Origin of the sequence: Anabaena sp. 4-3, from assembly GCF_001597745.1 — a bacterium.
GTDB lineage: Bacteria > Cyanobacteriota > Cyanobacteriia > Cyanobacteriales > Nostocaceae > Trichormus.
Genome location: NZ_LUHJ01000033.1, coordinates 91,229 through 137,535, shown reverse-complemented (window position 1 = coordinate 137,535; position 46,307 = coordinate 91,229). Strand labels below are relative to the sequence as shown.

Genomic DNA, 46,307 nt, shown 5'->3' with positions numbered 1-46,307 from the left:
CCATAGAGGCTGTCGTTGCTAGAGCCACCTATGAGTACGTCGTTACCACTACCGCCATCGAGGGTGTCCAGACCAAATCCACCATCGATAGTGTCATTCCCTTCAAAACCATATATTTCGTTATCAGAGATATTACCAGCTAGATAGTCATTTAAATTACTGCCTTTTATAAGTGTCATAGTAGAATATTTCCCTTTTGTAAATTCTCATCCGAGCTAAATTTGTAAACTCAGATTGATTAACTCTGATAAAAATTAACAAAGCTATGATGAAGTTAACATGAGTAGGATCCCTAAACCAGCAAATGTCAAGTCTTTCTGATGTCATAGAATTTACCTAACCAGTAACTAGGTTAGGGAATCAAATAACGCGGTGTGTGGTTAAGTGTTTTGATTTGAGCCGACTGACGGGACTAGGTATAGAGAGATATGAAAATCTGATTTAGTTGAATATAAAAATTTGCTGATTTGGAAAACTCCTACTCAAACTCACACTTGAAGACTCGTTATGATAGAAAAGTAGATAAAACTTCAAAAATATTCATCAAATGCTGATTGACTCCTCTGGCTTGTCCAAGGTGAAAGACTCAGTAACAGAAAAAATTTTCTTCGGCAATGAACCTACTGCCGAGTTAATTGCCATCCTGACAGTTTACTTTGTACAAGGAATTTTAGGGTTGGCGCGTTTAGCCGTCAGCTTTTTCCTGAAGGATGAATTGTTGTTGAGTCCAGTTCAGGTGTCCGCGCTATTGGGAATTGTGGCTTTACCTTGGATGATCAAGCCAGTATTTGGCTTTATCTCTGATGGTTTACCGATATTTGGCTACCGTCGTCGTCCCTACTTGATACTATCGGGGATACTAGGGGCTGTTTCTTGGGTGAGTTTAGCGACTATAGTTCATGATAAATGGGCGGCGACAATAGCGATCGCTCTCGGTTCCCTCTCCGTCGCCGTTAGTGATGTCATCGTTGACTCCCTCGTTGTCGAACGCGCCAGGGTAGAATCCCAAGCAGAAGCCGGTTCTCTACAATCATTGTGTTGGGGTGCTTCCGCATTAGGGGGATTAATCACAGCATATTTTAGCGGTCTACTCCTGCAACATTTCACCACCCGCACTGTATTCTGGATTACCGCCACATTTCCTTTACTCGTCTCCTTTGTAGCTTGGTTGATTGCTGAATCTCCTGTCAGCAAAGACACTGACGAACAAACCAACAATCTCAGCATCAAGCATCAAATAGCACAACTACGTCAAGCCATTAGCCAAAAAGCCATTTGGTTACCCACAGCATTTGTCTTCATCTGGCAAGCCACCCCAACAGCCGATGCTGCCTTTTTCTTCTTCAGCACCAACGAACTCCACTTTGAACCAGAATTTTTGGGACGAGTGCGGTTAGTCACCAGTATTGCTTCCTTAATTGGAGTTTGGATTTTTCAACGCTTCCTCAAAAGTGTGCCATTCCGAGTAATTTTTGGTTGGAGTACAGTCATCTCCGCCGCTTTGGGAATGACAATGCTGCTTTTAGTCACACACACAAATCGAGCTTTAGGTATAGATGACCACTGGTTTAGTCTAGGTGATAGCCTAGTTCTCACAGTCATGGGACAAATTGCCTATATGCCCGTGTTAGTCCTAGCAGCCAGACTTTGCCCCCCAGGAATAGAAGCCAGTTTATTTGCGTTGTTAATGTCAGTTTCCAATTTAGCCGGGATGGTTTCCTACGAATTCGGCGCAATTATTATGCACTGGCTAGGAATTAGCGAAACCAATTTTAATTTACTCTGGCTGTTGGTACTAATTACAAATCTCAGTACCCTATTACCCTTACCGTTTCTCAACTGGCTACCTGGTGATGATTCACAAACCGAACCAAAATTAATCCCCAGTTTAGTGTCTGAGTTGCTGGCGAGAGAACCAGAATCAGAAGCGGTTGAGTAAAGATAGGCACAAATCCCTAATCTAGAAGTCAGAACAACTCTACTAAAAGGAGATGTTTGCTCAAAAACCAGTGTGCATAATATCAAAAGAGAACTTTCAGAACTGAGAAAAACCAGCACTTTGCAAGTCAATGAAGCATACATTTAGACAAATTTTGTGGATTGGGCATCCTGCCCACCCTGATGTAAATAAAGCTTATTGAATAGTTTTCATAATTCCTATTTTTTGCTAGGTTTTGATAATTACAAGTAAGCAGTTTACAGCAGCTTTGGGGTAAATAATGTACAAAGTTTAGGAACAAAGCCTTATGCCAAGAGACTTTCAAAACTGTTCCCTCATCCTTCCTGTTCCCTGCTGTATCATAATTTGGCTTTCTGACTCTTGATTAATAACATCCTGATAATCAAATAATATGCAGACTTTTCAAAATCCCGAAGAAGCAACCTTAAAAAAATCCTACACTCGTGAAGATTGGCAGGGAGGATATCAATCCCTTAAGCAAGAATTTGATTATTGGATTGATGATATAGAAGGACAAATCCCTCAAGAATTACAAGGCACATTATTTAGAAATGGGCCAGGATTACTTGATATCAATGGACAATCTATCCATCATCCCTTTGATGGTGACGGCATGATTAGCCGCATCACTTTTGTGAATGGTCGCGCCCATTTTCGTAATCGCTTTGTTAAAACAGAAGGCTATTTAGCCGAACAAAAAGCGGGTAAAATTCTCTATCGCGGTGTATTTGGTACTCAAAAACCAGGCGGATGGTTAGCTAATCTCTTTGACTTTAAAATCAAAAATATTGCTAACACAAATGTTATTTATTGGGGTAAAAAACTTTTAGCATTGTGGGAAGCTGCTGAACCCCATCTTCTCGAATCCAAAACTCTAGAAACTTTAGGAAAAGAATATTTTGATGGCGTTTTGTCAGAGGGTGAAGCCTTTAGCGCACATCCCCGTTTTGATCCAAGTTGTATTCAAGACGGTGGCGTACCTTGCCTAGTCAACTTTTCCATTAAACCAGGATTATCTACTGCAATTACCATCTTTGAGCTAAACCCAGATGGTAAAGTCATCAGAAAACATTCTCATAGCGTTCCGGGTTTTTGTTTTATTCACGATTTTGCTATTACTCCGCATCACTGCATCTTCTTTCAAAACCCTGTAGTTTTTAATCCCTTACCCTTTGCTTTAGGCTTACGCTCGGCTGGGGAATGTATCCAATTTCAACCCAACCAACCAACTAAAATTATCGTCATTCCTCGCTTTCCACAAGCCGACAATACAGGAGTAAAAATTCTCGAAACACAATCAGGTTTTGTCTTCCACCACGTTAACGCTTTTAGTAGCGGGGATGAAATTTTTATTGACTCTATTTGCTATGATTCCTTACCACAAGTAGAACCAGAAAGCGATTTTCGTCAAGTTAATTTTGATGCCAATTCCCCTGGACAAATCTGGCGTTTTCATGTTAATCTCAATGATGGGAAACTACAACGAAATTTAATAGAAGCTCGTTGTTGTGAATTTCCCACCATTCACCCGGCTCATGTTGGACGCACCTATAGATATATGTATATAGGCGCGACTGATGCAGAGATAGGTAATGCACCACTGCAAGCATTACTAAAAATAGACTTAGAGACTGGAGAAAGACAACTGTGGAGTGCTGCACCTCGTGGTTTTATGGGTGAGCCGATTTTTGTACCCCGTCCAAATAGTCAAACAGAAGATGATGGCTGGTTGCTGGCTTTAGTGTATGATGCTGCTCATCATCGTTCAGATGTGGTAATTTTAGATGCGCGTGACTTACGAAAAGGGGCTATTGCTCGACTACACCTAAAACATCATATCCCCTACGGTCTACACGGCAACTTTACCTCAGAAATTTTTGCAGAAAATTGATCCCTTAATGATTTAACACCACAGATTCCAGTCAACAACCATTTTTGGCTGGAATCTGTGGTTTTCTAAAAATAAAATAAAATTGTAACAAAAACTACAAAATTCCCATATTTCAGAAAAACGCAAGATAAGCTAGGCGTATATTTATCCGGTTCGTAAAGATACCGCGATGAGGAGAAAACTTTATGGTAACAACGCCTAAGTTATCTTTAGAAACTGCTAGCCCAGCGCATATTTGTCCATTTGACCAAGCTTGTAGTTACTTAGAAGCAGCAGGGAAAGAATTAAGATTAGATCAAGGTGTCTTGGAAATTCTCAGTCACCCGCGTAAGGTAGTCACAGTTTCCATTCCTGTGAAGCTAGATAATGCTGACATCCGGGTGCTAGCAGGACATCGAGTACAACATTCTGATATTTTAGGCCCCTACAAAGGCGGAATTCGATACCATCCGGCGGTGACACTGCGGGAAGTATCAGCTTTAGCCATGCTGATGACTTGGAAATGTGCGCTGTTGGGAATACCTTACGGTGGTGCGAAGGGAGGTATTGCCATTGACCCACAAAACTACAGCGTGGGAGAATTAGAGCGAATTACTCGCCGCTATACTAGCGAATTAATTAAAGATATTGGCCCCTCAGTAGACATACCCGCGCCAGATATGGGAACATCCGCCCGTGAAATGGCTTGGATGATGGATACTTATTCAGTGAATGTAGGTCATGCTGTTCCCGGAGTTGTCACAGGTAAACCGTTGTCTGTTGGTGGTTCACGGGGAAGGGAAATGGCAACCGGACGAGGTGTCATGATTATAGTCCGGGAAGCACTCGCGGATATGGGCAAATCCTTAGAAGGAATGCGAGTTGTTATCCAAGGGTTTGGTAATGTGGGCGGTGCTGCTGCGGAATTGCTTGATCAAGCGGGAGCTAAAATTATTGCTGTTTCCACAGCTACGGGTGGAGTATATTCATCTCACGGTTTAGATATTCCGGCTTTAAAAGCTTACGCTGCCGAAAACCGTCACAGTGTAGTCGGCTTTCCCAAAGCATCGGCTATTAGCAATGCAGAGTTATTAACTTTACGCTGTGATGTGTTAATTCCAGCCGCCTTAGAAAACCAAATTACCGAAGAAAATGCCCACGAAGTCAGGGCGCGAATTGTTGCAGAAGCAGCCAATGGCCCGGTAACTTTGGAAGCAAACCGAATTTTAGAAGCGCAGGGTGTGACTGTGCTACCAGACATCCTCGCGAATGCTGGCGGTGTGGTGGTGAGTTATCTGGAATGGGTGCAAGGACTGTCTTACCTATTTTGGGATGAGGTACGTGTCAACCACGAAATGGAAAACTTGATGGTGCAAGCATATCAACAGGTAATTCAACAGTCTAAGGTGCGACAAGTTCCTTTAAGGTTAGCCGCTTATACCTTGGGAGTTGGGAGAGTAGCCCAAGCATTGCGTGATAGAGGTTTATATCCTTAAATATTTTGTTTGAGGATAGGGTAGGGTGTGTTAGGCGAAGCCGTAACGCACCTTACCGTTTAACATGGGCGGGCAAGATGCCCTCCCCACAAGAGAAAAGCTGATGCACTATTTTAGCTGTGTCAGTCCAGTAGGGTGGGCAATGCTGAAAATTGACTCAAATTATATATTGTGACGTTATTTGCATTGCCCACCTAACGATGGTTGAGAATGGCGAAAAATATCAGTGAAGTTGTTTGTAGTGAGGACTTCAGTCCTCTAAATCAGGACTAAAGTCCTGACTACGAACTTCAAATCTTATGCTAGTTGCATAAGTTCTATGTATTGTTATCAGGTTTAGAGTGGATTAAATGTAAAAAAATCAAGCTACAATACTTAGAGTTTGTTTGACAAATGTAGAGACGTTTCATGAAACGTCTCTACACCTTCCCCCATTCTAGCCATGCAAATTTGGACACCCAAGCAAGAAATACAAAACGGACGCTTCATCATTCAAAAAGTTATAGGTTGCGGTGGTTTTGGGATTACTTACCGTGCAATGGAACAACGTACAGGTAAAATGTTTGTTCTCAAAACCCTGAATCATCTGCAACAAATGACAGCAGATTTTCCAGAACAACAGCAAAAGTTTGTCCAGGAAGCTTTTCGGTTAGCGAAATGTCATCATCCCCATATTGTGGAAGTTCATGAAGTGTTTCAAGAAAATGAACTCTGGGTGATGGTGATGGAATACATTGATGGGCAGAATTTAGCAGACTATGTTGATGAATGGGGAAAATTGTCAGAGGATGAGGCGTTACGCTACATCGAGCAGGTGGGGAAGGCTTTAGAATATGTTCACGACAGAGGTTTTTTACATCGAGATGTGAAGCCTAATAATATTTTGCTGCGGCGCACCACCAAAGAAGCGGTATTAATTGACTTTGGTTTAGCCCGTGAATTTACTGTTGGTATCACGGGAAGCATGACTAATGCAAAGACAGAAGGTTATGCACCAATTGAACAGTATGAAAGACGGGGAAATTTTGGTGCTTACACCGATGTTTATGCTTTAGCGGCGACGCTGTATAGTTTGTTAACTGGTGAAGTTCCTTTTCCGGCTAATTTTCGTAAGTCTGGGATACCTTTACCACCACCAAAGCAATTTAATTCTCAGATTAGTGATAGGGTGAATGATGCGATTATTAAGGGGATGGCTTTAGAACCGGACAAGCGCACTCAGACAGTGTTGCAGTTTCGCAAAGATTTAGGTTTGGTTAGTAGTGGCAACCAGGGAGAGGTACAATTAAAGTCAGCTGTGGGGATGGACTACAGCAAACTGCGTGACTTACTCGCTGCTGGGAAGTGGAAAGCAGCAGATGACGAAACAGCACGGGTAATGTTAGCGGTGGCGAAACGGGAAAAAGAACGGTGGTTACGTAAAGAAGACATTGATAATTTTCTCTGTGAAGACATCCGCACCATTGACCAGTTGTGGGTAAAATACAGCAATGGGCGGTTTGGGTTTTCTGTTCAAAAGCGCATTTATCAGAGTTTGGGGGGAACGAGAGACTACGACAGGGAAATATGGGAAGCCTTTGGGGACAAGGTAGGATGGAGTCAAGGAGGAAGTTGGTTGTACTACACAGATATTACTTTTGATATAACAGCACCAGAAGCGCACCTCCCATTATGCCCTTGTTACAATTGGGTTAGGGAAGAGGGGTATGTGGCGTTGTGTGATTTCTCTTCTCTCGCGTCGAGACTTGTAGACTGTAATCTATAAAGCTTACAGAAAATTATTAACTTTTATGTACAGGTATTTTCTCACGAAGCCTTGCGGGTTCTGGGTTGACCATACCTATCACGCTGAATAAGTCAAAATTGCTTGTAGGGTGTGTCAAGGCTTTAGCCTGACGCACCCTAGATTATCGAGGTGCGTTAGGCGCAAATATCTTGTTTTTAATGACAAATCATATCGAAAATGTGCGCCTAACACACCCTACAAAAATTTTATTTTTAATTTATTATCATTTACTATTAATTCATGACTAATGTTTATGAACGTGCTGATTTTGACAGTCCGTGGAAAGAAATTCTCGAAGCATATTTTCCGCAAGCTATGCAATTCTTTTTCCCGGAAACTGCTGCATTAATTGACTGGGAACGTCCTTATGAATTTCTCAATACAGAATTTCAACAAATCGCCCGTGAAGCTGAACAAGGTAAGCGATATGCTGATCAATTGGTAAAAGTTTGGCAAATCCAAGGGGAAGAACTTTGGTTATTAATCCATGTAGAAATTCAAGCCCAAAAAGAAGATACTTTTAGTAAGCGGATGTTCACCTACAACTTCCGCATATTTGACCGTTTTGATAAACCAGCCACTAGCTTGGCGATTTTGTGCGATACTAACTGCGAATGGCGACCAAGTAATTACAGTTATAATTATCCCCATACTCGCTTAAATTTTGAGTTTGGCATCGTTAAACTTTTAGATTATGAAAATCGCTTGCAGGAGTTAGAAAATAATAATAATCCCTTTGCGACGGTAGTGATGGCGCATTTGAAAACCCAACAGACGCGCTCATCACCTGAAGAACGCAAAATCTGGAAGTTCAGCTTAATTCGTAGGTTGTACGATTTAGGCTTTCAAGAGCAAGATATTCGTAACCTATACCGATTTATCGATTGGGTTATGATATTACCAAAAGTGTTAGAAAATCAATTGTGGGAAGAGGTTAAACAATTTGAGCAGGAGCGTACTATGAGATACGTAACTACAGGTGAGCGCATTGGGTATGAGCGTGGAATACAAGAAGGCGAACAGGCGATTATTTTAAAACTTCTAAAAAGACGAGTAGGTGAATTATCTCCAGAATTACAAGCACGTATTGAATCTCTTTCTGTAAATCAATTAGAAGCTCTTGGTGAAGCTTTGTTAGATTTTACTCATGAGGCAGATTTAGTTAACTGGTTGGAAACAAATTAATTAGAGGATGTTTGAAACCTAACCCCCCTAACCCCCCTTCCCTGCGAGGGAAGGGGGGAATTATTTATTCTTAATATTCAATATTTTTGTAAAAGGTCTAATACCAATTCTCTATAAAGTTGCACCAGATAAATATTGTAGAAATGTAGAGACTAAGCATGGCTAGTCTCTACAGTACAGAATAAAGTGCATCTATGGCTACGCCACGCAAGCTACATCAAGCAACGGTATAGTGATTAATTACTTGAAAATTTACCTATTATTTAGCTATGTTCGATTAACATGATATTTCTGTGAATACATAAATTCTATTTTGTTTTGTGTGTATCTCCCTTTTGATAAGTCATCGGACAGAATTTTGTGTTAGCACTCATACAATCCATGTGTGGGGTTTTAGCACATACTATGAGTAAAGTACCTAAGATTAATAACAAACCGCAAATTGCTGCTGTCTGTATCCATGATAGTTCTAAAATTCCATGAACTACTACTTCTCTGAGGACGGAAACAATGGCTACTTCTACGGCTACACCGACAGCAATACTATGCTCTTTGAGGTAGACTATTAATAGCCGAAATAGTTCGACTAAAATTAATACGAAGAGGATTTTGGCGGTTACTTGTTTATAGCTTAGGGGTTGGGTAATTGCAATAAATATTCCCCACAATTCTATTACCATGAAGGTAAATAAGGCGAAACACAAGACTATTACCAGTAAGTCTTGGAATGCTTCCATGTTACTAACGATCGCATGACGATCTAACCAGCGATCGCCAAATAAAAATCGACTCTTAGCGTGCTTTTTCATGTACCTTTCCATTTTAAATGGTCGCTTCAGACCACTACCGCCAATTACGAAGCAGAAATTGACATTTAATACTTATTATTTATTATTTGAAATTTTTAAACTTTATTATTAAATACAAATCATACTATCTAATTAATATCTGTTTACTGTTCACTATTTACTCTGAATATTTTGTACTTTTTGCAACAGTGTCTCAGCATTTTTCGCCCACTGCATATTACCTTGAGCATTATATAAATTTTTCGCATGGGTAAATACTTTCGCTGCTTCCCCATACTGTTTTAACTGCATAAACACTAACCCTGCACCATAATAAGCGTTAGGAAAATTAGAATTAGCTTCTGCTGATTTTCTAAATGAGCTTAAAGCTTCTTGCAATTTACCTTGATTAAACGCGATGAAACCTAAATTGTAGTGAGCATCTGAATATCGTGGATTAATTTTTATGGCTTGCTCAAAGGCTGATTTTGCTTGATTAATTTTACCTTGTTGCAGGTAACATAAACCTAAATGATAATGAGGTTCTGGGGCATTTTTACTGTATGTGATGGCTTTTTGAAATGATGCGATCGCACCAGCCCAATTTTGTTGCAGTTCCCTAACTAATCCTAAGTTATAATGAGCAAAACCTAACTTGGGGTCAATTTCTAAAGCCCGTTGTAAATATTCACTCGCCTGTTGTAAATTATTACCTTCTAACAACGCTCCCCCTAAATTAGCAAAAGCGAGGGAGAAATTAGGATCAGCTTGGGTAGCACGATAAAAAGCATTAGCTGCTGGTTGTAATTGTCCAGTTTGTCGCAGTGCTAAACCTAAATTGTAATGGGCTGCGGCTAAGTTCGGATCTAACTGAGTAGCGCGTTCAAATGCTGCGATCGCATCTTGCAATCTCCCCGCTTGAATCGCTTGCAACCCTTGATTTAACAAGCTTGTAGCTGTTGGTACTGTATACTGTGCTAGTTGAATTGGTGATAAAGGTGTGTAGGGGTTTAGCATTGCTAAACCCCTACGAGGTTTAAACCTCAAGAAATTTTCGTGTGTTGGTTGTGGGATAAACTCGTGGGAATCTAGCTTAAAAGTTTGGGAAATAGGATATTTCGCTAATACTGGCGCAATACTGCCCCATACTAATGTTAAAGTCAGGATTCCGACAAGAGGATAGTTACAGATATATAATCTCATTGTTGTATTCACTCCCACACATTGCTGTGACTGTTATTCATAAAAACTTTTGTAAATAATTATTTTTTAACAAAAATTTTGTAATTAATAATAAAGTTTGTGTTACTTAACAGTTCTTAAGGTAAATCTTACGAGACGCTACAATTTTTTTAGCCTTGAATTAAACAGAGGATAATTACAAATTAAAGGGGTGATAATACTTCAGCAACAGAACAATTATTCAACCCCTGCAAAAAACAGGGCTATGCGGTAAGAGAGACTTACTGCAAGGGAGGTTTTATGAGCGAAAAAGTCATATCAAGTTCGCGGAATGTTGCCATTGTCGGCCCTTATTTAAGTGGAAAAACAACATTATTAGAAAGTTTGTTATCTGTTACGGGAGCGATTTCTCGCAAAGGCAGCGTTAAGGATGGTAACACAATCGGTGATAGTGCAGCAGAAGCACGCGATCGCCGCATGAGTGTAGAAGTGAGTACAGCTTGCACAGAGTATGAGGGTACACGCTTTACTTTTCTTGACTGTCCCGGCAGTGTAGAATTCACTCAAGAAACATATAACGCTTTAATAGGGGTGGATGCAGCAATTGTAGTCTGCGAACCAATTCGCGATCGCGTCCTCACACTTGCGCCTTTATTTAAATTCCTAGACGACTGGGAAATTCCCCATCTTGTCTTTGTGAATAAAATGGATAGAGCCAATATCCATGTCCTAGAAACATTACACGCCCTCAAAGCCGTTTCTAGTCGTCCATTGGTAGCCCACCAATACCCCATCATGCAAGGGGAACAATTGACAGGCTTTATTGACATGGTGAGCGAACAAGCCTATCAATATCATCCCGGCGCACCAGCAGATCCGATTCCTTTCCCCGAAGATTTAAAAGCAGAAGAACATACAGCTAGAGCCGAAATGCTCGAAGCTTTAGCAGATTTTGATGATCATTTACTCGAAGAACTTTTAGAAGACATTGAACCACCCCAAGAAGAAATTCTCACAGATTTAAAAATGGAATTAGGGGCTGATTTAGTAGTCCCCGTCTTCTTTGGTGTCGCCGAACAAGATTATGGTGTCAGACCGCTATTAGATGCGCTGCTACGGGAAGCACCAGAACCAGAAGCCACCGCCCAACGTCGCCTCAAAGGTAAACCCAGCAATACACCCATAGCCCAAGTTTTAAAAACCTATTACACTCCCCAAGGTGGTAAACTCTCCCTCGTGCGGGTTTGGCAAGGCAAATTAACTGATGGTATAGTCCTCAACGGTGTGCGGACTGGTGGAATTTATCGCTTGATGGGACAACAGCAACAGTCAGTCAATGAAGTTGCTGCTGGTGAAATTGTCGCATTGAGTCGATTAGAAGGAATTAAAACTGGGGATATCATCTCTACAGAACGTCCGCCGGAATTACCGAAAGCGGAACAGTTAGAGCCAGTGTATGCCCTGGCCATTACTCCAGAAAAGCGCAACGATGAAGTAAAATTGAGTGCCGCCATTACTAAGTTATTAGAAGAAGACCCCTCCTTAGTTTGGGAACAACACGGCGACACCCACGAAGTGATTCTTTGGGGACAAGGTGAGATTCATTTGCAAGTCGCTTTAGACAGACTGCGCCGCAAATATAACTTACCCATGTCTACCCACCTGCCACAAGTACCTTATAAAGAAACCATTCGCAAACCTGTAAACGCAGTGCATGGACGCTATAAGCATCAAAGCGGCGGTCATGGACAATTTGGGGATGTGTACCTAGACATTCAACCCCTACCACGAGGCGAAGGCTTTAACTTTAAGGAAACTATTGTTGGTGGTGTAGTTCCTAGACAATATATTCCCGGCGTAGAAATGGGAGTGCGGGAGTTTTTGACACACGGGCCTTTAGGCTTCCCAATGGTTGATGTGGCGGTGACACTGACTAATGGTTCATATCACACCGTTGATAGTTCCGAACAAGCCTTTAAGCAAGCTGCGCGTTTAGCGATGCAAACAGGTATACCCCAGGCGCAACCCACCCTCCTAGAGCCAATTTTGCGGGTAGAAGTGACCACACCCAGCGAGTTTACCTCTAAAGTGTTGCAACTGTTGAGTGGTAAACGGGGTCAGATTTTAGGCTATGAAGGCAGACATGATTGGCAAGGGTGGGATAATGTTTCTGCTTACTTGCCACAAGCCGAGATGCACGACTTTATTGTAGAGTTGCGATCGCTCACTCTCGGCGTTGGTTCTTTCCACTGGGAATATGACCACCTGCAAGAAGTCCCAGACAAGCTAGCTGAACGTGTACTTGCTAGTAACGGTAATGCTAGTAACGGTAACAGCAAATAGTCTTGAGTGCCAAAATATTTCCTCTATTCCGAACCTGGGAGTGGCAGTTATTGTCACTCCTATTTCTTGATTGGGGCAATAAACTAGATTATGTACACAATATTTGGAGACTTCCAGATAAAAAAATATCCAAAATGCAGGGTGCGTCAGTACGGGAAACCCCAGTAGGGGCGGGTTTATAAATATCTTAGATTGCTCAACTAGGGTATTTGTGAACCCGCCCCTACTATACCAAGAAAATATTCATACTGACGCACCCTACTAAAAGTCGATTGGGATAATTTATTTTTTGGTGTTCCCTTGATTAAAGTGCGATCGCTCACCCACAAATAATAGTTTTACCACCATTTTAATAAGCTGCAATACCCGGCTACATAACTGTAATCTGGTGTTCAAATTTTAGTTTTTGTCACTAAAGAATTTATGCTAAATATGTCTATATACTTGGCAAAAAACCAGATTATAAAATCTTATTAATAATAGGAATTATCGCAATTACAAATCGAGGTTTATCTTCACCTAATATTTATAAAATTTCAGTAAAATTATCAATGCAATCTATAAAATCAAAAACAGATAATTGATGTATATTGCCAAGATTAAGGTGCTGACAATGAATATCGAACAACTACAGTGGGTAAAAAACATTAAAGCTTTCTATCCAAAAGAGGGAGGGAAATGGGCATATCAATTTCAAAAAGGAGAGAAATTTGCATTGCATTGGAGAAACAAAGATGGAAAAGACCAAAAAAATGCTAATAACCTAGCAGCAGGTGACATGATTATTCTAAGACAGCTTGGTAAAGTCACTCACATTGTTCAGGTACTTGATAATGAACTTAATGATGAAGATATGAAATCTGAAAATGAATTTAATATATATCGTAATGTTCAAGTTATTTGGATAACTGATAATTGGGATAATTCTCCCAGCGTCGGCAGATTTTTTGAGGCTAAATCTCTTCCCCAAGGTGGCAAGGCATATCAAATAAAAAGACTAGAAGCTTTTAAAAAAAGATGGGGTGAAACAGGATTGCCAGAATTTCAAAAGTTCATCCAAAAAGAATTAAATATTAATGAAAACTCATCAATTTGATTGTTAGCATAGTTCCATAATCACTTTTATCATCTCATTAATTAGTGATGGTAACACTTCAATTCAGACAATTAAGTGTACCGCCAGGACATAGAGTCATACTCCAGAATGTTGGCTGGCAAGAATTTGAGGCAATTCTCGCGGAACTTGGCGAACATCGTGCAACTAGGTTGGCTTACAGTCAGGGAACGTTGGAGATCAGAATGCCATTACCAAAGCATGAAGTAGCCAAAGTCATCATTGGTGATATGGTAAAAATTCTTTTGGAAGAATTAGAAATTGATTGTGAATGCTTTGGTTCAACCACATTTAAACGGGAAGATATGAGTTGTGGTGTAGAGCCTGACGATTCTTTTTATATACAAAATCATGCAAAAATGATTGGTAAAGAGCGCATTGACTTAAGAGTTGACCCCCCACCCGACTTAGTAATTGAAGTTGATGTCACCTCTAAAACTCAACTAGAAGCCTACGAAGCATTAGGAGTACCGGAACTGTGGCGATATGAAAAAGACAAACTCCAAATCAACATTCTTCGGGATGGCAAATACATCGAGTCAGAAATCAGCCCAACATTTCCCAACTTGCCAATTGTAGAAGCAATTTCTCAGTTTTATGAACAGAGTAAAACATTAGGTAGAAGCCCAACACTCAGGTCATTTAGGAAGTGGGTAAGAACGCAAATCTAGCCCACTGAATTTTGCGTTCTTCTTTGCGCCTACTCTGCGAGAACGCCTTGCGGCGAATGCGCCTTCCCTGCGGGACGCTCCGCGAATGCGCGAGCCTTCAAATAATATTACTCCACCACACGAAAGTATTTATGCAATAGGTCTAAACCTCAAAACCTAACCCGGAAGTTGCTTCTTCAACGCCGCCAAACCAGCCCAACGACTATCAACAGGCGTTTCTGCACTCTCCTCATTCACACTGCTGAGAATACCAGGACAATTTAAATCACATAACTGACGCTGAGGCAATTCCAAACACATCTGCTCATATAACCATTCACTCGGATAAAAATAACCATTGGGAGATAAAGTTTCCACCAAATCTTCCATAGCCACTTCCCTTTCTAAAGGCAAATCTTGCTCTTCATTTGCCGCCTCATCTAACCAGATAACTTCCTGAGCATTCACCAGCAAACGGTGATTGTAATTGTTTAAGCAGCGATTACAAGTACAAGTAATAATAGCTTCTGCCTGAGCCGACACATCCAGATAATTACCATGATGCTGGACGCGGACGCGACCGCGAACTGGTGTTAATGTTTCTAGCCCAGGCAGAAATTCTTTAACTTGAATTTCCTCGGTACGCTCCGGGGCTTTAGTTAGCTGCGGAATAAAAATTGCGTCCATAGGATTTGTGAAATATCATCACGAAAACTTATCACAATTATCAGCTATCCTGCTGACAATCCATCTATAGTTTAGCTCTTAGAAAGAACAAATATTCTATCTTGAGTGAGCTATTCATGACCATCAACTGCAACCGGACGCACCACCAAATGACGATGGGGTTCTTTCCCACGGCTAAAGGTTTCTAAATCGCTCATTTCTTGAAAGTAGCTATGCACTAACCGCCGTTCAGCAGAACTTAAGGATTTAATTTCCACCTCTTGACCAGTTAAACGCACTTCCTCGGCGGCTGCTTCGGCTATAGCTTGAATTTCGGCTTGTCTTTTAACGCGATAACCATTTAACTCTACAGTGTAGGAACCTTGCGTTTCCTGGGGTTGGTTGATATTCAGCGTCGAATTAGCCAAATACTGAATTGCATCTAACACAGACCCATCAGCACCAATCAAAGTATGAATTTGTTCTGGGGTCAAGTTAGCTTCGTCAATGATTAACCAGTAACTATCTACCTCTGGGGAATCTTCTTCTGAAGAATCGGTAGCTTCTACACTACCACGAATCTCAGCTGATATCCCAGTGAGTTCCAGCAGTGACTTTAGCCACTGCTGACCTCGTTGCATGGGAATATTGCTCATCTATTAACCTGCGGTCTTTTTCTTGGAACTTTTTGGCTCAAAAGGTAATGTCTTTTGTTCTGCCACGGTTTGTTTTTCCTGAGAGGCTACAATTTTTTGTAGTTCCTCTGGTAAGGGTTCACGAGAGAGGATGTAAGTTTGTAGGGTTTGGAAAATATTTCCAATCACCATATACATCAAAACCCCGGCTGGCAAGGGGAAGAACAAGAACATCCCAGAAAAGATTACAGGGGTGATTTTGTTGACAGTATCTTGTTGTGGGTTGCCGCCACTGGAGTTCTGCCCGGAAAGGATTTGGCTAACGTAAAGGCTGATGCCAAAAAAGACAATCATGGCTACAATATCCCAATGGACAACACCATCTGGGTCGATCGCTCCAACTCTGCCCAAGGCATCAATAAACAGGAATCCTTTATCTGCTGCCAAACCAGGAATTGTACCCTGAATTGTGACATCTCCAGGCTGTAAGGCTTCTATATTGCCTTCAGCATCGATTTTGACCCTATCTTCGCCTTTGGTAACTTTCCAATCAGGGACTAACTGAGTTTCTGGGTGTTCTGCTAGTAGAGCCTGGAAAGGTTTACCTTCGAGGGTTTGGTATTGAATCTTAGTGTTTTCACCAACGCTTAATTTGTTACCACTAGGTAGAATAGCGGTGACTTTTACGTGTTCCCCGTCAGCGACATAAATGTTCTGAGGAGGAGTAGCGAAGGCTTGGGGTTGAATTCGTTCGATTTGTTCGGCGGGTAAAATTTGCAGGTTAACAGAATAGTTAACGCCAGCAAACGGCGAACCCCGCAAGGTGGCAAACAGTGCCAACAGGACTGGCATTTGCAACAGGAGAGGCAAACATCCCGCTAAGGGGTTGCCGAATTCCTTCTGCACGTTCATCATTTCTTCCTGCTGCTTTTGCGGGTCGTCCTTATAACGTTCTTTAACTTCTGCCATCCGCTTTTGCATCAGAGGTTGAACAATTCGCATCCGCCGCATATTGCGAATTGAGCCAGCACTCAGGGGGTAGAGCGCAAAGCGGATGATCAATGTCAAGGCAACGATCGCCAATCCATAGCTAGGCACTATACCATAGAACAAGTCTATGATTGGCAGCATTACGTTGTTCGAGAGAAACCCGATACCAAAATCCATTATTCTGAATTCAACCTGAGTTACTGTAAATTGATCTGAGTCTAATCTATCTAAAAAAGGGGGATTGGGGACTGGGGACAAATCAATTCAAAATTCAAAATTCAAAATTCAAGAATTCTGGGGAAAAATCTCCCCTGCTCACGGCAGTCCGCTCAAGTCGGGAAACCCGCCCACACGGCTGCCTCCCTCTTCTCCCCTATTCCCTATTCCCTACTGCGCCGTAAATTGGGGATTTTTCGCAGTCACTTTTTCATTGATATAGTCATAAACTTCGCGGAATTTGGGAACTGCCCGCATTTCCAGACGGCTACCATTTCTTAAAGTAACTACCATATCCCCCCAAATACCTACACCACGGGGAACTTTGACAATTTTGACAATTTCTGTGTAAATGATGTCAGTGCGATCGCGTCCCATCCATCCACCTGTTACAGATATTCTGCGATTAGTGATGCGGTAACGCAACCACAAGGCTCTGACAATTGCCCCTACTGTCAATGGTATCCCGACAACGGTGAAGCCAATTAGTATATTCAAAATCAGATCCCCAATATGGGGGCCGCCTTCATAATAAATCTCTTCACGAATGCCCATTTAATACCTCAGTTTGTGCCAACAACTGCTCTAATTCTTGCAGAAATTGTTGGCTTACGCACTTAGATTCTGCGGCTGTTGGTTTGACAATTACCACTAATTTCCAGCCAGGAGCTATTTTTGGCAATAATTGATGCAACGCTGCCGCAATTTGCCGTTTAATGCGATTACGCACCACTGCTTTTTTGCTGACTTTGGTGCTGATAGAAATTCCCATTTTGGTGCATGGGAGAGGCTGCACTTCACCTGCTGGTGAGATTTTGGTGGCAGTATCCTCAGAAAATGCTGTGGAAGGTGACGGTTTTAAAGCCCTCAATGTGAAATGAAAGCTATAACGCCGAATTCCTTCCCGGAAAACTGCCTGAAAATCTTGGCGGGACTTTAATCGATGTGCTTTGGGCAAGGCCACAGATGTTCTTTTCGCCTAAAATTCCCTATACGCTCAAACGATGCCGTCCTTTCTTGCGTCTAGCTCTAATGACGTTTCTGCCGTCTGGTGTACGCATTCTGGCACGGAAACCAGAAGTTCTTTTTCTCTTGCGATTTGTTCCACCCAAGGTTCTCTGCATACTGTTCTCCTGTTAGGTCGTTTTAATAAAAAGTCACAATCTAAAACTATATCACTGTTGATGTTTAATAGTCCAGAGTCATGAGTCACAAATCGACCCAAGAGATGAGGGAGCAGGGGAAGAGGAGAAGCGGAGGAGAGAAACTAATGACTAATGACTAATAACTAATGACTAATGACTTAATTAATAGTGAGAATCCACGTCCCAAGGGAACGCAGTAATGGCACATCTCCAGTAAAGAGAACTTGACATCTAAAATAATACGTTCCACCAAAGGCGGGATTCTGCACGTTAGAAAACACTAACTCTACTCTGCTACCTGCTGGGACTGGTTCTTCGGGGAAAATCTCAATTAAACCGCCTTCTCTATTCCATTTAACTTCAGATAGGGGTACTTTCTTACCTCTAACTCTGACTTCTATTTTTTCAGGGTCAAAAGTACCTTTATAGTAGTCAGGATAGCTGACAGCAAATTGAGCCACTGCCAATTTCATCTTTTCGGCAGGAACACGTAAGATGTATCTATCTATACCATTCCTCTGTCCACCAAAATCAAACCTGAATGGCAGTTGATTTTCCCGCTTAACACCGCTAAACAGTACAAATCCCTGAGCGTGTGCTAAGGTCGTAGGTAAAGCAGTCATTACACAGGCTGTCAAAGCTAAGGTAGAAAGTAAGCGTCGCATAATTTGGCTCCTACACCAGAAATATGTTTGTAATCTAAATAACGATAATTTTAGTTTTGTAACTAAACTTTACTATTGGTCTGCTGACAAAAGACGTTACATGGCAAAAAAAGTGCCTTGACTCGCAGCATAGTGTAGACGCACACGCCTATATTCATACAAATGCTGGGAATAATTTCATCTCGTGGCTAATCGCTACTGTCAGCTAATCATGAGGTAATACATAGACTAGAGTGCGTCAGAGACAAGAATCCTGATTTTATCACGCACCCTACAAGTTGATTTCTGTGTGACTACACCCCCACTACCTTGATTATGTTGCTAAATATGTACAAGTGTATCGGAATTTAAGGTGTTTGTTATAAAAATTGAGTGATGTTCTGAGCGATCGCCTGTTAATTTAAGATACATTGATGCAAATAGCCGGGAATATCATCAAGAATTCTGAAAAAATTGCCTGAGTAACGGATTGCCAAAATATTAAGTTGAGAAAATCCCCAAATCGCTAAATCTTTCAAGATGTAATAAAAAGTAAAGTCAAATAATTCTGATCCCTAAAACAAGCTAAAGACAAAGATATAAACTGGGATATTAAACTTAGAATTTCCAAGGCGTGAAACTATTTGCAACTATTAGCCGAGACTAAATTTCCACCAGACAAAATCAGGCTTGGTGTCTGGTAAATCTAGATGCCAGGGGAACTCTAAAGTTTCAACACACAAGAAAAAGCAAACGCTCATAGTTAAAAATCAAGGCTATGGATTCAGCAGGTAAATAATTGATAAATAGGCAAATTTCGCAGATATTAGCTATTTATATGCAGGAGATTTCATGAGAATAGCAGTTGCTAAAGAAATTGAAGTTTGTGAACGGCGTGTAGCATTAAATCCCGACACTGTGGGACGCTTAATTAAACAAGGTTTAGAGGTTTGGGTAGAAGCTGGTGCAGGAGAAAGAGCATTTTTTAGTGATGCTGCCTATGAAGCAGCAGGAGCTAAAATAGTTCATCATACTGACGAATTATGGGGCAGTACAGATATTTTACTCAAAGTTAGCCCACCCCAAGAGAGAGAAGACGGACGTACAGAAATTGATTTAATGCGGGAAGGGACTTTATTAATTAGTTTCCTCAATCCTTTGGGAAATCCAGTTGTGGCGCAGCAGTTAGCTAATCGCAAAGTTTCGGCTTTGAGTATGGAATTGATTCCCCGCACTACCAGGGCGCAAAGTATGGACGCTTTATCTTCCCAAGCTTCCCTAGCGGGTTATAAATCAGTGTTAATTGCAGCTGCGGCGTTGCCAAAATATTTCCCGATGTTGACGACGGCGGCGGGTACAATTGCCCCAGCCAAAGTATTTATTATCGGGGCAGGTGTGGCAGGATTGCAAGCGATCGCCACCGCCAGACGTTTGGGTGCAGTAGTAGAAGCCTTTGATATTCGCCCAGCTGTGAAAGAAGAAGTGCAAAGCTTAGGCGCGAAATTCGTCGAAGTCAAGCTAGAAGAAGAAACAACCGCCGCCGGAGGTTACGCCAAAGAAATCTCGGAAGCTAGCAAACAACGCACCCAAGAAGTTATCGCTGAACACGTCAAAAACTCGGATGTAGTAATTACAACTGCCCAAGTACCAGGAAAAACCGCACCGTTATTAGTGACAGCCGAAATGGTTGCACAGATGAAACCGGGTTCAGTGGTGGTAGATTTAGCCGCCGAACAGGGTGGTAACTGTGCTTGTACTGAACCGGGTAAAGATATTGTTTGGAATGGTATCACCATTATCGGGCCGATTAATCTGCCTTCATCCATGCCAGTTCACGCCAGCCAGTTGTACTCCAAAAATTTAACATCGTTGTTGCAACTGCTAATTAAAGATAAAACCTTAAACCTCGATTTTGCTGACGACATTATTAATGCAGCTTGCATTACTCATGGTGGCGAAATTCGCAATCAACGAGTTAAGGATGCGCTACAAAATGCTGTGTTGAGGTAATGGGAAATATTCATGGTATCAACCTAATACTTGGCGTTGCTGAGTGAAGTTATGAATTTTTCTCACGCAGAGGCGCAGAGACGCAGAGAGTTAGAGGTTGAGAAATGCCATTTTTGGCATTCATACCTCGATTCAGCAATGCCCCATGCCCAATGCCCTATTACCAAAAGGAGTTTTTAATGACAGAGGCGTTACTTGCAGCTTTGTTTGTATTTGTGTTGGCATCTTTCACAGGCTTTGAAGTTATCAATAAAGTTCCCCCGACTTTACACACACCCTTAATGTCAGGTTCAAATGCCATTTCGGGTATTGCTGTGATTGGGGCGATAGTCGCAGCCGGTGAAAGAAATACTAATTTATCTGTAATTCTCGGTTTAATTGCGGTGGTACTAGCAACAGTCAATGTTGTCGGTGGGTTTTTGGTGACTGACAGAATGTTGCAAATGTTTAAGAAGAAGGAGATAAAAGCGTGAGCGACTTTATACCAACCGGGATACAGCTGACGTATTTAGTCGCTGCGTCTTTATTTATTTTGGGTTTGAAAAAATTGGGTTCACCGGCTACCGCACGTAATGGGAATGTGATGGCGGCGGTGGGGATGTTGCTGGCAATTGTGGCGACAATGTTAGACCAGCACGTATTGAACTATGAGATGATTTTGTTAGGGTTGGCGATTGGTTCTGCAATTGGTGCGATCGCAGCTTATAAAGTCCAGATGACAGAAATGCCCCAAATGGTGGGTTTACTCAACGGTTTAGGTGGTGCAGCTTCCGCCTTAGTTGCCGTTGCCGAGTTTTGGCGGTTGTTGGATGCTGGCGCACCTGTACCCCTAGATGTCAACATTTCCATGTTATTGGATGTGTTAATCGGTGGTGTCACCTTCACAGGTAGTTTTATCGCCTTTGCCAAATTACAAGGATTAATTAGCGGTTCGCCAATTACATTTCCCTTACAGCAGCCAGTTAACGCTTTATTATTGGCTGGGTATGTTGTCGGTAGTGCCTATTTCATCATCACACCGGATAACTTAGCTGTATTCTTAGCAGTTGTTGCAGTCTCCCTAGTCTTGGGTGTGATGTTCGTCATCCCCATTGGTGGCGGCGATATGCCCGTGGTGATTTCCCTGTTAAACTCCTTATCAGGTTTAGCGGCGGCTGCTGCTGGTTTCGTGGTGATGAACAATATGTTAATCATCGCCGGTGCATTGGTAGGGGCTTCCGGGATTATTCTCACCGAAATCATGTGTAAAGCCATGAACCGTTCCCTGTTCAGTGTGCTATTCAGTGCGTTTGGTTCGGGAAGTGCTGCGGCTGGTGGTGCTAGTGGTGGTAAGATTGAGCAAACCATCCACAGCATCGACCCAGAAGAAGGCGCGATGATGTTGGGTTATGCTCGTTCTGTGGTGATTGTTCCTGGTTATGGGATGGCAGTAGCCCAAGCACAGCATACTGTCCGAGAATTAGCAGATCAACTAGAACGTCTGGGTGTAGAGGTAAAATATGCTATTCACCCCGTTGCTGGTAGAATGCCGGGACACATGAATGTGTTGTTAGCAGAAGCGAATGTACCATACACTCAGTTGTATGACATGGAAGATATTAATCCCCAATTAGAAAAGACAGATGTGGCGTTAGTCATTGGGGCAAATGATGTAGTTAATCCGGCGGCGCGTAGTGATGCGAATAGTCCAATTTATGGGATGCCGATTTTAGAAGTAGATAAGGCAAAGCATACGATTGTGATTAAGCGTGGGATGAGTACAGGTTTTGCTGGTGTAGATAATGAGTTGTTCTACAAAGATAAAACCACAATGCTTTTTGGTAGTGCGAAAGATATGGTGGCGAAGTTGGTTTCGGAAGTGAAGCAGCTTTAGGGAAGTAAGAATAATTTATATGGTTTGCTTGCCTTGGGGGTTTGATGCTTCTGAGGCAAGTTTTTTTGGGAAATTTGGTTTAAACGAAACCGTAAGTGAACAAAATTTTTACAATATATTTCAAACTAATGATACTTTTTATTTCAAATATGGCGAAAAATGGAAGTAGTGTTATATTGAGTTTAAGCAGTAAAATGAGCTATAGAAATTTTAAATCATTTGTCAGATAAAAATTGGCATAAAAGCTTACAAATATGTAATTTTTGTCTTCGCATTTTCTCAAAATTCACCTAGAATTGCTATATCTGTTGCTTTAATTTAGCAAGTTTGTATTACTTAGGTTATTAATTTATTGGTGGAAAAAGGTTTTTAATATGGAAGAATCTACCAAGAAAGTGACTGTTGGTCAATTATGGGGCTTCAAGGAAAAACTCTGGCAAGATGATAATCTTTACAGCATTTATTCTTTTAAAAACATTGCTCATTTATTCCTAAAAGAGTTTTTAGGTGATGATATTTTACAAAAACTAACATTTGAACAGATTAGATTGAAGTATATAGATTGCTTTGAGGGTAAAGGAGAAGCTATTGATAGTCAGAGAAAAGCCATTATAGCTGATGATGAAGGTAAGGAAATAGAAATTCATTTGCCCCCTATCCCTGAAATCCCTGAAAAAGAAGAAGATTTTTTTGCTTATATCTGCAAAGAGCAAATTGGGTTAAAAACTGAGCCACGTCTTTGTTTACTTGAGCTATATCAACAATCTTCAAAAGATTTACGAGAAATCGAAGAAAGGATTAGTAAATATCAAGAAGAAATTGAAAAATATAACCAACACAATGTTAATACTCCAGATGATGATTATAGAAGAGAAATTTTAAAACATTATATAAATTTAAATATAGATGCAAAAAATGAAATTTTAAAATTTATTACAAGTGAAAATATAAAAATTTGCGGACTTGAGGAAGCCAAAGTAAGAGGTCCATTACAACACCAATTATATTTATTTCAACAGGAATACTGTACTTACTCCTATAGATATCAGCGTTCAAGGTATGACATAGATAAATTATCTGAAATTGCTAATAAATTTTTAGATGCTCCTTATCCTGAAATGCCAAAAATAGAAAATTTATATAAAAATAAACCATTGGAATTTTATCAATATGCCCAAAATTACATCAGTAATAACCAAATTATCGAAAAAATAAAACAATATATTAATGAAAATCACTTTTTGAATGCACGTATAAAAATTTTGTTACCTGCATTAGAGGAATATCAGAGAAACAACAAAGTTTTATTTATAAATTTAGCTACTCTACAAATAGAAGGCATATTTCATGACTATTGTATAGGTTTAGGTATTCCTGAAGAATCGCTACGAAAAGCTAGTATGGGTGAAAAATTAGATAAAATTATTTCTATAAATCCAAATTTATACGACTTTGAGTATTTTAAATTTATCTTTCCTAAGACTAGAAATAGAGTTGCACATGGTAAATTATTTTCTAATGCAGAAGAGGCAAATATAATTTCATGTTTACTTATACTAGACTTATATGATGTATGTAGCCGGATTACATCAGATGACATCCCTGTTAATTTACTGGTCAATCTTATTCAAGAAATAAAAAAAGACAGAAACATTAACAAGAATTTGCTAAAAATTAGCTATGCTAATTTACTAGGTATTATATGCCCTGAATTTTACAATTTACAAGGTACTATTGATTTAGTTAACCACAAGTGTAGTCAAAATGATTTCTTTGATTATTTATATGAAGTTATAACAACATCAAGAAATAACCCTATCTTAATTAAATATATTGAAAAAATATTACACTACTATAGAAAAAAAGGTATACAAATTAACAATTGGCAAGATTTATTCAAGGAAATTCAATCAATAAAAGCAACGTATTCACAAATACGTGATGAAGTGAGTTTTATAGAATTTTGTAAAGCTGTGGATCAACAACCATAATCTTGTAGAACGGCATCTGAAAGTGGTGGTGCTAAATTAAATCCTGGACTCTCTATTAAATCTGTGAGAATAGTTTCCCATTCTTCCTGATTTGATACTTGATAAAAAGATTTTTGTTCCTGACTAATTAAGCTGTTTTCAATCAAAGATTCAAGATAAGCTTCTACCGATAAACCCTGTGTAGCAGCTTGAGCAATGAGACGAGCCTCAATTTCTGGTTTTAATTGTATCTGTATATTCATTGGATGTTTCCTATAATTTCGATATCTTGATAAAAATCTTCTCCTTCTAAATTAGAAAATACATTTAATTCACCATCAGGCGCATAGTCTGAAATAGCTGTGATTGCGGCTAGTGCTAATTGCTTTTTTTGTTCATCTTGAGTAAGTGATTGTTTTTCCTGAAGCACAAACTTTAAAGATGTTGCAGGAATATTTTTATGATTGTTCATAACTATTTTCTAGCTAGATTATTTAACATGATAAATCAAAATAACTAACTTGGGAGAAACCCAGCTTGAAAAATCTGCTGTGCAGTCAAATTCAATTGTGGAAATGTTGGTGACTGAATACTATCATCTCCTCGAAATTTACTAATCTGATACTCACCTTCATCTAAAGAACAAACTAAGATAGTTGGTTGTTTAGGCTTACCAATATATTCTCTCCCACCTAAAGCAGCATAATCAACAATCCAATATTCAGGAATTCCCATCTCTTCATAGTCAGCGTATTTCTTATGATAATCATCACGCCAATTTGTACTAACTACTTCAATAACTAAAGGAATCGATGCAGCCTGAGTAATTATTGACTCTTTTCTCCAAATAGGTTCATTGCTAAGGTTAGTTTGGTTGATAATTAACACATCTGGTGAATAACATGATTCTGTCGCTGGCGGCTTGATAAATGCTGTCTTTGGGATAATATAAGGAAGATTTAATCTATCTAATTCCACACTCAATTTTTTGACTAAAAACCCTGTCACCTCCTCATGTTCACCAACTGGTAATGGCATTTCAACAATTACTCCATCATGCAGTTCATATCGTCGCTGTGGATTTTCTGGATACCAAGCAACAAATTCATCAAATGTAACTAGCTGGCGTAAAACTTGAGTCATGATTTAATTACGCAAAACACAATTAGAAATAAAACACCAACATCTCATAGTATTTATCTTTATATAGCTTAACGCACGTATCCCCTCTTCTCTCCTCCTTTGCGTCTTTGCGCCTCTGCGTGAGATAAAAAAGACTAGCTAAAACACAACCATCACCCCTGTAACTTCCACCAAATAAGTATGATTGCTTGGTAATCGTAGTTAAGATAGCCGTATCATGAATTAATGCTTGTAATTGCAGTCAACAACAAAACTGCCTTACAATCATAAATTTGGCATCAAAATAAAGAATTTATCTGATATTATCAACAGGCCGAAAACTTCTATGAATCCTCAGCAAAGTGATACTAAACAAACCTCTGCGTCATCAAAAGCATCGCAAGGTTGGCAAGAAAATTTTACTCTAGTTGCGATCGCCTTAGTTTTAGCCTTGTTGATTCGGACTTTTATCGCCGAACCCCGCTACATACCATCCGAGTCAATGGTTCCTACATTATACGAAGGCGATCGCCTAGTAATCGAAAAAGTTTCTTATCGGTTTCATCAACCCACAACTGGGGATATCGTTGTTTTTCAGCCACCCGCAGAACTACAAAAACGAGGATACCCTAAAGACCAAGCCTTCATCAAACGGATAATTGCTGAACCAGGAGAAATCATCAGCGTCGCTAACGGTAAAGTCTATCTCAATGGTGAACCATTAACAGAAGACTACATAGCTGAACCACCCAGCCAACCCTTCCCACCAGTCAAAGTCCCAGAAAACCAATTTTTTGTCATGGGAGACAACCGCAACAACAGTAACGATTCTCGCTACTGGGGCTTCTTACCCAAAGAGAATATCATAGGTCGGGCAGTATTGCGCTTTTGGCCGCCTCAACGTGTGGGGATAATTTAGACAGCAGGGGATGAGGGGGACAAATCAATTCAAAATTCAAAATTCAAAATTCAAAATTGTTGACTGTTGACTGTTGACTGTTGAGTGTTGAATTGATTTGTCAAGAGTTCCCAGTCCCTTCCAATCCCCAATCTCTGCTAAAACCTGAGAAAATACATTAACTGTGCGATCGCTTCTCCTGATAATTCCAATCGACGCTGAAAATCGGCTAAATTACGATAAACCCCAGATGAGAGGCGATTCTGTACCACTGCTTCAGCTAGGGATGTATCTATAAATGGGACTTGTGCTAACTGTTCTACTGTGGCGGTGTTGGGGTTAACCATATCAGTAGGATTAATTAGAGATTCGTTATCATAATAACTAAAATTCAATAAGGGTTTCAGTGGTTCTAGTCTTGGTGTTGGCATTCCTAAAGCCGCAGCGATATCTTCAACGCAGTAAAACTTAACACCAGAGCGAGAAAGTTCGACAAGCGATCGCGCTTGATGAATCGATAAACCAGGTAAGCGTAACCAATCATCAACAGTAGCTTGATTAGCATCAATGCGGATACCTAATTTAGCCGCCATCTGAATTTCTTCCCCAGACTGTAGGCGATAATATGGGTCATTCAGCAGTTTAGCCCTCAGCCTTTGTAACTTAGAATTCCAAGGAAGCCATTGATTCATAATAGTCATTAGTCATTAGTCATTAGTCATTAGTCATTGGGCATTGGCTATATAATCCACCCAGTCCCCAGTCCCTATTAAGAAATTTGATCAAGTAACTGGCGACGCTTTTGTTCAAACTCATACTCAGAAATCAACCCATCTTGGCGGAGAGTATCTAACTCACGTAAAGCATCTGCGATCGCACCGACTTGATTACCCACATAGGGAGATGACTTAACGGCTGACTTCCCGAAATTAAAATGACGATCAAAAGCTTCCTCATCTTGAGCTAAATACCAAACCCCTTCAATCGCGCTTGCTACCTTGGGAATAGGTGTCCAAGACAGCAAAACATACAACAAACCCCAAAGTGGTTGTCCTAAATAAAACTTATGTAATCCAGAAATGCTCACCGTTCCAGCAAAGGCTAGAATAGCCGCAATACTTCTACTTTTACGCTTAGTTAACATATCCGCTATTAATTCACCATCACCACATTCAGGACAATCAAACAGCCATACTAACAAAGCACTGGGGTCAATACAGCATCACAACATTCAGACTAATCAGCGAACATAACATCTATTCTATTGATTTTTACTTTTCAATCTCTATTCTCCGATGCTATCTTAAAGTTTTCCACTGCGAATCTCAAATCATCTGAGCGAATTATGCGCGGTGACAGCCCAGATTTTTTAACCTGGAAAATTGCTGGTTTATTGAGTAAAACGCCACAAATATACAACTTATCCCTAGTCAAGTGTTGAAATTTCGGTAAAAAACCGTACTTAGACCGAAGTTGTTTCTTAAGTTCACTCCCCTAGACTAGAATAAGAATAGAGGCAAAACTATAAGCTACTGAGTGTTCAGACTCGGTTGAATAGAGGCACATGGGATTCTTTGACTCTGACATAGTTCAGCAAGAAGCAAAACAGCTGTTTGAAGATTATCAAGCACTGATTAAGCTAGGCAATAATTACGGTAAGTTTGACCGTGAAGGCAAAAAACTGTTTATTGAGCAAATGGAAGCGATGATGGATCGCTATCGCATTTTTATGAAGCGATTCGAGCTTTCTGAAGACTTCATGGCACAAATGACTGTAGAGCAACTGAAAACACAGCTTAATCAGTTCGGCATCACTCCCCAACAGATGTTTGATCAAATGCACCTGACTCTACAGAGAATGAAATCTGAACTAGAAAAACAATCTTAATAGGGATTGGGGACTGGAAGGGACTGGGGACAAATCAATTCAAAATTTAAAATACCCTACGGGAAGCAAGCTACAAAATTCAAAATTAAAGAATTTTGCGGAAAAATATCCCCTGCTCCCCTGCTCCCCTGCTCCCCTACTCCCCTACTCCCCTACTCCCTAATTCGATTTGGGACGAGGGAACTGAGAAGGTGGCTTGAATTTTTCTACAGGTACACCTTTAAGGGCTTGAGTCATAAATTCCTTCCAGATGGGAGCTACCATACCACCACCAGTTGCTCCACTGGCTAGTTGTCGGTTGTCATCTCTACCTATCCAGACAGCCGTTGTTAACTGTGGCACAGTACCCACATACCAAATATCTTTTTCTGAGGATGTTGTACCCGTCTTACCAGCAGATGGGCGGCCAATCGCAGCCCCTTTACCTGTACCTTCGGTAACTACAGACTGCATTGTATCAAGAATTGCTGCTGAAGCCCAAGGGTCTAAAACAAGCTGGGGTTTGGGAGTATTATCTAATAACACATTACCACTGCTATCAGTAATCCGAGCGATCACCGTCGGTGATGACTGCCAGCCGTAATTCGCAAAGGTAGCATAGGCACTAGCCATTTCTAGGGGTGTGACACCAATTGCACCTAGAGGTAAAGAAGTCACCGGTTCCATTGGACTCATAATACCTAAAGTGCGGCAGGTTTCAATCACTTTATTCATGCCGATTTCTTTACCAATTTTAATCACAGGAATATTGCGTGATTGTGCCAGAGCTTTGCGAACTGACATGGCTCCACTAAATGAGCCATCATAGTTTCTGGGAGTATACCAGCCACTACCATCTCGATACCGGACGGGAGAATCTATAACTGTGCTGTCTGGTGTATACTTACCATTAGCGAAAGCAGCATAGTAAACAAATGGCTTAAAAGCAGATCCTGGCTGACGCTGGGCTTGGGTAGCTCGGTTAAATTCGCTAGTTCTCGAATCTACGCCACCTACTAGGGCTTTGACAAAATGAGTACGCGGATCGATTGCAACTAAAGCAATTTGGTTTTTGCTTAAGCCTTGAGCGAGAAGCCTTTTATGCCATTTTTTGACAATATCTTCAGCCATCAGTTGAAAATTAGCATCAACTGTGGTTTGTACGCGCATTCCACCTTTAAGTAGCGTGTCACGCCCAAACTTTTTAGCTAATTCCTGTGCCACACTATTGGTGATATACGGTAAAGCACTGCCTTGAAATGACCGGATTCTGCCGTATTTAATTTCTTCGTTGAGGGCTTGATCATATTCTTCCTGGGTAATCCAGTTCAAATCCAGCATTCGCCCTAAAACTTCTTTTTGTTTTTGTTTCGCTAGCTTCCTATTAGCAAAAGGGCTGAATTCCTCTGGTGCTTGGATTAAACCAGCCATCATTGCTGATTCAGCCAGAGTCAGGTTTTCGGCTGACTTGTCAAAATAGCTACGTGCTGCTGTTTGGACACCGTAATTATTATGACCCCAATACACTTGATTGAGGTACATTTCTAAAATTTGGTCTTTAGTGAGAATTTGCTCTAAGCGAATAGCTAAGACGGCTTCTGCTAACTTACGGGTAAATGCACGTCTACGAGTCAAAAATAAGTTTTTTACCAACTGCATGGTAACGGTAGAGCCACCCTCTCGGACACCACCGGCTAACCAGTTGACAACTACAGCACGCCCGACACCCGTGGGATTAATGCCGTGGTGGTAATAGAAGTGACTATCTTCACTGGCTAGTACCGCCCGTTTCAGGTTGGGGGAAATTTTATCTAGAGGTACTACTTCCCGATTGGCTTCTCCGTGGATACTGGTTAACAGTTTGCCTTTAATGTCATAAATATAAGTTGTTTCTGATGGAAAGAAGTTACGTAGTTGCCTGACATCTGGCAAATTACGGAAACTGATGGCTAGACCAACCAGCCCTCCGGCTACAATGGAGCTTGTCAACATTGTGATTGATAGGAGAGTACCGCCAGCAATTTGGCCTACTCCTTTAAAAAACTCAAAACCCGATGAGGTTTGATGTTGGGATTGCTTTTCTTCAAAAGTCCTAGAAGACACGGCGATTTCACTTCCTCACTTGTAAATATTACTGTAATTGATTATTTGCAGCAGGGCGGTTAATTTTTTGCAATTATATTAGTTTGGCAGATGAAATTACGGTGAATGTGAGCGTGAACATAACCAACCTCACTGCTAAAGTCAAAAGCGTAGTTAATAGCGAATCTCCTAGTATGGCGGATAATTTTTCTTGGCTAAATCGTGGGATAGTGGAAGTATTCCCACAACCAACTGATACTGAACACGAAGTTGAAAGTTTAGAGAAACGCTTGGCAACTACGAATCGGCCTTTGCGGGTTAAGTTGGGAATTGATCCTACTGGTGCAGATATTCATCTTGGTCATAGCATACCAGTCCGAAAACTGCGAGCATTTCAAGATGCTGGTCATACGGCAGTCCTGATTATTGGCGATTTTACGGCTCGCATCGGTGATCCAACAGGTAAATCTGAGGTGCGTCGCCAACTGACACAAGCAGAGGTAAAGCAAAATGCTCAAACTTACCTTGATCAAGTGCGTCCTATTTTGGATTTTGACACACCAGGTAGATTAGAGGTACGTTATAACTCGGAATGGCTTTCTCAACTTGATTTAGGGAAAATCATTGAGTTATTGGCAACCATGACTGTGGGACAGATGCTAGCCAAGGAAGGTTTTGCTGAACGTTATAAAAAAGAGAATCCGATTTTTTTGCATGAGTTCCTCTACCCGTTGATGCAAGGTTATGATTCGGTGGCGGTTGAGGCAGATGTGGAATTAGGAGGAACTGATCAAAAGTTTAACATTGCTGTGGGTAGAGATTTACAGCGTCATTTTGGTCAAAAGCCCCAGTTTGGCGTACTTTTACCGATTTTGATTGGGACGGATGGACAACAAAAAATGTCCAAATCTTTGGGGAATTATGTCGGTTTGTCGGAACACCCTGGACAAAAGTATCAGAAGTTGCAGGGTGTTCCTGATCATTTGCTGAGGCAGTATTTTGAGTTGTTGACAGATTTACCTTTAGACAAGTTACCGGAAAATCCGCGCGATCGCCAAATGTTGTTAGCCTGGGAAGTCGTCAAACAATACCACGGTGAACAGGCAGCGAATGAAGCCAAGGAAGCAGCGAAAAGCGGCGGTAAAGAAGGTGCGGTTCCTGAATTTTCTTTAGCTGAGGTTTCCCAATTCCCGGTGAAGTTAGCTTATTTACTCAATGTTAGTGGTTTGTGTAAAAGTACCGGCGAAGGTAAGCGCAAAATTCAAGAAGGTGGTGTCCGCTTAGATGGCGATCGCATCACTGATGTTGATACCTGTTTTGAGCAACCGAGTGATTTACACGGTAAAGTTCTACAAGTTGGTAAAAATAAATTTGTCCGACTTGTCAGCAGTACCCAATAGTTAACTTTGGGGGTGGTCACAAAGACAAGCTAAAGTAACTAATGACTAATGACTAATGACTAATGACTAATGACTAATGACCAAATTATTGTCCCTTTAGATGTGGCGGATGAAAAAAGTGCGATCGCCCTCATCGATAGGCTAGAAGCAGTGAGTTTCTGGAAAGTCGGCTTAGAACTATTCACCAGTGTGGGGCCGAAAATTCTGGAAGTGCTGAAATCTAGGGATAAGAAAATATTTCTAGATTTAAAGTTTCACGACATCCCTAACACTGTAGCAGGAGCTTGTCGGGCTGCGGCGGGTTACGGTGTGGATTTACTCACTATTCATGCTACTGCTGGCAGAAATGCCCTACAAGCCGCTACGGATGCGGTACAGCAGGGGGCGACACAAGCAGGGGTCAAACCACCTAAATTGATTGCTGTGACGCTGCTAACGAGTATTTCAGCCAGACAGTTGGCTGTAGATTTGAAAATTCCCCTAGAGTTGCCAGAATATGCCTTAGAAATGGCGTTGATGGCCAAAGGATCGGGTTTAGATGGGGCGGTTTGTTCACCCCAAGAAGTCGCACAGTTACGCCAAATTTGTGGGGATGACTTTCTGTTCGTTTGTCCGGGGGTGCGTCCCACTTGGGCGGAAGCGGGAGATCAAAAGCGATCGCTTACCCCTGCCGAAGCTATCCAAGCCGGTGCAGATTACTTAGTAATTGGTCGTCCGATTACTGCTGCGGCTGAACCTGAGTTAGCTTGGCAACGCATTGTCCAAGAGTTAACCACAGCATGAAACCTGTTACCCGTTCAGTAAATTACTACTTGTGGCTATTAGCTGGCGGCTTCTGGCTGCTAGTAGTAAGTAGCTGGCATCACTCAGCATTTACTCAGGCACTCTCCCCTAAACCCTCTTTACAAAGTAACAGGGGGGAGAAGTCTGTTTGTAGTCAGCAAAATATAGAAACATTAACTACTCAGTTATTGCGCGATTTACCTAGCTACGCTAACCGTGCTAGTCAGCGCGGTCGCCGTCTGCGTAGAAGTAGCGATGTTTATAGCTATATGCTGGTAGCTGGTAGACCAGAATTTCAACCCTTGCCATTGCAACCCATTGGTCAAGAAAAAAGCACTAACCAAAACATTGAGCAAGTATTTTTTACCACTTTAGAAAGACAGTACATCGATACAAAAGTGGTAGAATTACAACAATTTCACCGACTACTGTTGACGAAAACACCAGAGGCTTGGCAGTTTGTGATCATGTTCACTCAAACTGGTTCTTATCCCAAACAACAGCCACCAACACCCCCACGGGATAGTAGTAACGGTAGTGTGGCTCAAGGAATTAAAACTTGGTTGCGAGATTGTCAAGCGGGAACTGTACGTAATCCAAAAATTTAACTTGCGCTGTTGTTGCTGATTTCATCGTATTTATTACGAACTGCCTGTATATCTTGCCACATCAACCATTTAGGACTACCAACTTCTTTAGAAGGGTTACGCAGTAAGTAGGATGGGTGAAAAATCGGCATACATAAACGTCCTTGCCATTCTAGCCACTGACCACGAATTTTAGTAATTCCCCGCTTATCACCTGTAATACCTTTGACTGCTGTTGCACCTGTGAGCAAAATAATTTTCGGGTCAACCAGACGAATTTGTTCTAATAAATAGGGTAAACAGGCCGCCATTTCGTTGGGGTTAGGCACTCGGTTATTCGGTGGACGGCATTTATTGATGTTACAGATGTAGATATCATGTTCGGTACTTAACTTCACAGATGCTAGTATATTTTCTAGTAACTGTCCTGACCTACCAACAAAGGGTAAACCTGTTTCATCTTCGTTTTGACCTGGTGCTTCTCCAATAATCATAATTGGTGCTTGGAGATTTCCCCGGCCGACAACAGCGTGTGTCCGGGTTTTACCTAATTCACAGCGATCGCACTGATTGCAATGTTGTGCTAACTCGCTCATATTAGTATAAGTTCCAGGCGGAACAGGAATTTTCGCATCTGTGGGAATCAGCTGTTTTTGGTGAAAGTTGGATTCTTCATTAAACAGGCTCAGTTGAATATCGTTGCTCATGAAAATCTCGGTGTCTGAAGATAAATTTTTTTCAGACAAATAAGGTTACTGAATCTGAAGATTGACTAAAACTATATTGTATCAATAAATTTTCCCTCAGCCGTTTTCTAGAACAGCCTACTCCAACACTTAAAAAATATTCTATCCCCAATCCCCAGTCAAGAGTCCCCAGTCCCCAGTTAATCTATAGTTCCTTGCTGATACTGCATGGCTTTGGCATAATCACCCAAGGCGTAGCAAGCAATTTTCAAACTAGACAGGGTTTGTTCTTCAATACGACGGTCTTTGAGGCTTCTTGCTAATAACAAGCGGGCTTCATAGTATGTAATTGCGCGGCGATAGTCTCCTAAAGCTTCACAAGCAACGCCAAGGCTAGCAAGGGTTTGCTCTTGACTACGTTGATCTTTGAGTTGTTGGGCTAACTGTAACCGTTTTTCATAATACTTAATTGATTTGGCGTAATCGCCGATGGCATAACAAGCATTACCTAAATTTTTTAATACCTGAGCCGCACTACGCGGGTTTTTCAGGGAAAGAGCTATTTTGACACATTTTTCATAATAGGCGATCGCCTTGGGGTAGTTGTCCAAGGCATACCAAGCATTACCGAGATTTTTTAATACCTGTTCTATACCCCAGGTATCTTGTAATTCTTGCACAATTTCTAAGCTTTGCTCTTGATATTCAATAGCTCGTGCCAAGTTACCTATAGCTTTATACACCAATCCTAAATTATTTAAAGCTGCAACTTGAGAGCGTTTGTCTTGTAGCTGTCGAGTTAATTGTAAACATTCTTCTAAAAATTCTATGGCTTGGTTGTAGTTGTTCAGGTGACGGTAAGCATTTCCTAAATGGGAAAGCATTTGCATTCGCACTGATAGTTTTGTTTTACCCTGTAAATTTAAAAACTTATGTCCGTAAGTAATAACACTTTTATAATCACCTGAAGTGTAAGCTAGCAGTGCCAACATAGACAGGACTTGTTCTTGGTGTGGTGTATCTCCAGCTAGTTGAAATATCTCTAGGGATTGTTGAAATAACTGAATGGCTGTGAGAACTTCCCCAGCTTGCTGCTGCTGGACTCCTTGCCGCAGTAATTGGTATGCTTTTGATACTTGCTGATCATGCTCTTGAGCCTGTGGTAATTCTTCTGGTAATCCTTGGCCAAATTCATGGGTAATTGTGTTGCGTTTCACTCGTTGGAGCGAGTTGGCAACTTGCACAGGAATTGTAGGTTTGATGTTGTTATTCTGTTCACCTGCTGACATTGAGCAATTCCTGATAACTGAGGAGATATTTATATTCTTCCCTAAAATGAATGATTTATTTCATTGGGGGAGGTAACAACCAGCAAAAACATATCAGTTAACTGTTCCCTGCTACTGTTGATTAGTGGTAGAAATCAATGGAGGAATTAATGATGCTGCGGAAATTAGAACCCGAAGTCATGGATAGCTGGGAGGAAGCGATCGCCTATGATACTATGGATTTTACAGAGGTGAATACGGCTTTTGCTCAAGAAGCGGTTATCCTCGGCCCTGCCGCATCAGGACTGGTGTTAGATGCTGGTACTGGCCCCGGTAGAATTCCGGTTTTGATGTCTCAAATGCGCCCTCAGTGGCAATTTATTGCTATTGATATGGCTAAAAATATGCTGCACATTGCGGAAAATCATGTCAAGCAAGCTGGGTTGCAATCACAAATTCGCCTGGAATTGGTAGATGCGAAAAGTTTACCGTATGAAGATGGGATATTTGATTTGGTTGTCTCCAACAGTCTGATCCACCATTTACCTGAACCACTACTGTTTTTCAAAGAATTACAGCGCGTTGTGAAACCTAATGGCGGTATTTTGCTGCGTGATTTATTTCGTCCAGAGGATGAAGCAACAATCAATTCTCTAGTAGAAAGTATTGGTAACGAATATGACAACCATCAAAAACAATTATTTCGGGATTCTCTTCATGCTGCACTGACTTTAGATGAGGTAAGTAAGTTAATTAACGCAGCAGGTTTAGTAGGATTGCAGGTTGATCAATCAAGCGATCGCCATTGGACGGCTAAACGCGGTTGGACTCCAATTCATCAGTAATCGTGAGGTTGTCAGATTAATTCAGGCAGTTTTATCTATTTAGCGGTGTTTTATTATTCCACACTGCTTCAAATTCTGCCTGAGTAATACCAAATTCTTGTAAATCCTTTCTTTCTAAAGGTTTATCGCATAACATCCCATAGTTATCTGCACAATGCTGATTATCATAGGATAATACGTTACCGTTCTCATACACCTCTATCTGTCTTGTCGCATATAAATCTTTGCCTACTGCCATCACTTCCAGAAAGTAGGTACTCGTACCCCAGGCATCAAAGTCACCGCCTAGGGATTCATCCCAGAACCACTTGCAATATTTCTTTTCTTGAGTCAAGGAAGGCATAATTTTACTCCTATAAAGAATTACCTGCCAGCTATTTTATAAGAATATACTTAGCCTGGATCTAAGTGAGTACCTTTAAATAAGATTAAAAATTAATTATAAGCACTGATATTTGGTTGAGGATAGTTTACTAAACTAGGCGAATCGCTATCAATTAGCGAAACTTAATGTTATACCCTGAGATTACTTCCCTTTGTTATCTATTTTAAACATTCCCAACACTCAGCAGAAGGCGTAAAAATATTAGTTTACAGTTTTCGTTATGGCTCAGGTTTTATATCTGAGCGTAATAGCCCTCTGACTTCCATTAAAATTATCCCTAACATATTTTTACCACTACCATCAGAACCACAACCCCAGTAATAGTCAATGGGTGAATTCTCTACTATTTCCTCATTACCTGTGGAAAGCAGGATTTCTCTGATATCTGCATGGGTTTCAAACTTTCTCAGCACAGCTTTTCGCATGATGTTATCTTTGACTTGCTCCCAGTCATCACGCAAAGGACGTTTTCTGTCTCTTCCCATGTTTGCAGCTGCTTTGGGGGTTTTTGCTAGGCGGATTTGTTCTAAATGAATTGTTCCGACAAATTTTTGCGCTTGAAAATAATGTTCGCTGGTGTACCAATATAGATTATCCAACATAAAGCCGTGAGGTGAGAAGTTAGAGAAACAGCCATAATTCTCACGGGCAGTATAAAAATAGATTGTCATTGGGTTAATTAGAGATGAAGAACTATTAAACAAAACCTGATGCCAAGTTAGCAGTTAATTGTTAACACTAACAAACACCAAAGATTTTAAATTATAAATATTTTGGATAAATTGGCAAAGAAATCACAAACTTACTTCCTTGATTAACTTCTGAAAATACTGCGATTTTTCCTTGATGTTTTTCAATGATTGTATAACAAACACTTAATCCTAAACCTGTACCTTTTCCCACTGGCTTAGTTGTAAAAAAAGGGTCAAATATTTTTTGAATATTTTCTGGAGTAATTCCTGCGCCATTATCAGTAATCTCAACTTTAATATGATTATCGTCTACTTGATCTGTAGATATGATGATTTGGGGATTATTTTGAGTTTTTTGTGCTAATAACGCATCAATAGCGTTACTAATTATATTCATAAATACTTGGTTTAGTTGGGCTGGGTAACACTCAATTAAAGGTAAGTTTCCATAATTTTTAATCACGGCAATTCCTGATTTTATTCGATGATTAAGAATTAAAAGAGTATTATCAATACCTTCATGAATATCTACCTCTTTCATATCTGCTTCATCTAAACGGGAAAAGTTACGCAGAGACAAGACTATTTCTCGAATGCGTTGAACACCCATTTTCATAGAAACAAGTATATTTACTAAATCTTTGCTAATAAAGCTTAGTTCAATTTCTTCTATTGTGTCGGCAATTATATCATCTGGATGAGGATATTGTTGTTGATATAAGTTTATGAGATCAAGTAAATCTTTGATATATTCATCTGCACATTCGATATTGCCGTTAATAAAATTAACAGGATTATTGATTTCGTGGGCTATACCTGCAACCATTTGCCCCAGAGATGACATTTTTTCTGTTTGAATGAGTTGTGCTTGGGTTTGTTGTAATTCTTTTAATGCTATTGTTAGTTCCTGAGTTCGTTCTTCGACTCGTTGCTCTAAAGTTCGTTGAGCTTGCTGAAGTTCTTGGGTGCGTTCTTCGACTCGTTGCTCTAAAGTTTGGCGTGCTATTTCTAGTGCTTTAGTGTATTCTCCCACCCATTCTACTAATTGATTTAAAGAATTAGCTAGCGTTCCTATTTCATCACGACTATTGATATTAGCTCTGAGTTGAAAATTGGATTCTTGTGTAATTTTTCTGGCAATTTTGGTAACTGATTGTAAAGGAAGCGCAATTAACCTGCTAGTTAATAATGCAATGATCATAGCGATCGCAGTAGATAACAATATACTGATGCTCACCAACTTGACTCTTAAAATCCTCGCATCGTTAAAACTTTTATTGGCTCGCTGTTGTTGTTTTTCTGCATGAACTATGATTTGAATCAATTCATCAGATTGCTTTTCAAATTCAATATTTATGTTGATAGTTTCTTTCTCTTTGAGCAAACTTAATAGTTGACTCAAAGGTAAATCATTTGATTCATTTGTAGCGATTTCTTGCCAGAAAAATTTTATATCCTGGCTATATATCTCTATTTTATCTCTGTATTTTTTTAAAAAACTCTGGAATACTTGATAGTCTAAAGCTAAATCATCAGGATGCTGTTTGATAAAATCTTCTATAGCAATTAATTGATTATTTATATAATTAATATCTGATAAAAATCTATTTTTTTCAAATTCTAACCACACTGAATCATCTATAACAGGAACTAATCTCTGTGGATGTAGCCTCGCTCTATTTACCGCGTTTTCTAAATTTTTTAAAAGATATTGCTGCTGATAGGATAAATTTAATTTTTTGTAGGCGGAAAATTCATAAGAATATGCAATTAATGAACCACTGACTATGCCTATTACAGTGGTACCAATCACTATAGTATAGCTATAAGCAATTTTTTTAGTTATGCTCCAGTTATGGCTAAAACCATTAAATAGACGCAAACAATTCTTTTTGAATTTATCGGGAATAACATCTATCATCAATTTAAACCGGACACTAATACTCTATTTTAAAAAACTGTCTTGTCCAATTTTTTTATAAACCTCACGAATCATATTGTAATCAGCGTCATTTGCTATGCTCATTTCGCTACCCACATATTTACGATTGGCTTGAGATTTTACCATACTTTGAATCAGTTTATCTTGATTTTTTAGCATCTGCGATCGCAATCTTTCAATAAAGCTAGAAGCTAATTGATTACTCACAACAAATACATCCCTAGGAAGTTCCGGCCCTTTCAGAATAATTTTAAAATCTTTCTCTGATAAACCCTCAGATTCTAGCACATTTTTGTATCTATCAGATGCAGTTGCCCAAGCATCTACTTCACCTGATTTTAAAGCTTTTCCTCCTTCATCGTCTAACATGACAATTTGAACATCCGATTTAGGATCTAATCCTGCTTCTATCAGTAAACTTGTAGGTGCAATATGTCCAGAAGTCGAGCCAATTTTACGCATAGCAATTTTTTTGCCTTTTAATTCAGCTAATGTTTTAATATCGCTATCTGCTCGCACCACAAAAATTGTATGGTAGTCTTTACGTTTAACAGCAACTATAGGAATTGCTTTCGCCCTAGAATTTAAAATTAGGTACTCGGAAGGCCCTGCAAATGCAATATCTAAATTACCAGATAATAATGCTGGTGCTGCTGCTGTGGGGTTGTTTACAGGGAAAAACTCAATTGTAATACCTAATATTTCTGCTAAAGTAGTCCGAAATTCTTCAAAATCTCTTTTTAAATCATCCAGCCCAGTCACGTCTGTCACGGCAAACTTGATATATTTAGGACTTGTACTTGATTGGTTGGAATTACTTTTGAGCAAATTACTGCTGCTACAACCAGCAATATATAATAATGAATACGTAATCAAATTACGTCTTTTCATGATTTTGAATAAAATTACGCTAGCAACAAATACTTGCTTTGATCGAAAATACCCTCAAAAACTATAAGGCTTCTTTCTATTAATTACTTCTGTAATTTTACGGATTTTCTCCCAAAAAATTACTAGCTGAAATAAATTTTTCAGGTTAAGATAAGGTTATAAATTTGGGTGAAATATTCATATTTAAACTAAAAAGTTTAATTAATGTTAAATTAATTTAACACTTATTCAATATTAAATATAAATTACTAGCCCTTGAAAGTTATAAATTGAAATCATTTTTGTCCAACAAGATGCCCGAATTATCGCAGCAGTCGGAAGTTTTCAGTTTTCGCTACTGAAAAATCAGATGCTCAATGTTTGATTTTTTTAACGCGGAGGGGCGCGGAGGTTCACGCAGAGGTACGCAGAGGTTTTATGAGCGGTGTTGGCTGGGGTTGATTAGGGAGGAGTGTTATGGTAAAGAGGCAGTAAAGTTGTACTGGATAGGCGCAAGTGTACGACGCTTGATAAAGTTTTACTTTTTTTACGATTAATTAGTTTTGCCACCATCGACGGGGCGGTACAATAGACGTTATTTTCGTAGCTTCAAATAAATAACTATGGCAATGCTGTCTACACTGCAAAGTGCATTTACTAACCGCCGTGTTCTGAAAGTGATTAGCGGTTTGAACAATTTTGACGCTGCTTGTGTCGCTTCCGTGGTGAAAGCGGCTGAACTGGGTGGTGCAACTTTTGTAGATATTGCTGCTGATACCGCTTTGGTGAAGCTGGCTAAAAATTTGATTAATTTACCAGTTTGCGTCTCAGCAGTAGAACCAGAAAAATTTGTGTCAGCAGTAGCGGCTGGTGCAGATTTGATTGAAATCGGAAATTTTGATGCTTTCTACGCTCAAGGACGCAGATTTGAGGCTGAGGAAGTTTTGGCGTTAACTCTCCAAACTCGCGCTCTTTTACCAAATATTACTTTGTCTGTGACTGTTCCCCACATTCTCGAATTAGACCAACAGGTACAATTGGCAGAAGAGTTAGTGAAGGCTGGTGCAGATATTATTCAAACTGAAGGCGGCACTAGCAGTCATCCTGCTCACGCTGGCAGTTTGGGGTTAATTGAAAAAGCTGCTCCTACCTTAGCCGCAGCTTATGAAATTTCTCGCGCTGTGTCAGTGCCGGTATTGTGTGCTTCTGGTATTTCTAATGTTACAGCACCACTAGCGATCGCCTCCGGTGCTGCTGGTGTGGGTGTCGGTTCCGCTATCAACCAACTCAACAGCGAAGTCGCGATGATTGCTGCTGTACGCGGTTTAGTTGAAGCTTTGGAAAACTCAAAAGTTCTGAGTGCTTAATTAGTGCGGAGTTGGGAAGTGGGGCATGGTGCATCGGGTATGGGGCATGGGGATAAATTATCCTCTGCTTCCTCCTCTCCCCCATTCCCTACTCTCACTAAACCAGAATATCTTTTAAAGCATAAATTACCTGCTGTTGCTGCTCTTGTGTTAGTTCTGGGAACATCGGCAAAGATAAAACTTGATTGCAAGCTTGCTCTGCTAATGGTAATTTTCCTGGTTGATAGCCTAGATGTTGATACGCTGGTTGTAGATGCAAAGGATAAGGATAGTAAACCATTGAACCTATCCCTTTCTCTTGTAGTTGGTTGCGTACTGAGTCCCGATAGTTCGCGCTAGCACCGTTGCGTTCTTCGCCTAGTACGCGGATGGTGTATTGATTCCACACACTCACACCCCCAGCTAATGCTTGAGGTGGGATGATGCCGGGAATTTGACTGAGGAATTGCTCGTAATATGCGGCGATCGCTTGACGTTTTTGATTCCAAGTGTCAAGATAACCCAGCTTAATCTCTAAAATTACGGCTTGAATGGCATCTAATCGGCTATTTATACCAATGTCTTGATATTGATAGCGGTGTTTTTGTCCATGCTCTTTGATTATCCGCACCTTAGCCGCTAGTGCTGCATCATTGGTGGTAATTGCGCCACCGTCGCCACAAGCACCTAAGTTTTTCGTCGGGTAAAAGCTAAAGCAACCAATATGTCCAATGCTACCAACTTTTTGATCACCCCAGATGGCTCCTGTAGACTGGGCGCAATCTTCAATTACTGCTATATTATGAGCCTGAGCGATCGCCATTAGTGCAGTCATATCCACAGGTTGTCCGAATAGGTGAACTGGGATAATGGCTTTGGTTCTGGGTGTGATTGCCGCCGCTACTTGCTGCACATCCAGGTTAAAGGTTATATCATCTATATCAACAAATACTGGTTTGGCACCAACGGCAATAATTACTTCTACCGTAGCGACAAAAGTAAAAGGTGTAGTAATAACTTCATCACCTGCACCAATTTCTAAAGCGCGTAGTGCTAAGTATAAGGCATCTGTACCAGAGTTACACGCTACACAATCAGTCACACCATGATAGGCGGCAAACTGTTGCTCAAAGCTTTCTACTAAGGGGCCACCAATATAACGTCCAGAAGCTAGAACCTCTACAACGGTAGCACTTACTTCTGTTTCTATAGAAGCATATTGCTGCTTATTATCAAAGGCAGGGATAAAACTTAGGCTTTGGCTCATGAGTTTTCATTTTATATGAAGATACAAAAAACACACTGCGACTGTCAATTGGTGCTAAGAAAATTTTTCCGCAAAAAAGCATAAAAGACTGTCGCGGGAAACACACATTAAACAGAGTTTTTACTGTAATGATTTCAGGGTGAGGTTAACCATGATGATCATGTATCAATCAAGAACCAACTCCTGAAATTAAAGTTCCGTGTTTGTAAACTGTGATGAGGGGAAAATCCTAGGAGGTAGAGAACCCATGCAGGATTTAATTAAGTTGGATTTGGTGGATTTAGCTGTGGCTGTGGGATTGATGGCGATCGCCATTGGTTTATCTGCTTGGGAAAGATTAGGACTAGAATTAAACATAGCGATCGCCACGGGTAGAACCATCCTACAATTAGCTGTTTTGGGATACGTTTTAGACTTCATCTTTGCTTTAGACAATCCTTGGGCAGTATTGGTATTTTTAGCAGTGATGTTAACGATTACGGCGATTGTCGCACGAAATCGCATCAGTCAAAAAATTCCCTTAGTTTTACCTTTGGTTTGGGGTGCAATGTGCCTTAGTACCTTGTTAACGCTGGTTTATGCCAATTTCTTAATTATTCAACCAGAGAGATGGTATGAACCGCGCTATATTATTCCGTTAGCTGGGATAATTTTAGGTAATGGCATGAATGCAGCTGCGATCGCTGGGGAACGGTTGGTAAATAGCATCAACACCTTTCCCATCGAAATCGAAACTCACTTAAGTTTAGGTGCAACACCCCAACAAGCAACCAACCAGTACAGAAAAGAAGCCATTCGAGCCGCCTTACTTCCCACCATCAACCAAATGATGCTCTTAGGTTTGGTAGCCATACCCGGAATTACCACCGGGCAGTTACTCGCTGGTGTCAAACCCCTAGAGGCTGTTTCCTACGAAATTGTCATTGTCTTTATATTTGCGTTTGCCAATTTATTCATCACAATTTTAATTACCAAAGGATTGTGTCGTCAGTTCTTTAACTCTGCTGCCCAGTTAGTCAGATGATGGTAGTTAGCAGGGTGCGTCAGGATGAATATTTTCTTGGTATGGTAGGGTTTCTCGTACTGACGCACTCTACATTATTACTCAGTATTAGCGGAATCTATCAGGATTTAGGCGAGTGGGGACTTGGGCTGGAGTTTGACGGCGAATTGCTACGCCATTTCTCAGATTTCTGCCTGTTCCCCCATCTTTCACATCAAGGTAAGGTTTGAGATTAATCCCACTTCTCAAGGAATTGACACGATTACCGTTACCTAACAAGGTACGACCTAAGTTATAAAGTTCGTTTCCTCCACGATTAGTATAGGTGTTGACGGCTATAGTTTGCTGACCGTTATCGGCAGACATCAGGTTTTGAAAGATGCTATTGCGGACGTTGTAAGGATCTCTATTTCGAGGTACTGTCAACACAATCCGACAACTAGGATCAGCTTCACTGGTGACACAAACGATATTCTCGTTGTTTAGTACAGATACCTGAAGTTCTTGTAAACCATCTGGTCGGTATAATTCTAAACGGTTAGCAATGGTTTGACAGCGTAGTTGGGGATTCCAACCACCACCTAAAGCCGCAGGAGTAGCCCAAGAAAAGAATTGTCCTGGCTGGCTTTGGGGTTGGTACATTACGGTGTACTGACCGTTATATTGTTGACAAACAAACCGCGCATTACCAACAGTAGTTGTGGCAGTAGATGTATTTACTGATGTATCTGTAGGAAATGGTGTAGTTGTGGTTGTTGGTGTTGATGAACCTGAAGGTACAGTTGGCACAACTACACTATCAGTAGAATTATCAAATTGGGCAAATGCCACCCCATTACCTAAAAACAAAGATAAACTCAGACCACCCAAACAAGCTAACTTCCAGCTTTTTGATAACATAAACACTCCTCTAGTGGACACAGAGTAGAAATGATAATTCTATTGACGCAAATTTTTATCTTTTGATTCTTCAGTACGCTGCTTTTTTTCTTCTTGTTCTTTCTTCTCTTGGAGCAGTTTTTTCACTCTTGCTTTAATCTCTGCATGACGTTCTACGCCTTCAAAAGCGTAGCGGTTGTAACTATTACGAGTAATCATGTTTTCTATATAATTGACTCGTTCATTGCCGCCTGGGTGAGAAGATATCCACGTAGGAATACTAAATTTCTTTTGTTTGTCTAGTGTCACCATTAAGTTACGCAAACCATCAGCAGCATAACCACTAGCAACAATTAAGCGTGTTCCGAGAATATCCGCTTGTCGTTCCATATCCCGGTTGTAAGTCAATGTAAACAGTCGCCCAATTGTGCCACCAAAAGGTAGATATTGGGTAACGTTAGAAATGAGATTACCTTGAGTAACTAATTGAAAACCATGTGATAACACAACATGAGCTAATTCATGTCCAATTAATCCCGCTAATTCTGCTTCTGAATTAGTTTTAGCGATCGCACCTGCATTAATGAAAATTTTCCCCCCAGGTAGGGCAAAAGCGTTAAGGTCTTCTTCAGGAATTACGAAAAATTCATATTTAAATTCCTTCCTCCCGGCAATATTGGCTAATTTCTGTCCAATGTCATGAACATAAGCCAATGTAGCTTCATCTACGACTAAAGGTAGTTGTTTTTTCGCCTGTTTTGCCACTGATTCGCCTACAGATTCTTCACCCTGTAGCAGTAAAATTGTGGAATCCAGGGCAGAAAATGGCCCTAACAAGCTCCCAGTCACCGCATAACCTAAAGCACCTGTGATAATGTTACTAATCACATTGCCTCTAATTTCTGAACGAATATGCGACTTGTAGCGTTTAAGATTAGCTTCGGCTAATTCGGTAAATTCTGACGCTTGGGGACTTTGGGGATTGAGAATGGCAAATTGACGCGCTGCTAAGGAGGCTTCCATCCATTTCTCCGCCTTATCTAGTGCTGTCACCCTAGCTTTAACTAATTCTGCTTGTTCGGGATATAGTGAAGTAGCACGTTCTAAGATATCTAATGCTTCTTTTTTGCGGTCGTATTGCGTTAAAGTTTCAGCGTAGCGAATATGACCCGGAATAAATTCTGGATACTGCTCGACTAATAATTGTAGAGGTACTAAAGCCCTTGTTTCCAGCTTGTTAGCGATTCCGGCTGCTGCTTCTCGCCAGTATACTTTACCTGCTGGTGAAAGTTGTGCTGGGTCAATTATCGCTGGTTTGCGTTCTGGCTGTGCATTACTAGAGTTTGTAAAGGGTGCTTTAACTTCACGATACAGTTTTTGTGCTTCTGCGAATTTACCTGCTAAATACAGTTTGTCTGCTTCTATAAGCTTCTGCTGGCGGGCAATTTCTTCAGGAGTAGGTTGTGGCTCGTCTGGTACTTCACTAGCTTCAGAATTGGGTGGTGGGGAATCTGAAGTTTCTGGTTGTGGTAACGTTTCAGTGTTCGATGAGCCTCGCAAAGCATCCCGGAGCTTTTCTTCGGCTGGGATTTCTGGGTTAGGTGGGGTTGTCGTCTCAATCTTCGGTGCTTGGGCTGGTGCTGGTGCTGTCGGTTGGGTAAGGATAATCAAGATTGATGTACTAACTGACAGCAATATCCAGTTAAAAGCTAGCAGCAGAGACTTCCGGCTTCGTTTCATCCTAAGTCCACCTCTAAAAAAAGGGCATTTTTTTAGGGTAGGAGCAATTACCCGAATTCGCCTAGTGCGATCGCCATTACTTTACAGAAGCAGGGGCGTAGGGGAGATGAGGGAGATGGGGG

44 protein-coding genes and 1 pseudogene are annotated in these 46,307 nt (G+C 40.6%); 20 read left to right on the top strand and 25 right to left on the bottom strand.

Translation table 11 applies throughout. From position 1 onward, the window contains the following. The coding region (locus A3775_RS25375; protein ID WP_369815938.1) for a calcium-binding protein at window positions 1–179 on the bottom strand (179 nt) is incomplete at its 3' end. Window positions 180–547: 368 nt separating this feature from the next. Between A3775_RS25375 and A3775_RS09895 the strand changes: the two genes are divergently transcribed. The 5 genes from A3775_RS09895 to A3775_RS09875 all read left to right on the top strand — a co-directional run bounded on the left by A3775_RS09895 (window position 548) and on the right by A3775_RS09875 (window position 8,297). Further along, window positions 548–1,939, top strand: a complete 1,392-nt coding sequence (locus tag A3775_RS09895; protein WP_066376908.1) for a folate/biopterin family MFS transporter — start codon at window positions 548–550, stop codon at window positions 1,937–1,939. 412 nt (window positions 1,940–2,351) lie between these two features. Then, complete coding sequence (locus tag A3775_RS09890; RefSeq protein WP_066424784.1) at window positions 2,352–3,851, top strand: carotenoid oxygenase family protein; 1,500 nt, start codon at window positions 2,352–2,354, stop codon at window positions 3,849–3,851. Between the two features lie 185 nt (window positions 3,852–4,036). Further along, window positions 4,037–5,326, top strand: a complete 1,290-nt coding sequence (locus tag A3775_RS09885; RefSeq protein WP_066376904.1) for a Glu/Leu/Phe/Val dehydrogenase — start codon at window positions 4,037–4,039, stop codon at window positions 5,324–5,326. A 442-nt stretch (window positions 5,327–5,768) separates the two neighbouring features. Then, the gene (locus A3775_RS09880) at window positions 5,769–7,091 is read left to right on the top strand and encodes a serine/threonine-protein kinase (RefSeq protein ID WP_082803708.1); all 1,323 of its coding nucleotides are present in this window, start codon (window positions 5,769–5,771) and stop codon (window positions 7,089–7,091) included. A gap of 261 nt (window positions 7,092–7,352) precedes the next feature. Next, window positions 7,353–8,297, top strand: coding sequence for a DUF4351 domain-containing protein (locus tag A3775_RS09875; RefSeq protein ID WP_066424782.1), 945 nt, complete (start codon window positions 7,353–7,355; stop codon window positions 8,295–8,297). Between the two features lie 267 nt (window positions 8,298–8,564). On the opposite strand, the pseudogene A3775_RS09870 reads toward A3775_RS09875, so the two are convergent. Together A3775_RS09870 and A3775_RS09865 are read right to left on the bottom strand one after the other, a co-directional pair. Then, window positions 8,565–9,118: pseudogene (locus tag A3775_RS09870) on the bottom strand (phosphate-starvation-inducible PsiE family protein). Window positions 9,119–9,259: 141 nt separating this feature from the next. Then, the gene (locus tag A3775_RS09865; protein ID WP_231866978.1) at window positions 9,260–10,288 is read right to left on the bottom strand and encodes a lipopolysaccharide assembly protein LapB; all 1,029 of its coding nucleotides are present in this window, start codon (window positions 10,286–10,288) and stop codon (window positions 9,260–9,262) included. A 279-nt stretch (window positions 10,289–10,567) separates the two neighbouring features. Between A3775_RS09865 and A3775_RS09860 the strand changes: the two genes are divergently transcribed. The 3 genes from A3775_RS09860 to A3775_RS09845 all read left to right on the top strand — a co-directional run bounded on the left by A3775_RS09860 (window position 10,568) and on the right by A3775_RS09845 (window position 14,395). After that, complete coding sequence (locus A3775_RS09860) at window positions 10,568–12,610, top strand: elongation factor G (protein ID WP_066424780.1); 2,043 nt, start codon at window positions 10,568–10,570, stop codon at window positions 12,608–12,610. 613 nt (window positions 12,611–13,223) lie between these two features. Further along, window positions 13,224–13,706: a hypothetical protein gene (locus A3775_RS09850; protein WP_156481591.1), complete on the top strand. Its 483-nt coding sequence runs from the start codon at window positions 13,224–13,226 to the stop codon at window positions 13,704–13,706. Between the two features lie 47 nt (window positions 13,707–13,753). Further along, window positions 13,754–14,395: a Uma2 family endonuclease gene (locus A3775_RS09845; RefSeq protein ID WP_066424771.1), complete on the top strand. Its 642-nt coding sequence runs from the start codon at window positions 13,754–13,756 to the stop codon at window positions 14,393–14,395. 156 nt (window positions 14,396–14,551) lie between these two features. On the opposite strand, the gene A3775_RS09840 is transcribed toward A3775_RS09845, so the two are convergent. From A3775_RS09840 to A3775_RS09815, 7 genes are all read right to left on the bottom strand, one after another. Continuing rightward, a complete protein-coding gene (locus tag A3775_RS09840) occupies window positions 14,552–15,061 on the bottom strand; it encodes a DUF177 domain-containing protein (protein WP_066376895.1) in 510 nt (169 codons plus the stop codon). Window positions 15,062–15,171: 110 nt separating this feature from the next. After that, window positions 15,172–15,696, bottom strand: coding sequence for a R3H domain-containing nucleic acid-binding protein (locus A3775_RS09835; protein WP_066424770.1), 525 nt, complete (start codon window positions 15,694–15,696; stop codon window positions 15,172–15,174). Between the two features lie 3 nt (window positions 15,697–15,699). Then, a complete protein-coding gene (gene yidC, locus A3775_RS09830; RefSeq protein WP_066424793.1) occupies window positions 15,700–16,842 on the bottom strand; it encodes a membrane protein insertase YidC in 1,143 nt (380 codons plus the stop codon). Between the two features lie 210 nt (window positions 16,843–17,052). After that, window positions 17,053–17,436: a PH domain-containing protein gene (locus A3775_RS09825; RefSeq protein ID WP_066376891.1), complete on the bottom strand. Its 384-nt coding sequence runs from the start codon at window positions 17,434–17,436 to the stop codon at window positions 17,053–17,055. Beyond that, window positions 17,423–17,845 (bottom strand): ribonuclease P protein component, encoded by a 423-nt coding sequence (gene rnpA / locus A3775_RS09820; protein WP_066424769.1) that lies wholly within the window; start codon window positions 17,843–17,845, stop codon window positions 17,423–17,425. The genes A3775_RS09825 and rnpA overlap by 14 nt, the downstream gene beginning before the upstream one ends. A gap of 25 nt (window positions 17,846–17,870) precedes the next feature. After that, on the bottom strand, window positions 17,871–18,005 hold the full coding sequence (rpmH, locus tag A3775_RS23510; protein WP_015139827.1) for a 50S ribosomal protein L34: 135 nt from the start codon (window positions 18,003–18,005) through the stop codon (window positions 17,871–17,873). A gap of 179 nt (window positions 18,006–18,184) precedes the next feature. Further along, window positions 18,185–18,691, bottom strand: a complete 507-nt coding sequence (locus tag A3775_RS09815) for a DUF2808 domain-containing protein (protein ID WP_066376889.1) — start codon at window positions 18,689–18,691, stop codon at window positions 18,185–18,187. 831 nt (window positions 18,692–19,522) lie between these two features. Here A3775_RS09815 and A3775_RS09810 point away from each other — a divergent pair. The 4 genes from A3775_RS09810 to A3775_RS09795 all read left to right on the top strand — a co-directional run bounded on the left by A3775_RS09810 (window position 19,523) and on the right by A3775_RS09795 (window position 24,544). Further along, the gene (locus A3775_RS09810) at window positions 19,523–20,680 is read left to right on the top strand and encodes a Re/Si-specific NAD(P)(+) transhydrogenase subunit alpha (protein WP_066424768.1); all 1,158 of its coding nucleotides are present in this window, start codon (window positions 19,523–19,525) and stop codon (window positions 20,678–20,680) included. Between the two features lie 179 nt (window positions 20,681–20,859). Continuing rightward, entirely contained in the window at window positions 20,860–21,153 is a 294-nt protein-coding gene (locus tag A3775_RS09805; RefSeq protein WP_066376921.1) for an NAD(P) transhydrogenase subunit alpha, read from the top strand. Next, entirely contained in the window at window positions 21,150–22,553 is a 1,404-nt protein-coding gene (locus A3775_RS09800) for an NAD(P)(+) transhydrogenase (Re/Si-specific) subunit beta (RefSeq protein WP_066376887.1), read from the top strand. The genes A3775_RS09805 and A3775_RS09800 overlap by 4 nt, the downstream gene beginning before the upstream one ends. A gap of 374 nt (window positions 22,554–22,927) precedes the next feature. After that, window positions 22,928–24,544: a hypothetical protein gene (locus tag A3775_RS09795; protein WP_066424766.1), complete on the top strand. Its 1,617-nt coding sequence runs from the start codon at window positions 22,928–22,930 to the stop codon at window positions 24,542–24,544. Here the strand turns inward: A3775_RS09795 and A3775_RS09790 are convergent. The 3 genes from A3775_RS09790 to A3775_RS09780 are packed head-to-tail and all read right to left on the bottom strand — an operon-like array spanning window position 24,532 to window position 25,666. Next, the gene (locus A3775_RS09790) at window positions 24,532–24,786 is read right to left on the bottom strand and encodes a hypothetical protein (RefSeq protein ID WP_066424763.1); all 255 of its coding nucleotides are present in this window, start codon (window positions 24,784–24,786) and stop codon (window positions 24,532–24,534) included. The genes A3775_RS09795 and A3775_RS09790 overlap by 13 nt on opposite strands. Then, window positions 24,783–24,995, bottom strand: coding sequence for a hypothetical protein (locus A3775_RS09785; protein WP_066424762.1), 213 nt, complete (start codon window positions 24,993–24,995; stop codon window positions 24,783–24,785). The genes A3775_RS09790 and A3775_RS09785 overlap by 4 nt, the downstream gene beginning before the upstream one ends. A 44-nt stretch (window positions 24,996–25,039) precedes the next feature. Next, entirely contained in the window at window positions 25,040–25,666 is a 627-nt protein-coding gene (locus tag A3775_RS09780; RefSeq protein ID WP_066424760.1) for a Uma2 family endonuclease, read from the bottom strand. A 325-nt stretch (window positions 25,667–25,991) separates the two neighbouring features. On the opposite strand from A3775_RS09780, the gene lepB reads away from it, so the two are divergent. Further along, window positions 25,992–26,564: a signal peptidase I gene (gene lepB / locus A3775_RS09775; RefSeq protein WP_066424758.1), complete on the top strand. Its 573-nt coding sequence runs from the start codon at window positions 25,992–25,994 to the stop codon at window positions 26,562–26,564. A gap of 137 nt (window positions 26,565–26,701) precedes the next feature. On the opposite strand, the gene A3775_RS09770 is transcribed toward lepB, so the two are convergent. Further along, window positions 26,702–27,235 carry a ComEA family DNA-binding protein gene (locus tag A3775_RS09770; protein ID WP_066376881.1) on the bottom strand — a complete coding sequence of 178 codons (534 nt, stop codon included), beginning with the start codon at window positions 27,233–27,235 and terminating at the stop codon, window positions 26,702–26,704. A 77-nt stretch (window positions 27,236–27,312) separates the two neighbouring features. After that, a complete protein-coding gene (locus tag A3775_RS09765; RefSeq protein ID WP_066376919.1) occupies window positions 27,313–27,687 on the bottom strand; it encodes an NINE protein in 375 nt (124 codons plus the stop codon). Window positions 27,688–28,107: 420 nt separating this feature from the next. On the opposite strand from A3775_RS09765, the gene A3775_RS09760 reads away from it, so the two are divergent. Further along, complete coding sequence (locus A3775_RS09760; RefSeq protein WP_066376879.1) at window positions 28,108–28,431, top strand: DUF1825 family protein; 324 nt, start codon at window positions 28,108–28,110, stop codon at window positions 28,429–28,431. A 159-nt stretch (window positions 28,432–28,590) separates the two neighbouring features. On the opposite strand, the gene A3775_RS09755 is transcribed toward A3775_RS09760, so the two are convergent. Continuing rightward, entirely contained in the window at window positions 28,591–30,513 is a 1,923-nt protein-coding gene (locus A3775_RS09755; RefSeq protein WP_066376877.1) for a transglycosylase domain-containing protein, read from the bottom strand. 173 nt (window positions 30,514–30,686) lie between these two features. Here A3775_RS09755 and tyrS point away from each other — a divergent pair, with 173 nt between their 5' ends. The 3 genes from tyrS to A3775_RS09740 all read left to right on the top strand — a co-directional run bounded on the left by tyrS (window position 30,687) and on the right by A3775_RS09740 (window position 33,283). After that, the gene (tyrS, locus tag A3775_RS09750) at window positions 30,687–31,892 is read left to right on the top strand and encodes a tyrosine--tRNA ligase (RefSeq protein WP_066376916.1); all 1,206 of its coding nucleotides are present in this window, start codon (window positions 30,687–30,689) and stop codon (window positions 31,890–31,892) included. Between the two features lie 69 nt (window positions 31,893–31,961). Further along, window positions 31,962–32,675 (top strand): orotidine-5'-phosphate decarboxylase, encoded by a 714-nt coding sequence (gene pyrF / locus A3775_RS09745; protein WP_066376876.1) that lies wholly within the window; start codon window positions 31,962–31,964, stop codon window positions 32,673–32,675. Continuing rightward, on the top strand, window positions 32,672–33,283 hold the full coding sequence (locus A3775_RS09740) for a hypothetical protein (protein ID WP_066376873.1): 612 nt from the start codon (window positions 32,672–32,674) through the stop codon (window positions 33,281–33,283). The genes pyrF and A3775_RS09740 overlap by 4 nt, the downstream gene beginning before the upstream one ends. Here the strand turns inward: A3775_RS09740 and A3775_RS09735 are convergent. Together A3775_RS09735 and A3775_RS09730 are read right to left on the bottom strand one after the other, a co-directional pair. Beyond that, window positions 33,280–33,969, bottom strand: coding sequence for a uracil-DNA glycosylase family protein (locus A3775_RS09735; RefSeq protein ID WP_066424754.1), 690 nt, complete (start codon window positions 33,967–33,969; stop codon window positions 33,280–33,282). The two genes, A3775_RS09740 and A3775_RS09735, sit on opposite strands and share 4 nt — an antisense overlap. 179 nt (window positions 33,970–34,148) lie before the next feature. Next, the gene (locus A3775_RS09730) at window positions 34,149–35,237 is read right to left on the bottom strand and encodes a tetratricopeptide repeat protein (protein WP_066376868.1); all 1,089 of its coding nucleotides are present in this window, start codon (window positions 35,235–35,237) and stop codon (window positions 34,149–34,151) included. A 152-nt stretch (window positions 35,238–35,389) separates the two neighbouring features. Here A3775_RS09730 and A3775_RS09725 point away from each other — a divergent pair, with 152 nt between their 5' ends. Then, window positions 35,390–36,061, top strand: coding sequence for a class I SAM-dependent methyltransferase (locus tag A3775_RS09725; RefSeq protein WP_066424791.1), 672 nt, complete (start codon window positions 35,390–35,392; stop codon window positions 36,059–36,061). Window positions 36,062–36,092: 31 nt separating this feature from the next. Here the strand turns inward: A3775_RS09725 and A3775_RS09720 are convergent, their stop codons facing one another. The 4 genes from A3775_RS09720 to phnD all read right to left on the bottom strand — a co-directional run bounded on the left by A3775_RS09720 (window position 36,093) and on the right by phnD (window position 39,971). Beyond that, entirely contained in the window at window positions 36,093–36,404 is a 312-nt protein-coding gene (locus A3775_RS09720; protein ID WP_066376867.1) for a hypothetical protein, read from the bottom strand. Window positions 36,405–36,664: 260 nt separating this feature from the next. Further along, entirely contained in the window at window positions 36,665–37,117 is a 453-nt protein-coding gene (locus tag A3775_RS09715) for an NADAR family protein (RefSeq protein WP_066424752.1), read from the bottom strand. Between the two features lie 91 nt (window positions 37,118–37,208). Further along, window positions 37,209–39,059, bottom strand: coding sequence for a sensor histidine kinase (locus A3775_RS09710; RefSeq protein WP_066376865.1), 1,851 nt, complete (start codon window positions 39,057–39,059; stop codon window positions 37,209–37,211). A 24-nt stretch (window positions 39,060–39,083) separates the two neighbouring features. After that, window positions 39,084–39,971: a phosphate/phosphite/phosphonate ABC transporter substrate-binding protein gene (gene phnD, locus A3775_RS09705; RefSeq protein ID WP_066376864.1), complete on the bottom strand. Its 888-nt coding sequence runs from the start codon at window positions 39,969–39,971 to the stop codon at window positions 39,084–39,086. Between the two features lie 602 nt (window positions 39,972–40,573). Here phnD and A3775_RS09700 point away from each other — a divergent pair. Continuing rightward, window positions 40,574–41,317 (top strand): DUF561 domain-containing protein, encoded by a 744-nt coding sequence (locus A3775_RS09700; RefSeq protein WP_066424750.1) that lies wholly within the window; start codon window positions 40,574–40,576, stop codon window positions 41,315–41,317. A gap of 97 nt (window positions 41,318–41,414) precedes the next feature. Here A3775_RS09700 and A3775_RS09695 read toward each other — a convergent pair whose 3' ends face one another. Next, window positions 41,415–42,563, bottom strand: a complete 1,149-nt coding sequence (locus A3775_RS09695; RefSeq protein ID WP_066424748.1) for a DegT/DnrJ/EryC1/StrS aminotransferase family protein — start codon at window positions 42,561–42,563, stop codon at window positions 41,415–41,417. A gap of 247 nt (window positions 42,564–42,810) precedes the next feature. Between A3775_RS09695 and fetB the strand changes: the two genes are divergently transcribed. Beyond that, entirely contained in the window at window positions 42,811–43,587 is a 777-nt protein-coding gene (gene fetB, locus A3775_RS09690; RefSeq protein ID WP_066376860.1) for an ABC transporter permease, read from the top strand. An 87-nt stretch (window positions 43,588–43,674) separates the two neighbouring features. Here the strand turns inward: fetB and A3775_RS09685 are convergent, their stop codons facing one another. Together A3775_RS09685 and A3775_RS09680 are read right to left on the bottom strand one after the other, a co-directional pair. Beyond that, the gene (locus A3775_RS09685; RefSeq protein ID WP_066376859.1) at window positions 43,675–44,466 is read right to left on the bottom strand and encodes a COP23 domain-containing protein; all 792 of its coding nucleotides are present in this window, start codon (window positions 44,464–44,466) and stop codon (window positions 43,675–43,677) included. A gap of 39 nt (window positions 44,467–44,505) precedes the next feature. Then, complete coding sequence (locus A3775_RS09680) at window positions 44,506–46,185, bottom strand: M48 family metallopeptidase (RefSeq protein ID WP_066424746.1); 1,680 nt, start codon at window positions 46,183–46,185, stop codon at window positions 44,506–44,508. Window positions 46,186–46,307: the final 122 nt, after the last annotated feature.

Coding starts and splice junctions, on each gene's coding strand:
- A3775_RS09895 (WP_066376908.1), top strand. CDS start 548: ATGCTGATTGACTCCTCTGGCTTGTCCAAGGTGAAAGACTCAGTAACA.
- A3775_RS09890 (WP_066424784.1), top strand. CDS start 2,352: ATGCAGACTTTTCAAAATCCCGAAGAAGCAACCTTAAAAAAATCCTAC.
- A3775_RS09885 (WP_066376904.1), top strand. CDS start 4,037: ATGGTAACAACGCCTAAGTTATCTTTAGAAACTGCTAGCCCAGCGCAT.
- A3775_RS09880 (WP_082803708.1), top strand. CDS start 5,769: ATGCAAATTTGGACACCCAAGCAAGAAATACAAAACGGACGCTTCATC.
- A3775_RS09875 (WP_066424782.1), top strand. CDS start 7,353: ATGACTAATGTTTATGAACGTGCTGATTTTGACAGTCCGTGGAAAGAA.
- A3775_RS09865 (WP_231866978.1), bottom strand. CDS start 10,288: ATGAGATTATATATCTGTAACTATCCTCTTGTCGGAATCCTGACTTTA.
- A3775_RS09860 (WP_066424780.1), top strand. CDS start 10,568: ATGAGCGAAAAAGTCATATCAAGTTCGCGGAATGTTGCCATTGTCGGC.
- A3775_RS09850 (WP_156481591.1), top strand. CDS start 13,224: ATGAATATCGAACAACTACAGTGGGTAAAAAACATTAAAGCTTTCTAT.
- A3775_RS09845 (WP_066424771.1), top strand. CDS start 13,754: ATGGTAACACTTCAATTCAGACAATTAAGTGTACCGCCAGGACATAGA.
- A3775_RS09840 (WP_066376895.1), bottom strand. CDS start 15,061: ATGGACGCAATTTTTATTCCGCAGCTAACTAAAGCCCCGGAGCGTACC.
- A3775_RS09835 (WP_066424770.1), bottom strand. CDS start 15,696: ATGAGCAATATTCCCATGCAACGAGGTCAGCAGTGGCTAAAGTCACTG.
- yidC (WP_066424793.1), bottom strand. CDS start 16,842: ATGGATTTTGGTATCGGGTTTCTCTCGAACAACGTAATGCTGCCAATC.
- A3775_RS09825 (WP_066376891.1), bottom strand. CDS start 17,436: ATGGGCATTCGTGAAGAGATTTATTATGAAGGCGGCCCCCATATTGGG.
- rpmH (WP_015139827.1), bottom strand. CDS start 18,005: ATGCAGAGAACCTTGGGTGGAACAAATCGCAAGAGAAAAAGAACTTCT.
- A3775_RS09815 (WP_066376889.1), bottom strand. CDS start 18,691: ATGCGACGCTTACTTTCTACCTTAGCTTTGACAGCCTGTGTAATGACT.
- A3775_RS09810 (WP_066424768.1), top strand. CDS start 19,523: ATGAGAATAGCAGTTGCTAAAGAAATTGAAGTTTGTGAACGGCGTGTA.
- A3775_RS09805 (WP_066376921.1), top strand. CDS start 20,860: ATGACAGAGGCGTTACTTGCAGCTTTGTTTGTATTTGTGTTGGCATCT.
- A3775_RS09795 (WP_066424766.1), top strand. CDS start 22,928: ATGGAAGAATCTACCAAGAAAGTGACTGTTGGTCAATTATGGGGCTTC.
- A3775_RS09790 (WP_066424763.1), bottom strand. CDS start 24,786: ATGAATATACAGATACAATTAAAACCAGAAATTGAGGCTCGTCTCATT.
- A3775_RS09785 (WP_066424762.1), bottom strand. CDS start 24,995: ATGAACAATCATAAAAATATTCCTGCAACATCTTTAAAGTTTGTGCTT.
- A3775_RS09780 (WP_066424760.1), bottom strand. CDS start 25,666: ATGACTCAAGTTTTACGCCAGCTAGTTACATTTGATGAATTTGTTGCT.
- lepB (WP_066424758.1), top strand. CDS start 25,992: ATGAATCCTCAGCAAAGTGATACTAAACAAACCTCTGCGTCATCAAAA.
- A3775_RS09770 (WP_066376881.1), bottom strand. CDS start 27,235: ATGAATCAATGGCTTCCTTGGAATTCTAAGTTACAAAGGCTGAGGGCT.
- A3775_RS09765 (WP_066376919.1), bottom strand. CDS start 27,687: ATGTTAACTAAGCGTAAAAGTAGAAGTATTGCGGCTATTCTAGCCTTT.
- A3775_RS09760 (WP_066376879.1), top strand. CDS start 28,108: ATGGGATTCTTTGACTCTGACATAGTTCAGCAAGAAGCAAAACAGCTG.
- tyrS (WP_066376916.1), top strand. CDS start 30,687: ATGGCGGATAATTTTTCTTGGCTAAATCGTGGGATAGTGGAAGTATTC.
- pyrF (WP_066376876.1), top strand. CDS start 31,962: ATGACTAATGACCAAATTATTGTCCCTTTAGATGTGGCGGATGAAAAA.
- A3775_RS09740 (WP_066376873.1), top strand. CDS start 32,672: ATGAAACCTGTTACCCGTTCAGTAAATTACTACTTGTGGCTATTAGCT.
- A3775_RS09735 (WP_066424754.1), bottom strand. CDS start 33,969: ATGAGCAACGATATTCAACTGAGCCTGTTTAATGAAGAATCCAACTTT.
- A3775_RS09730 (WP_066376868.1), bottom strand. CDS start 35,237: ATGTCAGCAGGTGAACAGAATAACAACATCAAACCTACAATTCCTGTG.
- A3775_RS09725 (WP_066424791.1), top strand. CDS start 35,390: ATGCTGCGGAAATTAGAACCCGAAGTCATGGATAGCTGGGAGGAAGCG.
- A3775_RS09720 (WP_066376867.1), bottom strand. CDS start 36,404: ATGCCTTCCTTGACTCAAGAAAAGAAATATTGCAAGTGGTTCTGGGAT.
- A3775_RS09715 (WP_066424752.1), bottom strand. CDS start 37,117: ATGACAATCTATTTTTATACTGCCCGTGAGAATTATGGCTGTTTCTCT.
- A3775_RS09710 (WP_066376865.1), bottom strand. CDS start 39,059: ATGATAGATGTTATTCCCGATAAATTCAAAAAGAATTGTTTGCGTCTA.
- phnD (WP_066376864.1), bottom strand. CDS start 39,971: ATGAAAAGACGTAATTTGATTACGTATTCATTATTATATATTGCTGGT.
- A3775_RS09700 (WP_066424750.1), top strand. CDS start 40,574: ATGGCAATGCTGTCTACACTGCAAAGTGCATTTACTAACCGCCGTGTT.
- A3775_RS09695 (WP_066424748.1), bottom strand. CDS start 42,563: ATGAGCCAAAGCCTAAGTTTTATCCCTGCCTTTGATAATAAGCAGCAA.
- fetB (WP_066376860.1), top strand. CDS start 42,811: ATGCAGGATTTAATTAAGTTGGATTTGGTGGATTTAGCTGTGGCTGTG.
- A3775_RS09685 (WP_066376859.1), bottom strand. CDS start 44,466: ATGTTATCAAAAAGCTGGAAGTTAGCTTGTTTGGGTGGTCTGAGTTTA.
- A3775_RS09680 (WP_066424746.1), bottom strand. CDS start 46,185: ATGAAACGAAGCCGGAAGTCTCTGCTGCTAGCTTTTAACTGGATATTG.